We start from the raw sequence: 48,076 nt of genomic DNA, 5'->3' as shown, positions 1-48,076 counted from the left end.
GGGGGAGGGGGGGGGTGGGGGGGGGCGGGATCTCCCCCGGTGGGGGGGGGGGGGGGGGGCGGGGGGGGGGGGGGGCCGCCCCGGCCGGGACGCCCCCCGACCTACTCGAACCGCGAGGTGTCGCCCGCGCCGCGGCGCACGATCTCGGCGTCACCGCCGGAGAAGTCGATGACCGTCGTCGGTTCGGTACCGCAGTCGCCCGAGTCGACCACGATGTCCACCACGTGGTCGAGGCGTTCCTTGATCTCCCAGCCCTGCGTCATCGGTTCGTCCTCGCCGGGCAGCAGCAGGGTGCTGGACAGCAGCGGTTCGCCGAGCTCCGCCAGCAGGGCCTGGGTCACGGCGTGGTCCGGGATGCGGACCCCGACGGTCTTCTTCTTCGGGTGCAGCAGTTGGCGCGGCACTTCTTTCGTCGCACGCAGGATGAAGGTGTAACGACCGGGCGTCGCCGCCTTGACCGCCCGGAACACGTCGTTGTCGATGTGCACGAACTGACCCAGCTGCGCGAAGTTCTCGCACACCAGCGTGAAGTGGTGGCGGTCGTCGAGGTTCCGGATCGACCGGATCCGGGTGATTCCCTCGCGGCTGCCCAGCCGGCACCCCAACGCGTAGCAGGAGTCCGTCGGATACGCCACGAGCGCGTCGGACCGGATGCCGTCGGCCACCGTGCCGATGGTGCGGCGCTGGGGGTTCTCGGGATGCACGTCGAAGTACTTCGCCATCCGCCGAACCTACAGGACGGTCCGGCCGTGCCCGTCCGCGGCGCACCCCGTCGGGAGGGGCGCGGGGACGCTTCCGGTGGGGCCTGCGGTCAGCCCTGCTCGCAGCCGACGCCGTCGCGGTCGCGGTCGAGGTGGCGTCCGTGACCCGGGTCCCCGGCGTGGACGGGGCAGCGCCTGCGGCGCGTGCGGCGGCGGCGCAGTTCCGGTACAGGTGTTGCCCGAGCCGCCGTCCGCGTCCGCCTGCTCGGTGACCGTGGTGGTGACGGTCTCGGTCACGGTGACCTCGACCCTGACCCGTTCGGTGGCGGTCGGTGTGGGGGCGGCTTTCGCGGCTGCGGGGGTGACGGTCGCCGTCACGGTTGTGGGAGGTTCGGCGTCCGCTGCCGCGAGGGTGCTTCCGCCGGTCCGGTCGTCCGCGCCGTCCTGTCCGGACACGCCCATGCCCATTCCGCAGCTGCCGGCGAGGAACGCGGTGACGGCGATGGCGATCCAGCATCGGGGTCTGTTGACCATCCGTGGTCGCGACGGGGACGGCTGAGGTGGACGCGTCCAGCTGGGGCCGGGGTTGTGGTGGATCACGGCCCCCTCGCACGCAGTGATATGTGAGGTGAGTCACATGAGTGCGATGGAGTGTGTGGGGACAGGCGTTCGCCCGCATGCGTGCGAACGCCGGAAGAGCGGCTGGGTGTTGTTCCGGGTCAGCGGGTCGGCCCGGCGACCGGTCGGGGCACAGCCGTTGACCGGACGTCCCGGAGGGATCCGGACCCGGGTGGGTGTACGGTCGCGCCGGCTGCGGTCCCGCGCACTGACCAGGGCGATTTCCGGGCGTGCGTCCCGCCTGCAGGCCGTGCTGTCACCGGGCGCTCGTATGCTCGATCCATGACGGATCACCAGGCCGCGGCCCAGGCCGCACGCCCCACCGAGAACGCCATGCGCCGTGCGCTCAAGCGAGCCCGGGACGGCGTGGCGCTGGACGTCGCCGAGGCGGCCGTGTTGCTGCAGGCGCGGGGCGACGACCTCCGCGGGCTGTGCGCCTCCGCCTCGCGGGTGCGGGACGCGGGTCTGGAGGCGGCGGGCCGACCCGGCGTCATCACGTACTCGAAGAGCGTGTTCATCCCGCTCACCCGGCTGTGCCGCGACACGTGCCACTACTGCACGTTCGCCACCGTGCCCGGGAAGCTGCGGCGCGCCGGGCACCAAGCGTTCATGTCGCCGGACGAGGTGCTGGACATCGCGCGCCGCGGCGCCGCGCTCGGCTGTAAGGAAGCCCTGATCACGCTCGGGGACAAGCCCGAGGACCGCTGGCCCGAGGCGCGGGACTGGCTGGAGGCCGAGGGGTACGACGACACCATCGCGTACGTACGGGCCATGGCGATCCGCATCCTGGAGGAGACCGGGCTGCTGCCGCACCTCAACCCCGGCGTCCTGACCTGGACGGACTTCCAGCGGCTCAAGCCGGTCGCCCCCTCGATGGGCATGATGCTGGAGACCACGGCCACCCGCCTCTGGTCCGAGCCCGGCGGCCCGCACTACGGGTCGCCGGACAAGGAGCCCGCCGTACGGCTGCGGGTGTTGGAGGACGCGGGGCGCAGCTCGGTGCCGTTCACGAGCGGGCTCCTGATCGGCATCGGGGAGACGTACGAGGAGCGGGCGGAGTCGCTGTTCGCGCTGCGTCGGGTCGCGCGGGCGTACCACGGCATCCAGGAGCTGATCATCCAGAACTTCCGCGCCAAGCCGGACACGGCGATGCGCGGCATGCCGGACGCGGAGCTGGACGAGTTGGTCGCGACCGTCGCCGTCGCCCGGCACATCATGGGTCCCTCGGCCTGCCTCCAGGCCCCGCCCAACCTCGTGGACGAGGAGTACGGGCGGCTCATCGGCGCGGGAGTCGACGACTGGGGCGGTGTCTCGCCGCTCACCCCCGACCACGTGAACCCCGAGCGGCCGTGGCCGCAGATCGGGCTGCTCGCCGAGCGCTCCGCGGACGCCGGGTTCCGGCTGCGGGAACGGCTCGCGGTGTACCCGGAGTTCGTGCAGCGCGGCGAACCCTGGCTGGACCCGCGGCTGTTGCCGCACGTACGGGCCCTGGCCGACCCGGAGACCGGGCTGGCCCGTCCGGATGCCCTGCCCGAGGGGCTGCCGTGGCAGGAGCCGGAAGAGGCGTTCACGTCCACGGGGCGTACGGATCTGCACCGCACCATCGACACCGAGGGGCGCACCGGGGACCGCCGGGACGACTTCGACGACGTCTACGGCGACTGGGAAGCGCTGCGCGAAGCCGCGGCGCCCGGCATGGTGCCGCAGCGGATCGACACCGACGTGCGGCAGGCGCTGGCGACGGCCGCGGACGATCCGACACGGCTGACCGACGCCGAGGCCCTCGCCCTGCTGCACGCGGACGGTCCCGCGCTTGACGCACTGGCCCGTGTCGCGGACGACGTCCGTAGGTCGGCCGTCGGTGACGACGTGACCTACGTCGTCACCCGGAACATCAACTTCACCAACGTCTGCTACACCGGCTGCCGGTTCTGCGCCTTCGCCCAGCGCCGCACGGACGCGGACGCCTACACGCTGTCGCTGGAGCAGGTCGCCGACCGGGCGCAGCAGGCGTGGGACGTCGGCGCGGTCGAGGTGTGCATGCAGGGCGGTATCCACCCGGACCTGCCCGGCACCGCGTACTTCGACATCGCGCGGGCGGTGAAGGAGCGGGTCCCGGGCATGCACGTGCACGCCTTCTCGCCGATGGAGGTCGTCAACGGCGCGACCCGGACGGGGATGTCGATCCGCGAGTGGCTGACGGCCGCGAAGGAGGCCGGGCTCGATTCCGTTCCCGGGACGGCCGCGGAGATCCTCGACGACGAGGTGCGCTGGGTGCTGACCAAGGGGAAGCTGCCGACGGCCACCTGGATCGAGGTCATCACGACGGCCCACGAGCTGGGCATCCGCTCGTCGTCGACCATGATGTACGGACACGTGGACCAGCCCAGGCACTGGCTCGGGCACTTCAGGACGCTGTCCGCGATCCAGCAGCAGACCGGCGGGTTCACGGAGTTCGTGACCCTGCCCTTCATCCACACCAACGCGCCGGTGTACCTCGCGGGCATCGCCCGTCCCGGGCCGACGGTCCGCGACAACCGGGCGGTCACGGCGATGGCCCGGCTGCTGCTGCACCCGCACATCCCCAATATCCAGACGAGTTGGGTGAAACTGGGCGCGGAGGGCGCGGCGGAGATGCTGCGTTCGGGTGCGAACGACCTGGGCGGAACGTTGATGGAGGAGACGATCTCCCGGATGGCGGGGTCCGGCTACGGCTCGTACCGCTCCGTCGGGGACCTCGTCGCGATCGCGGAGGCGGCGGGGCGGCCGGCGAAGCCGCGCACGACGTTGTACGGCGAGGTCCCCGAGGAGCGGGTGGCGGCCGCCGCGGCGTCGGACGGGCATCTGCCGGAGCTGTTGCCGGTGCTCGACCAGGACTGAGGGAGCGCTGCCCGCTCGGGCCGGGAACCGGGGCGGAGGCTCGGCCCGGGGGTGCCGGATCCCGGCGCGGGGGGCTGCCCGGGGCGGTGCGTGCCCCGCGTGCTTCGCAGGCCGGAGGCGCCGTTCCGGACGGGGTGCGGCGCGGCCTTGCCGGAGCGAACGGCCCGCCCCGAGGTCGCCGCACACGAGGGTGCCAGGCGGAACCCATGCCCCTTGTCCGGAATATATGGATTGTTCGCCTTTGCGTACCCCATGTGATCCTCGTGCGTGCCCATGCGGTCACCGTTCGCTCCTCGTGCGCGCCCATGCGGTCCTCCTTCGGTCCGCCTGCGGCCGGGCGCGCGGGGCCCCACCCTCGTCCGGCGGGGGACGTGTGCCGTGTACCAGCCTTGTCCGTCCGCCCTGGGGCCCGCGCCCCGGTGCGTGCCCATGACGTCGTTGCCCGGTGAATGACCGGTTACAGATGGTTCCGGCTTGTTTCCGACCGTGAAGCGATCTTCCGCGGTCGATTACAGTGCGCCAGGCAGACGGTGAGTCGGTCAGCGCTGTCAACAGGCATTCAACGGGGACGAGTGGGGAGGTGGGCGCCGCGGTGAGCGCAGGAACCGCAGCCGTGTGGGGCCGGGTCGAGCAGCAGGACTTCCGTGCCCGGGTGCGCGGCTGCCTGCTGGGCGGGGCCGTCGGCGATGCGCTCGGCGCCGGTGTGGCGGGGCTGACCGTCGAGGAGATACGCGCCGCCCAGGGCGCCGACGGCGTCACCGACTTCCTGCCCGCGTACGGCAGGCGCGGGGCCGTCACCGCGGCCACACAGCTGACCCTGTTCACCGTCGACGGCCTGATACGTGCCCAGGTCCGCCGGGACACCGGCGCCTGGCACCCGCCCACCGACGTGCACCGGGCCTATCTGCGCTGGGCCGCGACCCAGCGCGACTGGGGCCCTGACGAACGCCGCAAGGACGACGGCTGGCTCGCCCGCGAGGAGTGGCTTTACACCCGCCGCAACCCCGACCGCGCCTCCCTGGACGGACTCGCCGACGATACGCTCGGCACACTGGACAGACCGAAGAACCCCACCGCGCGTGACGCGGGGGCGCTGGTCCGCTCCGCGCCCTTCGGTCTGCTCGTCGGCTGGGAGCCGCAGCTCGTTTGCCAGTTGGCCGTGGAATGCGCGGCGCAGACGCACGGTCATCCCACCGCGTACCTGTCCGCCGGAGCCCTCGCCGTGATCGTGCACGGGCTGGCCCGCGGCGAGAGCGTCGACGGTTCCGTGCAACGGGCGCTGTCCCTGCTCACCCCCCGCCCCGGCCACCAGCCCGTGAGCGACGCGCTGAAGCAGGCTCTCGGTGCCGTGCGCCAGGGCATCCCGAGTCCCGCCCGCGTCGCTTCCCTCGGCACCGCCGAGAACGCCGAGGACGCCCTCGCCATCGCCGTCTACTGCACCTTGGTCGGCGAGGACGTCCGGCACGGCCTGCGGCTGTCCGTCGACCACGACGGGCCGTCCCAGATCACCGGTTCCGTCTGCGGCTCGCTGCTGGGCGCCCTCCACGGCGAGACGGCCCTGCCGCCCGCCTGGCTCGCCGAACTGGAGGGCCGTCCCACCGTCCTTGAAATCGCCGACGACTTCGCCATGGAGATGACCCAGGGGCCCGCGCTGCACGGCCCGACGGTCTCCGCGCCCGGCTGGCTGCTGCGCTACCCGAGGGCCTGATCTCCCGGGTCCCCGTGCCGTACCGTCCGGCCGGGACCGCGGCCCGCCCCCGCCGAGCCGAGTAGAGGGCGGGAGCGGCCGATGCGCGGCCGCGGTGACGTCCGGGCGCAGACGGCCGTCGTGCCCTACGAGCGACAGCCGTGGAGTGCCGGGATCGGCTGGAGACGGCCACGGTTCCGGCTGCCGTGACCGCGCGTGCACGAGGAAGCGTGGCCGCCGACCGCTCGCAGGACGATGCACCCGCCGGACCCGGCCGGTGTCACCGCATCAGCTCTCCCGCATTGACCAGGAGTGATTGGCCGGTGATCGCTCGGGCCCGGTCGGAGGCCAGGAAGACGACCGCCTCCGCTACGTCCCCGTCCGTGGCCAGCTCGGGCAGGGCCATCCGTTCGGTCAGCCGGTCGAGCACCTCGGACTCGGCGAGTCCTTCGGTGTGCGCGGTGAACTGGACGTACCCCTGGACGGGCGGCCCCCACATCCAGCCGGGAAGGACCGTGTTGACCCTGATCCGGTGCGGGCCGAGTTCCTGCGCCAGCGAGTACATCGCCGAGGTGAGCGCCCCCTTCGACGCGGCGTAGGCGGCCTGGCGCACCTGGGACGGCGCGGCCACTGACGACTGCGTACCGATGATGACGACCGATCCGCCGCGTTCCTTGAGAGCCGGCAGGCAGGCCCGCGTCATCCGGAGCGTCCCCAGCAGGTTGACGTCGATCACCTGCTGCCAGGTGGTGAAGTCCGCGTCCTCCAGACCGCCGAAGTAGCCGTCCAAGGCAGCGACGTGGACGACCGCGTCGATCGCGCCGAAGCGTTCGACGGCGAGCCGTGCGAGCGCGGTGCACTGCGCCTCGTCGGTGATGTCGGTGGCCCGGTGGGCGGTGCGCGCTCCGGACGGGTCGACTTCGGCGGCGGTCTTGGCGAGGTTCGCCCCGGTGCGGGCGCCGAGGACGGCACGGCCTCCGTCCCGTACGACGGCCGCGGCGATCTGGTGCCCGAGCCCGGCGCCGACGCCGGACACGATGACGGTCTTCCCCTGCAGCAGCATCTCGGCGGCTCCCGGCTCTGGCGGTTTATCTGACGGAGCGTCAGAGTAGGGCGCCAGGGTAGGTCCGACCGATCGGCTTGGGAAGGGGAGGGCGTGGGCGACGAGACGCGCAGCGAGGTGTACGCGGAACTGGCGGCCGTGGGGCCCTACGGGGTGCGCCCCGGCCACGCCCTGATCACCATGGTCGAACCGCATCCGGGCCACGAGTACGCCTACAACCGCTGGTACGAGGACGACCACTACTACGCGGGCGCCATGGCGATGCCGTGGATCTACGCCGGCCGGCGCTGGGTTGCCACCCGCGATCTGCAACTGCTGCGGTACCCGCAGGGGTCGGCGGTCGCCCAGCCGGTGACCGCCGGCTGCTACGTCTCCACGTACTGGATCACCGAGGGGCGCTACGACGACCACATGAAGTGGACCGTCGGCATCAACAAGCGACTCAACCGCGACGGGCGCGTCCACCAGGCCCGGACGCACGTCTTCACGGCCTTCCACGACCATGCGGGCACCGTCTACCGGGACGGGGCGGCGGGGCCGCGCGACTACCACGCGCTGGACCACCCCTATGCGGGCCTGGTGCTGGAGGTGATCGATGCGGAGGGCCCGCGGCAGCGGGAGGAACTGCTCGAGCGCCTGCGGTCGAAGGACCTGCCGAGGCTGCTCGCCCCGAAGCGGGGTGTCGCCGCACCGGCGGCGATGGTGGCGATCTTCCGTCCGACCCCGCTGCCGCTGGAGCGGATGTCGTACGTGAAGCAGGTGGAGGGCGTCGACACCCGGCTGACACTGCTCTGGTTCCTGGAGCGGGACCCGCGCGAGTGCTGGGACGAGCACTTCGCGGACCTCGATGCGGGGGAGCTGGGACGGGTGGAACTCGTGGCGCCGTTCGTTCCCACGGTGCCCGGCACCGATCGCTACGTGGACGAGTTGCGCTGAGCGCCGCACACCCCGTCCCGCGACCGGCCGCTGGGAGGGCACCGGCGCGCGGGGAGGCAGGCGGAGGCGTGGTGGACGGGCTTCGCGAGCGGGGACGGATGGGGGTCGCGGGACCGGTCGTCGCGGCCGTACGCAGAGCCGAGCCCCCTCGGCCGGGACGGCGGACCAGTCGAGAGGGCTCCGTTCACGTGAGCTTGGCGGGAATCGGCCCTACGGGGCCGGTTCCGGTGCGGAACCTAGAGGGAGCCCTTGCTTACTCCGTGCACGAAGGCGTTCCACGACTCGGGGATGAAGGTGATGGAAGGCCCTTCGGGGGCTTTGGAGTCCCGTACGGCGATCGCCTGAACGACGGGGGACTTGACCTCGACACATGCGCCGTTTCCACCGGAGTACGAGGATTTGACCCAAGTGTCCGTGGTGCCCTGGTGAATAGCCATGTCTTTCTCCGGTTCCGTGTTTCGGTGAAGCCGCCGACGTTCTTGACGGCGTGATCACGACGCTACTTGGAGCCCTCGACGGATGAGTACGCCCGTTCACTCGACCGGATGGCATATTCTGCTGGGCCCTTCCAGGAGAAGCGCGCAAAGGTGTATCTTGCGCCCCCGCGGAGACCAGGATGAGGTTCGTGCGACGCCCGCACGGAGCGTGCTACTTCGCGTACGCCTTCGCCACGTCCTGGATGAACTCCCGCGTATGGTCGGCACTCAGCGCCTGGGCGCGCAGGTGCTCGTACATCACCGTGTACTTGTGCACGTCGTTCGCCTTCTCCAGGTACAGGTCGCTGGTGACGCCCTCGATGTAGACGACGCTGGAGTCGGCGGTGTCCGGGAATTCCAGGATCGCGTAGTGACCGGTGATCCCGGGGTGGGCGCCCATGCTGAACGGCAGCACCTGGACGGTGACGTGCGGCAGCTGCGACTGCTCGATCAGATACTCGAGCTGCTCGCGCATCAGCTCCCTGTTGCCCACCACCCGGCGGAGCGCGGCTTCGTCGACGACCGCCCACAGGCGCAGCGGGCTCTCCGGCGAGATGACGCGCTCCTGCCGGCGCAACCTGACCTGGACCCGCTTCTCCACGTCGCTCACCGGGGTTTCCGGCAGTGCACCGGCGATGAGCGCCTCCGCGTACTCGCGGGTCTGGAGCAGGCCGGGCACGATCTGGGGCTCGTAGACGCGCAGGCTCGCCGCGTCCGTCTCCAAGCCGATGTAGACGCTGTAGGGGATGTCGCCGAAGGCGTGCCACCACCCCTGCTGGCGGGAGTCCTTGGCCATCTGCATCAGCGATTCGACGACGCGGTGGTCCTCGACCTCGTAAACTCCACAGAGGTCGCGCACATCGCGCTGGCTGATGGACCGCCGTCCGTTCTCCAGCCGGCTGATCTTCGACTGGGACACGAGCAGACGCTCCGCCACTTCCTCCGCGGTCATGCCCTTGAGCTCGCGGAGTCGGCGCAACTCCTGGCCCAATCGGCGGCGCCTGACGGTGGGGTTGACGTTGGACGCCACGGAACTGCACCTCCGCTATGTTGCTGTGCGTATCTACGTCTCAGCAGACTGCCACCAATCGCGCGAGCTGCGCTGGGAAACGGCGACACACGAACACAAAGCGGCGAACAAAGTGAACGCGCGGGGCAGTCGAGACTGCCCCGCGCGTCCGTGCGGCTCCCGAACCGGGTCTGGGGACGACGGCGGTCCGGCGGTGCGGATGTTCCGTCGTGCGAGGGTGCGGTGTGCTGCTGTGGTGCCGTTCGTTCAATGCGCGGCGGCCCGTGCCATGCTGCCGCGGCGCGTGGGCACCGGCACGGCGGACTGGCGGCCCGGCGCTGCGGAGTTGCGGCGCGGCTGCGCGGCCGCACCGTTCTGGACGTCCATCACGGCGTGTGCCACGAGGCCGCCCATGGGGTCGTGCCTGATCAGGTCCCGGAGCCGGGAGCGGGAAGACCGCCCCTCGTTGCCGGGGTAGAGGTGCTTGCCGAGACCGACCGCGTGGGCCAGCGCGGCGAGCGCCGCGGTCCGCGGGTCCGGTGGTACTCCGGTGCGGATCGCACTGTCCAGCCGGGCCCTGATCTCCCGGCTGATCGCCGTGTCCGTCGCCTGGTAGCGAGTCGTCGGCAGCACCCCGCACATCTGGCCGGCCACGGCATGGACCATGCCGCACCTTTCCAGGTGTGAGAGGTAGGTCTGGCGCAGCCCCAGCCGGGGCCCGCCGATCCAGTGGACCGCCCGAACCGGGCTGCCGCGCCTGCGCAGCAGCTCCAGTGCGGAGTCCAGTGTCGGATCTCCGGTCGGCCGCGGCATCACCACGGCGATACGATCCCCGTCTGGGGCTATCCGTCCTGCCAGAGCCAGCTCCACTAGCTGCGCTCCGGCCAGGCCGAGGTCGAGCGACTGTGGCTGCGCTGTGGTACCCGTGGCCGGGTCCAGAGCGAGCAACAGAAGCTCTTCCGGAAGTGTTCTGCGGCTCCTGCCCATCCATGCCTCCCCGCGTGGATGAATGACAGGGTGACCCCTCTCACATTGGTCTGTCGAGAGTGCGTGGGTGCTTCGTACGGGAACCGGTAGGTATGTCGTTCTCGTCTAGCAGGTCGGCCACGTGGTCACACAGGACACTGGTAGATGGTTCGGACAGCGGCGCATGACGCAAGGAGGCACGGTGGCGGGCGAGTCCCCCGACAAGTCGGAGCAGCAGAAGTCGTCGGGGGCGACGACTCCCGGCGAACGTGATCCGCGGCTTGCCGTGGCCCGTTCGGAGGGGGCACCCGCCGAGGGCCGTGTCGATCAGGCCACGGCGGTGTTCAGGACGCAGAGTGCCCCCTCGGAGCCGTCGTCTTCGGACAACGGGCAGGACGCCGGGGAGACCGGGTCCGGTTCCGCGTCCGGTTCTGCTTCCGCTCCGGACTCCGGTTCTGGTTCCCGTCCCGCAGCCGGTGCCTCGGACTGCGGAGCCTCGGACCGCGGAGCCTCGGACCGCGGAGCCTCGGACGACGGCGCGGACCGGGACGCACGGCTCCGCGCGGCGGTCGCGGCGTGGGTCTCGACGGGAGGCAAGGGCGACGACGGCGCGACCGGGGGAGCCGTTACCGGGGCGTCCGGTGACGTGGAGCAGGAAGCTTCCTCCGGTGCCGCCCCGGAGGCCGGCGAAGGCGCTTCCGACGGTTCTGCCGAGGGGCCGGGGGGCACAGGGCCTGACGCCGGCGCGGACGTGTCCGGCGACGAGGCGGTGCCCGCAGAGTCCGCGGAGGACGTTCCCGCGGAGCCGGAAGGGCACCAGGATTCGACGCCGGGGCAGGAGTCGGCTGCGGCTCGGGGGTCTTCGTCCCCGTCCGCATCCGCGCCGCGGGAGTCGGAGGGCACGGGCTCGGACGGCCCGGACGGCGGACCTGTTTCCGACGAGGGCACACCCGAGCCCGAGTCGGGGGGCGGGCCCGAGCGGGGGACGGACGGGACGGTCGAGGAGACCGGCCGGGCCGGAGGGAAGGCAGCGGCGACCGCCGCCGGTCCGCGGGCCGAGGGGGCCGCGGACGGCGCCCCCGGCGACGAGCCCAAGGGCAAGGTGCCGAGCTGGGCCGCGTCCAGGCAGGACGCGACCGTGCCCACACAGGCCGGGCAGGACCAGGAGGCGGAGGACCAGGGGGCGGAGGAGGACGAGCCCGAGCCGGAGCGGTCCGCGCCGGGCGGGACCGGGCGGAAGGACGGCCCGTCGGGCCGGGCCGAGCCCGTCGACCAGTCGACCGCCGTCTTCACCAAGCTGCCGCGTCCCGCCGTGGACCAGCCCACCACCGCACTCAAGATCACCGCACCATCCCCGGCCGAACCGACGTCCGCGCCGGCCGGCAAGCCCGGCGCCGCACCCGAGTCGGACGCGGAACGGACCAGTACCTTCGTGCCGCTGCGGCGCGACGACGTGCGTCCGGCCAAGCCCGCGCCCCCGTCGCCCGCCGCGTCCGGGTCCGCCGCAGCCCGGCCCGCCGTGTCCGGGTCCGCCGCAGCCCGGCCCGCGGCCTCGGACGCGCCCGAGGCGCCCGCGTCGCTCGACGAGCCCGAGCGCACCAGGCAGCAGCCGCTGCCGCCCAAGCCGCCGCTCGATCTGCTCGCGGAGCTCACGAACACCCCGCCCCCGCCGCAGACCCCGGTTCGCACTGCGGTACGCCGTGTCAAGATCTGGACGCCGCTGGCCGTCCTCCTCTTGATCGTCTTTGCGGTCGTACAGGCCGTGCGTCCGCTTCCGGACCCGGTCCTGAACCTGACGGCCAAGCCGACGTACTCCTTCGAGGGCTCGGCCCCGCAGCTGCCCTGGCCCGCCAAGGGGCAGTCCTACATGGCTGCGTCGGGCCTCGGGACGTTGGGCTCCTCCGGCGAGCAGAAGCCGGTGCCCATCGCGAGCGTGACCAAGTCGATGACGGCGTACGTGATCCTCAAGGAGCACCCGCTCAAGCCGGGCGAGAACGGCCCGATGATCGAGATCGACGCCAAGGCCGAGGCCGAGGGGCAGCTCGACAAGACGGACAACGAGTCGACGCTCAACACCGTCAAGAAGGGCGACAAGATCAGCCTGAAGGACGCGCTCTCGGCCATCATGATCCCGTCCGCGAACAACATCGCGCGCCTGCTGGCCCGCTGGGACGCGGGCTCCGAGGAGGCGTTCGTCGAGAAGATGAACGCCACCGCCAAGGACCTCGGCATGAAGAACACGACGTACACCGACCCGTCGGGGCTGAACGCGACGACGGTGAGCACCGCCGAGGACCAAGTGAAGCTGGGTCTGGAGCTGGTGGAGATCAAGGCCCTGATGGACATCACCAGGCTGCCCCACTGGGTGGACCCGACCGGTACGAAGTGGCGGAACTGGAACGACCTGGTTCCGTTCAACGGATCGCTCGGCATCAAGACCGGCAGCACCACGAAGGCGGGCGGCAACCTGCTCTTCGCGGCTCACAAGATGGTCGGCGACACGGACCAGCTGATCGTCGGCGCCGTGCTGGCCCAGTACGACACCCCGATCCTCGGCACCGCGATCAATGCGAGCAAGGAACTGATGATCGCCACCCAGGACGCCCTGAAGTCGGCGACCGTCGTCAAGAAGGGACAAGTCGTCGGCACGGTCGACGACGGCCTCGGCGGTTCGGTCCCGGTCGTCGCCACCAAGGACGTGGCGGCGGTGGGATGGTCGGGCCTCACCGTAAAGCTGAAGCTGACGAACGGTGGCAAGGCGCTGCCGCACGGGGCGAAGGCGGGTGCGGTCGTCGGCTCGCTGACGGTCGGTGAGGGCGCCAGTCAGGTGACGGTTCCGGTGGCCCTGCAGGACGAGCTGGTGGAGCCCGGGTTCGGCGCGAAGCTGACCCGTCTGGGCTGAGACCGTGCGGCCGTGCGGGGGCATGATGATCGTGCCCCCGCCCGCCGCATCTGGTCCAGCTAGCGTCCCGGGAACCCGGGGCGAACCGGGAACGCCGGTCCGGCGTCCCCGATGGCGGGAAGGGAACACGGGAGCTGCAGTGACCACTGCCGAGCCGGCGCACGCGGACGGGACCGGTGCCGCGACGGGGCCGCGAATAGGGCTGCCTCCGTCCCGCCCGACATCCTCCGCGTGGCGCGCGGCCTCCTCCGTCAGGGCCCGGCTGGCGCCGCGACCCGTCCTGGTCGCCACCGGCCTCGCCGCGACCCTGCACGTCTTCTGGTTCTTCTTCTGCGCCAACAGCGGAGGGGACATCGCCGCGCAGGACGCGTGGGCGGAGTTCGTCGGCCGCCACCCCGACTCCGCGTACAACCTCGCCTGGTACGGCGGCATGCACCCCGTCTCGTACAGCGTGGTGTCCCCGTACCTGATGTCCCTGCTGGGCGTGCGGACGACGATGATGGTCGTCGGCACGATGTCCGCCGCGCTGACCGCGCTGATCCTCACCCGGGTCCGTGCCGTCCGCAATCCGCTGGCCTGCGCGCTCGCCGGTGTGTTCGCGTTCCTGTGCAACGCGCTGTCGGGACGGGTCACCTTCGGCCTGGGGATGATGTTCGCGCTGGGAGCCGTCGCGGCGGTGTTCTGCTGGCCCCACCGGTGGCGCTACAGGCGCTGGGCCAAGGCCGCCGCGGCCGCCCCGCTCGCCGCCCTCGCGACGGCCTCGAGCCCGGTGGCCGGGCTGTTCCTCGGCGTGGTCGCGGCGGCACTGTTCCTGAACGGACGCCGACCCGGTGCCTACGCCCTCGGCGTCGCCCCGGTGGTGGTCGTGGCCCTGTCGGCGTGGCTGTTCCCGTTCTCCGGTACGCAGCCGATGTCGCTCGGGTCGACCTCGTTGCCGTTCCTGTTCGGGGTACTCGTCTTCGTGCTGGTGCCGACCGGCTGGCGTACGATCCGCACGGCGGCCGCGGTCTACGCCTGCGGCACCCTGCTCACCTTCCTCGTGGACTCGCAGATCGGATCGAACGTCTCGCGGCTCGCGATGTTGTTCGCCGGAGTGGTGCTGCTGGCGGCGCTGCCGTACGCGGCACCGCGCACGCGCCGTTGGTACGCGCTCGTCCTCGCTTTCGGCGGGCTCAACGTCTGGATCGCCGTCAACAGCGTCAACGACATCCTCCGCACCGCTCCGGCCGCGTCCTGGACGCGTGAGCTGGCCCCTCTGGTGAACGAGTTGCAGGAGGTCGGCGCGGAGAAGGGCCGTGTGGAGGTCGTCCCGGCCAGCAGCCACCGGGAAGCCTCCGCGCTCGCGCCGTACGTCAACCTCGCCCGCGGCTGGAACCGCCAGGCGGACATGGAGCGCAACCCGCTCTTCTACGACGACACCCTCAACGCGACCAACTACCGCGAGTGGCTTGACCGCTGGGCGGTGCACTTCGTGGTGCTGCCGAAGGGCGTACCGGACACGGGCGGCGGGCAGGAGGCCAAGCTGGTGGAGCGCGGCCAGCCTTACCTGAAGCGGGTCTGGTCGGACGAGAACTGGCAGCTCTTCGCCGTCCGGGACCCGATGCCGCTGGCCGCTCCGCCCGCCACGGTGAACCGTGCTGGCGCGGGCGAGCTCACGATCCACGTGAAGCAGGCCGGACGGGTGCTCATCCGCATCCCGTACTCCCCGTGGCTCGGCCTCGTCGACGAGAACGGCCGCAGCGTGCAGCAGCCCGAGGAGACCGAGGCGTCGAAGCTGAGGGGCGAGGAGCCGAAGGCGTACCTGAACGTGTCCGGCTGTCTGCTCAAGGCGGAGCCGGACGCGGAGGGCGACGAGTGGACGGAACTGCTCGCCCCGCGCCCGGGGGTGTACCGGTTGGCCGCGCCCTACCAACTGCCGCGCGGGACGCCGTGCCCCGAGGAGCTCCGCTCGGCGCCGTAGGCCCGCGCGGGGTGCCGTGTGCCGTCGCACGGAAGGTCGCACCACCCCGCCCTCGGCGCGGTCGTCCGAGCACCGGCCCGGGGAACACACGGACGCCGCGCGGCGCAGGAGCCCCGGGCCCGCGGACACATGCCGGCCGCGGGGCGCGCCCGGGACGATGTTCGCTCCCGGGTTCGCTCCCTGCTCCGGCGAACACGGCACTCCCGCCCGGCCGGAGCACCGCCTCACCGCGTGGTACGAGCAGTGGCCGGTTCCTCGGCGACGCAAGCCGGGGGGCGACGGCCGATCCGGACGTGCGCACGCACGGCCGTGGGCGAGAGCCGCGCCCGTGCGGCGAAGGTGCCGATGACGAGCGGGGAGTCGACGCGCACGGGGCCGCCCTCCGTCGCCGGGCGGGGCGCCACCCGGCGCGACGCCGTGGGGACTTGCCCTGGGGCACGACCCAGCACGGGGTCGCGGATCGATACCGCGTTGAGACCGGCCGACGCCTACCGGCGGATACCGGGCCGACTGCATAGTGACCGCCATGACGTGCGAGAGATGCGGCGGAACGCACCGGGGTGCGCTGCCGGGCATGGTGGCGGACACCTGCACCGGGGACGCCGCAGCGTCGCGTGGAGCGGCGAGGGAGCCCTTCTTCGAGCGGGGCATGCTCGTGGGGGCGGGAGCCGTGCTCTCTCTGTGCGTCCTGATGCTGAGTGCCACGCTCCTCGCGAGCAGCGACCGCACCACCGCTCCCGGTGCCGACACGCGTTCCGTGTCGGACGACATCGGGCCCGGCGTGCCGGGGGGTATCGGTGGCATGCCGGACCGGGTCGGACCGACCTCCGTACAGCAGGAGCCGCCGTCGCCGAGCGCGCCCCCGGTCGCCGGTACGCCCGTGGCCGGACCGTCGCAGGAACCCGCCCGTACGCCGAGTCCCACGGCGAAGCCGTCCCGGGCGCGCGCGCCCGAGCCCCCGCCGCGCCTGCCCGCGTTCAGCCAGTGGGCGGGTCCGGGCTGCGCCAACGGGGTGCGCACGCACGGGCGTTTCGTGGACGGGCGGCGTGGATGGTACGAAGTCCGGTCGGGCGGCCACCGGGGGGACACGTGCGACGGGCGCTTCCTCGCGGTCCCGATGTCCGGTGCCGCCGACCGGGACCGCGGTGGTGCGGTCACCTGGACCTGGCACCCGGGCACCGGCTACCGGACGTGCTCCGTGGCTGTGAGCATCCCCCGGAGCTACCGGGAGGAGGACGTCGCGGGTCATCCGACGCGGTACCACGTCCTCGCGGCGCCCGACGACTCCACGAGCGTCGTGGCGGCCTTCGAGATCGACCAGCGCGCGATGCGCGGCGGCGTCGCGGTCGTGCGTCAACTTTCCGTCATGCGGGGATATCTGACGATCCGTCTGGTAGACCGTGGTCGGGGGTGGGGATACCGGGACCGCTACGCCGCGCACCATGCCGCGGCACAGATCCGGGCGGACTGCACGACATGACGCACCGTGTGTGCAGGAGCAATTGAGAGCGTTCTCACCCCGTGACGCACGAGGTTCCTGCATAGTGAGCTGCTATGGCGTGCGAAAGGTGCGGCAGTGCGGGGCACGACCCCCTGCCGGGCGTGAGGTGTCCCGACTGCGGATACGTGGTCGAGGGCGAGCGAAGTCCTGACACGCCCTGGGCCGCACGCCGAACGGCCACCGGCGCGGGCTCCTTGTTCGTCCGTCTGCGCACAGGGCTGATCGCGGCAGGGACCGTGGTCGTCCTGGGCTGCGTCGTCGCGGCGGCTGCACTGCTCGGCGGTCCGGACGACGAACGGGACCCCGCGGCGCAGGAGTCGAACGACATCGAGGGCCTGGGCGTACCGACCCGGCTGGGCCCGACGTCGTTGCCGGGCGGCGCTGAGGGCGAGGGTCGCGACGCACCGTCGGACGGCCCGTCGACGCCTTCGGGCACGGGCTTCGTACAGTGGGCGGGGCCGGGATGTCCAACAGGTCACTACCGCGAACGGGGACGGTTCGAGAACGGCACGGCGGCCTGGTACACGGTCCCCTCCGGAGGTAGCCGGGAGGGGGCGTGCGACGGGAGTTTCACCGCGGTTCCCATGTCGGGCAGTGCCACCAAGGACCGCGGCGGGACGGTGGTCTGGAGCTGGGACCTCGACCGGGACTACCGGAGGTGCTCCCTGGCGGTGTTCGTCCCCCGGACCAACCGGGCGGGCGACGCGGCGGGCGACCCGACGTTCTACCAGGTACTGGCCGACCCGACCGACCAGACCTCCGGCTACACGGGCTTCGGGGTCCGGCAGACCGCTCACCGCGGCGAACTGGTCCCCGTCAGCAGCTATCCGGTCAAGGGCGACCGGACCTTCGCCGTAGAACTCCTCAACCGTGGTCTCGACTGGGGGAACGCCGCTCGCCTGGGTGCCCACCACGCGGCGGCGCAGATGAAACTGACCTGCGGGAACTGACGAGCGGGGCCGGACCTCCGCGCCCTCGCCCCGCCTGCCCGCCCGACCGGGTACTCCGAACGGCTCCCGACGGTCCGCCCTGCGGGTTCATTCTCGTGCCCGGAGGCGCCGGGTGCCCGGTCCGTGCACCCTGGAGTACGACGGTTGCGGGGTCGGGAGAACGCCAGAGGAAAGGCCATGCCCATGCGCCCCGTATCCAGTCGCACGCGCCTGTGCAGGTTCGCAGCGGCAGCAGCCTGCGGGGTCACCGCACTGCTCGCCCCGTCCGTCGCGAACGGCGCCGCCGCGACACCGGGCGGGCCCGGGGGCGGCAGTTCCCGGGCGGGAGCCGTCATCACGGTGACGACCGCCACAGTCGGCGCACCGGGGAATCCGTCCGTGGCGGTCGTCCCCTTCGAGGACGCGGTCTACCCGTCGTGCACCGAGGCTCCGGTGAGCCCTCAGGGCTGCCTCGAGATCGGTGGGGTCGGCTACCCGTACGAGATCGGACAGCTCGAGATCACGGTGGCGCAGTGGGTGGCGTTCCTGAACACGGTCGATCCCGAGGGGCGGGACCGCTTCGGCCTCTACGACGACACGCAGGGCCCGACGGCCTGGCCGAAGTACGGGCCGGTCGACTTCTCCCGCCGCGCGCGGGACGGGCACCACTACGCGGTGGCGTATCCGCAGTGGGCGGACAAGCCCTACGGCTTCGCGGACTTCTTGGGCGCCGCGCGCTTCGCCAACTCCCTGTACAACGGCCGGCTTCTCGGCAAGTCGACCCGCACCGAGGGACGCTTCCGTTACGTCACGTACCGGGTCCGGCTGTCGGCGTGGACGGAGCGCGGGATGTACGACCTGGCCCGGCGGCGCGACGCCACCCGCAGCCGGACGTCCGGATTCGTGGTGCCGAGCCAGAACGAGTGGGTGAAGGCGGCCTACTACGACCCGAGCGGCGGCGGTACGTACTCGTACTGGAAGTACCCGACCAACGCCGGCGTGTTCGGCGACGGCGACGCGACCGCCCCTGCGCCCACCGTCCTCGACCCCGTCACCGGCGCGGTCACCAACGCGGCGACGCAGCCCCTCGCGTCGTTCCACGACTCCGGCCTACCGGCGCCGAGCTGGTGCCCGGGGCAGGTGCCGCCCACGACCTGCGCCACCGTCAACCCGATCGGTCTGGACCCCACCACGTACCAACGGGTGTACCAGGGCAGCCTCAGCGCGGTCGGCGGTGCGAGGACCCGCTCGCCGTGGGGCACCCTCGATCAGGGGGGCAACGCCGTCGAGTGGACGGACACCATCACCCCGCCACCGGCGGGCCAGGGCGAGGGACGGGTCTGGCGCAGGCTGCACGGCGGGGTGTCCAATGCGGAGGCCTTCCAGATGTGGCCCTCCGCGGTCGGACTGCAGCCCCAGGACAACGTGTTCTACAAGCACACCTACCCGTGGCTGGGCTTTCGCATCGGGGTGATCGGCGACCTGGAGCCGGGCAAGGCCACCGCAGGCTCCTGACGGCGCGGGGCCGGGTGGGACGGGCACGGCGCGGGACAAGTCCGTACCGTGCCGGTGGCCTTGGCGCGCGGCCCCCCCGGGGGGGTCGGCGAAGCGCCGGCGCCAGCGAAGGCGGCGCGGTGGGAGTTCGCGTGAACGAGGTCCGCCCGTAGCCCCATTGGTCCGTTCCCCGCGTCCCGACACGGGTGGTCGTAGGGCTCGCGACGACCTCGTGACGACAGGTGCGGTTCGCCTAACCGGCCTGGTCGGCGGGCGCCGCGAGCCAGTTCCTCACCGCCCCCGGCGGCCAGCAGGCGCAGCGCGAAGATCCCAGAATCGAGCACGGCGGGCAGCGTGCGCGACCGTTCGTCCACGGACACCGGCAGCAGGGGCGGATCGAGGGACACCGGGCACAAAGCGCCGCAGGTGAATCCGAGCGGATTGTCGTCATGATCCACCGTCGTCACCACCGCGACAGCCGTCGGTACGGCTCCGAAGAAGTCCCGGAATGCCTCGGGCCCCACGGCCACAGCCGTACCCCTCACCGCCGACACCCCGCACGTTCGCGCCACCGGGAGGACCCCGGTCACGCCGGCCGGCGTCGTTGCCCCGTCTGCAGGTCTCCTGGACTCCCGCTGGAGCCCGAGCGCTGACGTTCCACCGGGGCGGACGGACGCGGAGCCGTGCCGCAGGCAGCCCGGCGGGCCGACCTCCCGGTGGCGGTGGAGGACGCCGCGGCCCCCTCGGGCCGCTACTGCCGGGCAGCCCCCGAGCAGGGGCGACCGCGGGACTGCCCCGGTGTACGTCGGACGTGCCCACCGACCGTGCCGCGGGTCCGGTGAGCACGGAACGCGCACCCGGTTCCGGCAGGACCGTCGAACCAGGTTCGGATGCAAGAAGTGTTATGGCCGTCGTCCTGACGGGTCTCCCTGAGTGCCGGACCGACCGGCAGCCTGGACGACAGCGGAGCACCACATGTACGAGCAAGGCCATGAGCCGATCGGAGACCCTGCACAGAAGACGGAACGGGAAGCTTCCCGCATTGACCGTCGTCGGGCCGGGACACGTGCCACTGGCGGCCGGCGGGGCCGCAGGAGGAGCGGCGCGAAGCGCATGGGCGTGGTCGTGTCCGGTGCCGTGCTGGTCGCCGCCGCTGCCGTGGGGGCGTTCGCACTGAACGACTCGGGCGGCAAATCCGGCAGCACGGACGTTGCGGCCGCGCCGTCGACCGAGGCCCCGCTCGTCGAGAGCGCCACCACGCAACAGCCCGACGCCGTCCCGACCGGTGTGCCCAGCTCGGCTTCCCCGTCGGCCACACACTCCTCTGCGTCGCCGGTGCCCTCCAAGACCTCTCCTTCCGCCCGGGCGCACACGCCCGCGCCCAGCAGTACCAGGCCGTCGAAGGCGCCCCGCCCCTCCGCGTCCACCAAGGCGCCCGGGACCGGTCCGGTGGGCCCGGACCCGAAGGTGCCCGGTCCTCGGTCGTCCAGCCAGTCCGTCAGCGACGCCGAGGCCATGTCGCTCAAGCTGCTCAACGCCGAACGCGCCACCGTCGGTCTGCCTCCCCTGCAGCTCAAGGCCGATCTGAGCGACTTCGCGCGCGGGTGGGCCAAGCACATGCGTACCTCCGGCTTCGGTCACTCGAGCAGCGGGGACACGGGATACCTGGTGACCGGATCGCGCACCTGGATAGGCGAGAACATCGTGTGGTGGAGCGACGAGTCGATGACCGCACAGCAGGCTGCGGAGAAGTTCCAGTCCATGTGGCGCCACAGCCCTGGGCACTACAAGGCGCAGACCAGCCGGGAGTTCACCGAAGTGGGAGTCGGTCTCTACCACGACGACTCGGGCTGGTGGGGGGTGCACAACTTCTCGGACGGCCGCTAGGGCTGCCGCCCCGCGGCACCACGGCCGCGTCCTCCCACGAAGCCCGAAGGCACGGATGACGTCGGGCGCGCCGCGCGTGAACGACGTGGCGCCGGTCCTGATTGCCGGATCTGCCACATGGGCGCGCGTCGACCGATGAGTTCCTTCATGATCGACAGTCAGAGATCACGGTTGGTGCGCTGCAACCGCGCGTGCGGTGACACCTGCGCCGACGGAGACTGCTGGAACCTGACACGAGACACCGAGGAACCACGATGCGCACTCTGATCAGCACCGCCTTCATCTCGCTCGACGGAGTCGTGGAGGCCCCGGGCGGCGAGCCCGGTTACCGGAACGCCGGGTGGACCTTCAAGGACATCGAGTTCCTTCCCGAGGCGTTCGACATCAAGGGCCGTGAGCAGCAGGAAGCCACCGCGATGTTGATGGGCCGGACCAGCTACGAGGCGTTCAGCCCGGTGTGGCCTGACATGGCGGACTTCGCCGACTACAAGGAGATGCCGAAGTACGTCGTCTCGACCACCCTCGGTGAGGACGACCTGGTGGCGAACTGGGGTGAGACTACGATCCTGCGCTCGCTAGACGAGGTCGCCGCGCTGAAGGAAACCGAGGGCGGTCCGATCATCGTCCATGGCAGCGCCGCCCTGAACCAAGCGCTTTCGGACGCGGGCCACATCGACCGTTACCACCTGCTCGTCTTCCCGGTCCTGCTCGGTGCGGGAAAGCGACTGTTCAGCTCCACGGACAAGGACGCGCAGAAGCTGAAGCTGGTCGAGCACGACGTGTATGCGAACGGCCTGCAGAAGAACGTGTTCGACGTCGTCCGCTGACGGAGCTCCCGCGCTCGTGCTGCGCCCTCACCGTGGTCGAACGGGAGTCGGGGGAGACCGACCCCGAACCGCTGCGCACCCCCGCCGCCTACCGTCGGGCGGCTGGGGGCGGAGTCGCCTTCAGCACGAAGCTCTCCGTGCTCCGGCCCGGCAGAACACGCGTCGGTGACAACGTGACCGTCATCTCCTGGGGCGAGTCCGAACTGCGCCCCTCCAACCACGGGGTCGTCCGGCGCGCGGTCCTGGAGGTGCGGCCCGCGCCGTGACGCGGCGAAGCGCCGGACCTGCACCGGCGACGAGCGTACGGTCGCTTCCGACACCGGCCTTCCCTGAAGGGGCGTTGACAACCTCTGGTACCTGGCGGCGGGACGTCACGGGCTGTGGCGGGAGCGGTGTTCCCGTGGGATGCGCCGGGTGAGGTCCGCGCACTGCCTGGTGGGACAGCAGGGCCTCGACGGCGAACAGCAGGTGGGCCGCCCGTCCTGCCCTGAAGCGGGCCGCCATCCGAACCGCGGAGTTCAGCGTGGCGGTTCCTGCGCTGCGCCGGCGATGACCGCGCTCACGACCTTGTGGACCGTTTCTGACTCCGGTGGTGTTCCTTGGCGGTCGGCGAACAGCATGTGCACCGCTCCGATGAGCGTCGGCGCGAGGGTGTTGGTGTCGGCGTTCGCCGCGAGGCGGCCGAGATCACGCTCTGCATCGAGGTACGCGGTGAGAGCGGTCGCGGTTTCGGTCAGGACGGGGACTCCTGCGGGCATGGCCTGGCGCAGCCGGGAGCGCAGGGCATCCCGGGAGGTGACGAGGCTGACGATGGCCGTGGCCACGGTCTGGAAGAGGTCGGTCAGTGCCTGGGTGAGGTTGTCGGCGACGGTGCCGGTTCCGGCGGAGTCGCGAAGGGCGGCGGCCTGGGCGCTGATACGGGCGGTGCGGTCCAGGACGAGTTCGGCGAGGAAGGCGTCGAAGTCGGCGAAGTGGCGATGGAGGACGCCTTTGGCGACATCGGCCTCCGAGGTGACCGCACGGCTGGTCAAAGCGCTCGGTCCGTCCCGGAGAAGGACGCGCTCGGCCGCGTCGAAGAGTTGGTCACGCACGTCGCTGAGGGCTACTCCCGTGGGCACCGCGCATCTCCCCGTTCCGTTGGCGGACTCGTCGAACATTGACGAGTGGGCATGTGCCCACTTAGTGTGGGCACATGCCCACTTTACCGGTGAACCGATCGCCCCGCTCCGTACCCACGTCACATGACGACCGTCGGACGGCAGAGTCGTTCGGGTCGCGGGCCGAGCGCTACGACCGTGCCCGGCCCCACTACCCCCAAGCCCTGGTGGACCGGATCATCGCCGCCTGTCCCGGTCCCGACGTTCTCGACGTCGGCTGCGGTACCGGAATCGTGGCCCGGCAGTTCGAAGCCGCCGGCGCCCGGGTGTTGGGCGTCGACGCGGATGTTCGGATGGCGGGACTCGCGCGCCAACGCGGACTCGAAGTCGAGGTGGCCAGGTTCGAGGAATGGGAGACGGCCCGGCGCACGTTCGACGTCGTCGTCTCCGGGCAGGCCTGGCACTGGATCGACCCGGCGGCCGGGGCGGCCAAGGCGGCCCAGGCCCTGCGCCCCGACGGTCTGCTCGCCCTGTTCTGGAACGCCGGGCAGCCACAATCTGACATCGCCGAAGCCTTCGCCGAGATCTACCACCGCCTCCTGCCCGGCTCTCTCGCCGCCCGCCAGTGGGAGACGCCGGCTGTGGAGGGTTACGCAAGCCTGTGCGCCAAGGCTGCCCACGGCATTCAGGAGACGCGCGCCTTCGCCGACCCCGAGCGGTGGCGCCTCGACTGGAACCGGACCTATACACGGGACGAATGGTTGGACCAGCTTCCCACCCAGGGTGCCTTGACCCGCCTCCCGCGTGCCGAGCTGGAAGAGGTCTTGGGCGACGTCGGCACCGCCATCGACGCCGTGGGCGGCGCCTTCACGATGCACTACGCCACCCTGGCGACCACCGCCGCGCGAGCCGCTGCCGATTGATCCGCTCCAGGGGTCGGGAGCCCGCGGCTGTCAACCGGATGGGCAACCGGACCTGGCTCTGGCGACGCCGGTGCAAGCCCACGAGACCGTCATCGAGGCGATGGAGCACTACGGCTACGCCAAGAGGCTCGCGTGCCGTCCTGATGAGCCATCAGTAGATGAGGCCCTTCGAGGGAAGCGACACTCCCCTGCGTGGCGAATTGTCCGGTCTTAAGGATATTCATATGGTGTGCTTTGTTGGCTTCGGTCTCTCTGTCGTGGTGTGGCCTGGTGGTGCATCAGCAAGAAGGAGTGCGTGTCGATGTTCGGATCTCGGGGTGCGGGTGGATGTGATGACGCACGGTCGGCGACACTGAGCCGGCACGGGAGGGTGGCGGTGATCACGGCCGCTGGTTTCGCGACGATTGCCGGCACGGCAACCCTGGCCGCTGTCACGGATGTCGGGAAGGCGCAGGCGATGAACGCCTCCGCGGTCGCGGACGGCAAGGGCATCACCCCGTCCGTCCCGGACAGGGCGGCTGCCCCTCGTGGAGGGAGCGACGACGGCGACAGAGACGGGAACTCCTCGGCCGAGCAGGCCGGAGATCCCGGATGGGGCGGCAGCGGCGACGAACAGGGCGGCCACGAGGACGGGGCAAGCCGTCAGGGGCAGGACGAACACGGCGACTCCCGCGGGGCCGGAAGCAAGGCGACGTTCGTCGACTGCGACCCCAATGACCTGATCGGGGCGATCACCCGGGCGAACAGTGACGGCGGGGGGACGCTGACACTGGCGGAGAAATGCACCTACACCCTCACCGCCAACCAGGACGGCAACGGCCTCCCCGAGATCGTCCAGCCCATCACCATCCACGGCAACGGTTCCACCATCGCCCGCGCCGCCAACGCCGACATGTTCCGCATCTTCCGCGTCGCAGCCGGCGGCAACCTGAAACTGCGCCACCTCACCCTCACCCGCGCCAAGGCGAACGGAGTCGAAGACGGTGGTGCGATCTACGTCGAGGCGGCCGGTCGCCTCGACCTGGACCACACCACCCTCCACAACAACACGGTCGGGAACATCGCCTTCGGCGACGGCGGTGCCATCTACAGCGAAGGCATCGTCAAGATCAGCAACAGCACCATCAGCAAGAACTCCGGCTACGACGGCGGCGCCATCAATAACGAAGGCGGCAGACTGGAGGTCTCCACCACCAGGTTCACCGGCAATCTCTCCGACGGGTACGGCGGCACCATCTACAACGGCAGCGGCACCGCCACGGTCGGCAAGAGTCTGTTCAGCTACAACTCCGCATCCGACGAATACGCCGGTGCCATCTACGTGAACAGTGGCCACGTAGACGTCGAGAAGAGCGCCTTCAAGTACAACTACGCCTACTACGGCGGCGCCCTCTACCACTACAACGGCGGACTCGACATCCGTAAGAGCACCATCGCCTACAACACCGGCTCCCGCCAAGGCGGCGGTCTCGCTCTCTGGGGCTCCACGGTGGTCGAGGACAGCAAGATCTACGACAACACGATCACCGACGGCTATGGCGGCGGCATCTACACCAACCTCGACTTCGGCGAGGAGGTGGCCATCCGCCGCACGAAGATCAGCGGCAACCAGGCCCCCGGTGACGGCACATCCGGCGGCGGCATCTACATCGAGAACGACGACGAGGTCACTCTCACCGACGTGAAGGTCACCGACAACACCTCCGACGAGGAGGCAGGCGGTATCGACAACAACGGCACGGTGACCACCCACGGCAAGATCAAGATCGTCGACAACGTTCCCACCAACTGCGAGGGTAGCGCCAACGAGGTCCCGAACTGCTTCGGCTGACACCTCGACCCGGCACACCGAACGGGGCAGCGCCCCGACGGCGCGGGTGTCGTCGGCCTCATCCTCATCGCATCGGTCCCAGACGCCCCGGTGCGCCGGGGAATGCCGTCTGGCTGGCGTGGCGGCCGCCGGTGGACGGTCCGGATGCGCGGGTCCGCCGGAGGGAGGCACGTCGGCTCCGTCTCCGTCCCCGGAACGGCGTGGGCTGTTGTCGGCAGGGTTGGACCCGCAGTGACGTCAGTACGTGTGAGAGGGCCCCCTGTCTGGCCTTCGGGCCGGACAGGGGGCGCTTTCGTCGTTCCCGGGCTGCTCGCGCACTCAAACGACATTCCCTCGCTGGGGACTGCGCCCGTACCCTGACCGAAACGGAACAGAGAAGGGGCACCGACTGCGGACATCCCCGACGGGCCGACGACCGGCGAGCGGATCCGTCTCCTGCGCGAGCCCCGTGGAATGACGCGAGAGATCCTGCTGCCAGGGAGGGCGACGCGATGCCCGTCTGGCTGGACTGACGAACCATGACCGCGGAGACCTGAGCTTGGGAAGCTGGGCTTTCGCTGCGGCAGTTGGTGCACTTACCTGCAACGGAGCGCCGACGGAGCCTGTTTGGACGCCGGCCTGGTGCCCGTGATTCCTCGTGGTTCCCCGCACGATCTGGCACGCGTCTCGTCGGCATCGCGGTGTGCTCTGCTGTGACCGCTATGGTCAGCCGGGTTGAGAGGGAGGATCGGGGCATTCGTCGAGATCGTGTTCGTGGGGCTGCCGATCGACCGTGACGAGGTCGAGGAGGATCTGGAGACGACGTTCGCGTTCGACGGCGAGGTCACCGGCGCGGGCAGCGGAATGGGCCGCTGCCATCTCGATCTCGAAATCGCGGAGGACTCGGACCTTGCTGCGGCAATGCCGTCCTGCCCTTGCGTGCACCAGGGGCCGCGAACGTGGACCGTGGTGGGCTGCCCCTACAAGAGGGTCGAGCCGGTGGAGGCTCGGCCAACCGCCCCCACTGGGGTCCTACTCCTCCGGCTCCCAGGCGCGGAGCAGGTCGAGTAGCCCTGCGTCTCCGTCAACGTGCAAGGAGTCGGCAGGGATACGGTCGTACAAGTAGAGGACCAACTCACTGGCCGTGCCGTGGATGGAGACGCCGGCTGCGTCCGAGTCCTCGCCGGTCGCGGCAGTGGGCGCGGGGATGCGGGTGGAGCGTGCGCCGTCGCCGTCGACCGTGAGGCGCCAGGAGCGCCCCTCGGCGGTGTGGAAGTCGAAGGCTGTGGGCTTGTGCGGCCAGGCGCTGGGCGTCGCGACGCAGGTGAACAGGAACTCCTCGACACCGTCGAGGGCGACATCGGCCGGCAGCGGCTGCGGGGCGCCCGCGGCGAGCTGGGCGTCGTAGATGTGCACCGCGCTCTCCTGGACCCGGTGCCGGGCGACACCGCCGGAGGTCCGCGGCGTCTGCAGGGCACTCCACCACGCCCAGCAGCCGACGTCCGGTCCTGCCTCGCGCAGGGCGCTCAGCAGAAGCCGCGTCGAGGCGGCGAGCCAGGCCAGCAGGACCTCACGCTCCCGCGATACTTCCAGAGCGGCGCGCGCAGCGGTGGCCTCGGCCGGGGGAGCGTCGGCAGGCCCCGTGCCGACGATGGCGGCCCAGAAACGGTCTCCCCCACCCAGGTGCTTCACCAGATCGAACAGCGTCCAGCTGGGGCAGGTCGGGACCTGTGCGTCGAGACTGGGCGCGGCGGCGACCGCGGCGCGGAAGGCGGTCGACCGTTCATCGAGCAGTCGCAGCAGGTCAGGAAACTCGAGATTCTGTTCCACGCCGGATGTCTATCACCGCCTCCGGTGATCGGACAGCCGTTTTTTCACAGTCGTCGCCGGTTAGCCATTGCGGACGCTCTCGCCTCTCGCCTCCCGCCTGAAGCAACAGCGTTGCCCCGCTGCGGCCCTGGAACGGCTTTGGGCAATGCTGTCCGGGCTGGGGTTGCGGACTGTGCGACGTTGAACGTCAGTGAGTGATCAGGCCACGATGCGCGCTCGTCCGCCCCAGCGGATTCCCCTCTCGCCGCGGATCCGGGTGCGTTCACGCCGCTCGTCCGCCAGGACGTCGCGTTGGCGGGCGTTGGCGTTTGCATCGCACCGCTGCGCTGGCACCGCATGCGGCAGTCAGATGCCCGTGCCAAGGCGGGGGAGAGGCGGCAGGACTCGGACTACGTCGTCGCCACTCGCACTGGCCGTCCCGTCGAGCCGCGTAACCTCTACCGCTCCTTCACCCGCGTCGCCGAGTCCGCCGTGCCTCCGCGTCATCCGGCTGCACGACGCTCGGCACGGCACGGCCACCCTCCTCACGGCGGCCGGAATGGCGCCGCGCGTCGTGATGGAGATCCTCGGGCACTCCCAGATCAGCATCACCATGGACGTCTACACCCACGTCAAAAGCCCCGGACCATGATCGCTCCGGGGCCTTTCGGCTGGTGCCCCCGGCAGGATTCGAACCTGCGACACCCGCTTGAGGAGGGCAACAGAGCCTGTAGCCAGTGGCTCCTACCTGCATCTTTCGTCTCCATGACGACACCTGGAGTGTCTGTGAGTGCAGGTTTCACCTGTGGTGCACGGCTAGAAGCACGGCTACCTGAGTAGTCCGATCTCCTCCTGGGCCCGATTCACCCGTCGGTTCACAGCACCGTGAGAACGAAGGTCAGCAGTGCCAGGGACAGGGCGGCGCTGCCCGCGAAGGCCGCGGCACCGCGCACCAGGGCGGTGGCGTAGGTGGCTCCGTCGATGCGAGCAAGTAGACCGGCCGCGGCTCCTACGAGCGTGCAGAAGAGCGCGACAACTGCGATGAGCAGGGCCAAGAGCATCAGGTGGATGGATGAGTTGCTCATGCCTTCTTCCCGGGGTGATTGATGACGGCGGCTCCGGGAAATTTCGCTGTTTCGATGTTCACCGGGGTTCAGCCCGAACAAAGATGTACGAAGGCGGTCGTCCGAGAGGTGGAGGAGCAGAACATGGCGGAGGCGCACGAGGATCCGCTGGCGGAACTCGCGCTGCGGCTCCGTACCCTCAGGGCGCGGCGGGGCCTGCAGATGGGCGGGCTGCAGCAGCGGACGGGGCTGGGGCGGACAACGGTCAGCAAGGCGCTGAGCGGCCACAAGTTGCCTTCCGAGGCCACGGTGGTGGCCTTGGCGAAGGCGTTGGGTACGGATGCTGAGCCATTGCTGGCCCTACGCCACGCCGCCGCGCGCACGCCGCAGGCGCGTGAGGACTCTCTGACAAGGGTTGTTCGCATGCCACGGCGGCTGACGGCGCAGCCTACGTTCGAGGAGCGGTACCTCAGCTACATGGCAGAGCGGCATTCCCAACTGACCGTAGTAGGGCTGGACCTGAGTCGCCCGGAACGTGCGCATTGGCCGCTGGACGCGGCGTACTTGAGCTTGGAACTGGCGGAGCAGCCGACGGCCTGGCCTGCGGGCAGCGAGGAAGCGGACGATCGGCCCTCCGTCGTCGTGAAGCGTGCGGAGCACGCGTTGGCCGACTGCCGACGGGTACTTCTGCGAGGGCTCGCCGGCAGCGGAAAGACAACGCTGTTGCAATGGCTGGCTGTCGCCACGGCACGCGATGAACTGCCGGAGGAACTGGGCAACTGGCGGGGGCAGATTCCGTTCGTCCTGCCTCTGCGGACGTTGGTGCGGCGTGGGCCCCTCCCGGAGCCGCATGACTTCCTTTCCGCGGTCGGAGCCCCCCTGGCCGCCTCGCAGCCGGAGGGCTGGGCCGATGACGTACTCGCCAGAGGCAAGGCACTCGTCCTGGTCGACGGCATCGACGAGGTCCCCCAAGAGCAGCGGAGTGCTACGCGGGACTGGCTCGAGCGGCTCTTGGCGGCGTACACGGACGCACATTTCGTGGTCACCACGCGTCCGTCAGCCGTTCCCGAAGGCTGGCTGGCATCATCGCACTTCACCGAACTGTCGGTTCGGCCCATGAGTGCCGCCGACATCGGAGTTTTCGTTGACCGATGGCATACCGCCGCCAGGAAGAGCGCGACGACCGATGCCGAACGGTCGCAATTGCGTGATCTCGAAGCAGCACTCCGGATGACAGTTCGTGCTCAGCGTGACCTGGCGCAACTATCCAGTACGCCCCTTATGTGTGCACTCATTTGCGCGCTGCACCGGGATCGCCGCGGTCATTTGCCTCACAGCCGTATGGAGCTCTATGCGGCAGCGCTATCGATGCTGCTCGTACGCCGTGATCTTGAGCGCAACATCGACGTCCCTGAAGGCATTCAGCTCACCGAACACCAGAGCGTTCAGCTGTTGCAGCGTCTGGCTTACTGGCTCATCCGCAACCGCCAGACGGAGATGGACAGGGCCACCGCGCTGGCCCTGGTCAGTGACGCACTGCCGGCCATGCAGGCGGTGGCCGAGCAGGGCACCGCCGACCAGGTCCTGACACACCTGGTCGGCCGTAGCGGGCTCCTGCGTCAGCCCACCATGGACACCGTCGACTTCGTCCACCGCACCTTTCAGGACTACCTCGGGGCGAAAGCCGTGATCGAGGCCCACGACTTTCCGCTGCTGGTCAACAATGCTCACGACGACCAGTGGGAGGACGTCGTGCGCATGGCCGTCGCCCACGCCCGCCCAGTCGAGAGCGCGGATCTGCTCCGCCACCTCGTCGCGCGCGGTGACGCTGAGGCCAAGTGCAGGAGCAGACTGCACCTCCTGGCGGCCGCCAGCCTGCAGTACGCCACAGAAATCGAGCCCGACGCTCGAAGTTTGGTCGAACAGCGTGCACGCGTCCTGATGCCGCCCCGCTCCCAGGAGGAGGCGAAGGAGCTTGCCGCGCTTGGGCCGGGCATCCTGGATCTGCTGCCGGGACCCCAAGGTCTGGAAGGCGATGAGGTAGGCCCCGTCATCGAAACAGCCACTGCCATCGGCGGTGACCAGGCTTATGCCTTCCTCCGCCGCTTCGTGCAGTCGTTGCCTCCTGACTCAGCTCCTTTCGCGCTATCCCGGGGCTGGGAAAACTTCGAGGCTGCCCAATATGCCCAGGAAATCCTGCTCCCATGCCGAGACCGGAACCCCTTGTCCCTGGACGTCCACACCCGTGACCAGTGGAACGCGCTGCGCTTCTTGAAACCCATTACTGACATCGCATTTCGAGAAGCATTCACCGAAGGTGAGATTGTCGAGCACCTCTCACCCGAGCACACCCAGACACTGCGAATCTACTCCGGCCAACTACTCAAAAGCTTAAAATTTGTCCGCGAATTTCCCGCCTTGAAGGAACTCACTCTCTCCGACTGCACTCAACTCGCACAGCTTGAAGATCTTGCAGGGCTCTCGCTACCTCACTTAGGCCTCATTGACGTGCCGAGCGAATTCTCCTTCGATGCCCTAAATTCTCTGCCTGGACTCACCGAGCTTGCGCTCTATACACGCCTGCCCTGGGAGAGCCTGGCAGAGTTACCTGCACCGGAGGGCCTTACCTCACTGGCTCTAGGCGGCTGGATCGGCACACGCTTAGCCGGTGTCTCCAGGTGGCAGAAGCTGCAAGACCTGACGATCGGCAGCTCACCTGACCGGAAAGAATGGCAAGAAATTGCCACCCTCCCCCATTTGACGGAACTGTGCATTTCGGACTACGACCTCAATCGCGCCGGTCCCGTGCGCAGCGTCACCTACCTTCGGCTTCTGCCCGACTCGAACCCGCAACTGGACCTAGTCCCGGACGTCTTCCCTAACCTCGAACGCTTCTTCATCAACGGTCAGGGGGCGCAACCCGACACCATTGACATCACCCCCCTGAGTCGGATCGAGGGACTCCAAATATCCGTCAGCTATTCAAGCGAGGTCACCGGGCTCGAACGATTCACTGCGGACGCAGTCGATCTGTACCCACGACCACGGACAACAAGCACCTGAGCCACCGCCCCCCGGATCAGGTCCCGCACAGCCCGACCCGCCTCTCCTTATAGGCCGTTCATGGCGTCCAGAGTAAACGACGCTCATGCTCTCCCACCTCTAGATAATGAACATGAGGGCCGTCGATTGTCCTGGATTTACGGCAAAGGGAGGTCATGGAAATTGACCTGTCTGGTCGTGTCTAGATTCCGCGATTCCGTGGACAGTTCCGCATGATTACGGACAGCAGTGACGTACAGTAGTTGTCAGCTGTCGACTTTTAACGATCTTCTGGTTTAGGTGGTGCATTCCTTTCGCACCGTTTCACTATGGCTGCACCGCACCATAGAGAGAGCCGTCGCGACCGCAACACTCCTGCGGCGTCGATTCGGTACACCGACGGATCGACTCGCGAAGTTCCTTTCAACCGGATGCGCTTGAGGGGCTTCGACGAGTCGGACCCGTGGCGTCGGATCCGTTCGGTAACGGGATGGCGCACTACTCGGGTGACTACGCCTCGGCGACGACGGGCGGCCAGGTCGTCTACGAGAGCCGACTGGAGTTGGCCCGCCTGCTGCTTGCTGACTTCGATCCGTCGGTGTGCGGCATCTACGCCCAGCCCCTGCGCATGGTGGCGCGGATCAACGGCGAGGTCCGCAGCCACGTTCCGGACTTTCTTCTGGTGATGGGGGCCGGGACAGCGCTGTCGAGCCAGCGATTGAGCAGGAAGGCCAAGGTCACCTCGCGTTTGGGGTGGCTTGCTCGTCGACCTGGTGGAGAGCTTAGTGCGGACCTTCTCGGCTTCGACCTCCGTCTCGGCCTGCTCGTGGAGGTACAGATCCCTCTTCGTGAGAGGGTCACGTCCGGCGTAGACCCGGACCTGGAAGCCGGCGCCGTTGGGCCGGATGCTGCCACGCTGACGTCGCCTGGAAGTCTTGGTCGCCACGGTTCTGGAACCTATTCATGGTTAATTCCATGGCTACGACGAACAGCGCGCCTACCTCAGAGAGGTAAACGCGCTGGTCAAACACTGTGCCCCCGGCAGGATTCGAACCTGCGACACCCGCTTTAGGAGAGCGGTGCTCTATCCCCTGAGCTACGGAGGCCGGGATCTGTCGGAAACGTGCCTGGGCCCGTTGGTCGACAGCGAGGCACCCGACCCATGGGTCGGCCACCGCGGACAGTGTAGCGGGTGACACAGGACCGGCATCGGAGTATCGACGGTGGGCGAGGCCCCACGGCGAGGACCGCTGGCTCAGGCGGTCCCGCGACGGTTCAGGGCGTGGTGATCCGGTGAGAGCACCGAGTGGGTTCACCCGCCCGGGACTGGGTGTATCCAGCGCACTGGTGGGTCAGGCGTACCGGGCCGAGAGCTCGGCTCGCCCGCCGATCTTGGAGTGCAGACCTGACCGCGGTGATCGCATCGTTCCCGTTCCAGTGGCAGTCCGTCTCGAGTCGGATGCGCCGCCATGTCCCTCGACGCACCCACGAGCTCGCTGCACCTGCAGTGGAGCGGTCGCCGCTGATAAGCGGCCTTCAGCTGAAAGCGGGGTTCGGCTCCCTGCGTAGTCATCTGATCTGGGGTGCCGGCCGTTGGTGGGTTGGCGGCTGCTCAGCTCGAGGACTCGCCCGGCCCCGGCGTCCATCCTTGGTGGCGCAGGACGGCGGACACGTCCGGGGCGCGGTAGGAGGGGCCCTTGAGGACCTTGCCGTCGGCGCGGAGGGTCGGGCGGCCGTCCGGACCCAGCTTCGACATGTTCGCCCGGTGGACTTCGGCGATCACGGCGTCCAGGTCGATGCCGTGGACGAGGGCCGTCCCGTACGCGATGTAGACGACGTCGGCGAGCTCCTGGGCGATGTGGTCGAGGTCGCCTACCGCCGACGCCTCGGCGAGCTCGGCCACTTCCTCGGCCAGCAGGTCCTGGCGGTGGAGGGACAGTTGCAGTGCCGCGGTGGCGGGTCGTGGTGCGACGTCGAGGCCGAACGCCCGGTGGAAGTCGCGGACGAGGTCCTGGATGGAGGAGTGCACGCACCCGATGGTAACGCTGCCTGAATGTCGTCTGATCCAGAATTCCGGTCGTCTGCTGTTCTGTTGATGCCCCATGGGTCCGATCCATGAGTTGTCCGTTGTTCTCCGGGCGTTGCGCTGCGCTCCCGGTCGACCGAATGCGGTGCTGATTTCCGTCCGTTCACGTGAGCAGTCGGTTTGCGGGAGCGCAGCAGGAGAAGAGGAGGTCATGTCCGCGATTCCGCCTGGGGGATGAAGGTCTCGGGGGTGGCGAATGCGATTTCCGGTGGGGGAGGTCGGGCCGGCCGCGGCCATTCGGAGGAATCTGCGCACACGGCTCGCAGCCCGGAGTCAGGGACTGGAGCTTGCTGGCATCTTGAGGGGCCGGCGCAAGCTTCTGGAAGGCATGGTCATGCACGCACCACCCGGCACTGGCATCACTCTTCCACCGCAGCAGAGATTCTTTAAGAAGGGGGCGGTGACAGGGCCGCCCAGGGAAAGCCGTTTCGGCCCCGTGTGGATCTGGGCGATGGCGGGAGCTCTGTTCTTCGCGTACGCGGCGGTGTCCCTCCGCCTTCACGAGCGCATGCTGTCCAACAGTTACGACTTGGGCATCTTCGAACAGATCGTCCGGTCCTACGCGCACGGCCACCTGCCGACTTCCGAGCTGAAGGGGCCCGACTTCCCCGTCCTCGGGGACCATTTCTCCCCCGTGCTCGTCCTGGTGGCGCCGTTCTACCGTTTGTGGCCCGCGCCAGCAACACTGCTGGTGTTGCAGGCGGGGCTGATCGCCGCGAGCGTCGTCCCCTTGGCGCTCTGGGTGTACCGGAAACTCGGTACGCTCGCCGCGGCGGTCGTCGGGATCTGCTACGGCGTTTCCTGGGGCATCGCCAGTGCGGTCGGCTTCGACTTCCACGAAGTCGCCTTCGCCGTCCCGCTGCTCGTGTTCTCGCTGGTGGCCCTCGCCAGGGGCCGATTGAGCGCGGCGGCGTACTGGGCCCTGCCCCTGCTGCTCGTGAAGGAGGACCTGGGGCTCACCGTGGCCGCGATCGGTGTCCTGATCGCACTGCGCGGGAACCGCAGGCTCGGCATCATCACCGGCCTGTCCGGTCTGCTCGGGGCCCTGCTGGTGCTGTTCGTGATCCTTCCGGCCTTCAACCCGAACGGTTCCTTCGCCTACTGGTTCTGGCTGGACAGTCCCGGAGGCGGTCACGGCGGACCGCTCGACCAGCTGCACAGGATGACGGTCGGGCTGGTCACCCCGCAGGCCAAGGTCTCGACCTTGGTGCTGGTGCTGGCGCCGACCCTCTTCCTGGCCCTGCGTTCTCCGCTGGTGCTGATCGCCCTGCCGACGGTGCTGTGGCGCTTCGCGTCCGGCAATGCGTTCCACTGGGGTACCGGCTATCACTACTCGTTGGTGCTGATGCCGATCGTCTTCGTGGCCTTCGCCGACGCGCTCGTCGACCGCCGCGCGAACCCCGGCAGCGTCCGCCGGTACCTCGCGGGCTGCGCCGCAGTGAGCCTGTTGCTGTTGCCCTCTTTCCCGCTGTGGCAGTTGGTGCAGCCGGCAACGTGGCGTGCGGACTCCCGGGTGGCGCTCGCCCACCGACTGATGGGCCGCATCCCCGACGGCGCCACGGTCCAGGCCTCCAGCCAACTGGTGCCCCAGCTCACCAGCCGGACGAGCACCAGCCTCTACGGCTGGTGGCAGAGCCGGCCCAACCCACAGTGGATCATGGTGGACACAAGGGTGCCGCAGGACCGGCGGTGGCCGCTGGACTTCATGAAGGAGAAGATCATGCTGGACCAGGCCCGCACCCGGGGCGGGTACAGCACGGTCGCGGAGCAGGACGGCTTCGTCCTGCTCAAGCGGGGCTAGGGCGGGCGCGGTCGCCGGTACGGCGGGCTCGGTGCTGTCCCGCGCGCGGTGTCGGACAATGGTCCGGCCGGCAGGGTGCGCCGCATCCGCCACGACCGCGAAGGGCGCCTGTGCACCGCATCGTCGAGACCACCGAAGGGCCCGTCCGGGTTCCGTCCCCCGCGCACGCGTGGACGGTGTTGTTCTTCATCACCGAACCCGGCATCGGGGAGACGCTGCCGGAGCTCGCGGGCTGCACGGCGGGACTCTGTTCCGCTCGGGACGAAGCCGCCGCGTTCGCCCGCGCCGGCGCCTTCGTGCTCGGTGTCAGTGCCCATGCCCCCGGCTGCCTGGCGGAGTTCGCCGTGGTCCGCGGCCTCGGCTATCCGCTGGTGGGCGACGGGGAGTTGGCCCTCGGCAGGGCGCTGGGCGTACCGGAGGTGCGGGTGGGGGAGCGCGAGCTGTTCGCGCGGGCCGCCGTGGTGCTCGACCGGGGCGGACGGGTGCGGTCCCTGATCCACCCGGTGCGCGATCCGGAACGTCATGCTGCGCTCGTCCTCGCGGAGCTGGCCGGGCTGGCGGAGGGGGCGGATTCGGCTGGGCCGGCCGCGGGGGCGGCGTCGCCCGGCCGAAAGAGTAGTTGTGGACTGCACGGACCTTGACGGGTGGCCGTGTGCCGCATAGCGTCGGACGTCCGAGCTGAGCAAGCGCTTAGAGAATGCGACAAGGGGGGCGGTCGTGGTGCACGCCGAATCCGGTGTCCTCACCGCGCCCGGTGCGCCCTTCGCCGTCGTGGACGGCGTCTACGCATCGGGCCCGCGCACACTGCGCGAATTCGTCGAGACCACCTGGGCCCACGGCGAGCGGCCGTTCCTGGTCGCGGGGAGCGTGACGTACACGTACCGGGAGTTCTTCGCGGCCGCCTGCTCGTTGGCCCGGCGCTTCGTCGACGTCTACGGGCTGGCTCCGGGCGACCGGGCCGTGGTGGGGATGCGCAACCACCCCGAGTGGCAGATCGCCTTCTGGGCGGCGCAACTGGCCGGGCTGGTGGCCGTGCCCCTCAACGCCTGGTGGACCGAGGAGGAGTTCGCCTACGCCCTCGACGACTGCACCCCCGGGGTGCTGCTCGTCGACGGGGAGAGGCTCCCCCGGGTCGAGCGGTGGGCGCGGGGGCGGGCACCTGTGGTCGTCTTCCACCACGAGGGACCCCTCGGGGCGGGTGTCGTGCGCTACGAGGACCTGCCGGCGCCGGAACCCGCGGCCGCACCGCCGGTCGTGGACGTGCGCCCCGAGGACGACGCGACGATCATCTACACCTCCGGGACCACCGGACGGCCCAAGGGCGCGGTCGCCACCCACCTCGCGCAGGCCGGGGCGGCGATGAACCCCCGTTACACCGCCGCGGCTTCGGCGCTGGCGAAGGGGACGGTCCCCGGCCGGGGACCCGCGCCCGTGACCCTGATGACCTTCCCCTTCTTCCACGTGGCCGCCTTCACGACGTTGTGCTCGGTGATGGCCGCCGGCGGGTCGCTCGTCCTCATGCGCAAGTGGGACGCCGACGAGGCGCTCGCGCTGATCGTGGAGCACCGGGTGACGCACTACTCGGGCGTGCCCACCACGGCGCTACAGCTGCTGGAAGCGGCCGAGCGGCAGGACGCCGGGCTGGAGACCCTGACGCACCTCAACACGGGTGGTGCCGCCGCCCCGCCCGATCTGGTCGCACGGCTCACGGCACGCTTCGGCAGCCGGATCGAGCCGCGCAACGGCTACGGCCTGACCGAGACCGGCGGCGGGGTGACGGCGAACTTCGGGGCGGACTACCGGGAGTTCCCGCACAGCGTGGGCCGGCCCACCCCGACGACCGAAGCACGGGTCGTCGGCCAGGGCGGCGCGGTGCTCCCCGAGGGCGAGGTCGGCGAGCTGTGGCTGCGCGGACAGTCGCTGGTGCGCGGCTACTGGCGCGACGAGGAGGCCACCGCGGCCGCCTTCACGCCGGACGGCTGGTTCAGGACCGGCGACCTCGCGACGTCACGGGAGGGGCGGATCAGCATCGTCGACCGGATCAAGGACGTGGTGATCCGGGGAGGGGAGAACGTGTACTGCGTCGAGGTCGAGGCCGCGCTGCACGACCACCCGGACGTGGCCGACGCAGCCGTGCTCGGCGTACCGCACCCGCTGCTCGGGGAGGAGGTCGCCGCGGTGGTGCTCCTCAGGGCGGGGGCCGAAGCCGGTGTCGAACAGCTGCGGGCGCACGTGGGCAGGACGCTCGCCCCGTTCAAGGTGCCGGCGCACGTGGTCGTTCGGGACGAGCCGCTGCCCCGCAACGCCGCCGGCAAGATCCTCAAGCGGGAGCTGCGCGGACAGTTGGAGGAGCGGGTCAGAAACGGGTGACCCGTACCCGGTAGTTCCCGTTGGTCTTCTCCGCGAGCACCGTGATCCGGATCCGGTTCTGGTCGTCGACGAACGACTCGCCGGGCCGGAACGGAGCGTCCGAGAGCTCGGCCTGCACATTGGGGCGCCTGGTGCAGCCGCCGCTCTCCTCGTCGCTGTCGAAGACCGACACCGGACCCTGCCCGGTGTCGACGTCCGTCTCGACGCGGTAGACGAGGACGCCCGGTTCGCAGACGGCCTCGTCGTTGCCCGCCTGGGTGCGCACCTCGGCGGCGTAGCCGGCGTCGGTGCCGAGCGGGACGAAGACGAGCTTGCGGCCTCCTCTGGTGGCCAGCGGGCTCAGCTCGTACGTCGTGGTGCCGCGTGACGACGCGCAGCTGATCTGGGAGTTGTCGAGCCAGCCCAGCTTCCACTTGTGCCAGCCGAGCATGTCGTTGTTGGCGCCCCAGTCCTCGGACATGATGTCCCAGTGGCCGACCGCGCTGCCGCCCTCCGCGGTGTAGAGGTCGGGCAGGCCGAACACGTGGCCGTTCTCATGGGGGAGCACCCGGAAGCCGGTGTCGCCGTACGAGCCGGACCCGTCGTCCTGCCGGCTGTAGACGAACGAGGTGTTGGCGAGCGGTACCCCGTCCGCGTAGGGCGCGTCGTGGTTGCCGGAGAAGGTCACGGACAGGACGGTGTCCAGCGCCGAGGGGCCTGCATTCGGGGTGACGAGTATGTTCACCAGGTCGTAGGCGCTGAAGTCCACCCGGTGGTCCGTGGCGGCCACGATGTCCTGGACGAGCTGGCGGTAGCCCGGCTCGTACGCGGAGCCACGCTCTATCCCGTACGCCGTGAACGGCATCGGCATCCGCAGCCATTGGGGGATCGGCGCCTCGGGGTGGTACGTGAGCCGCCCGTACGAGCTGGTGGCGAACCACTTCTGGGTCTGCGGGAAGAACTCGCCGAACCGTTCCAGGGCGGAGCCCGCCCCTTCCGCGTCCGGGAAGTCGATCATCAGATTCAGGGCGCGTATGCGGCCGGTGGAGCGCGCGTACCCCGGCGGGGTCGGCATGCCCTCGGACATCTGGACGCCGGTCGTGGACGCGATCCGGCAGGGACCGAGCTTCGCCGCCTCCGATACCGCCACCGGGCCGGAGGACGCCCGCGTGGCGGCAGGGAGGATCGAGCTCGCGGAAGCCAGGGCACCGAGGGCAATGACCGCGAGCGTGCCGAGCGTGCCCCTGGTGGGTATTCGGCGGCGGGTCTGCTGCATGCGGGCGTCGCCTCCGGTCCGCGGCAGTCCGGCCGGACCCGGGCTGCGCTCCGTGGGATCAGCCTGGTTCGGGTGGGGGGAGGGCGCGCGCCAGGTGGGCCGATCGAGCGACCCCGCCGTTCCGGGTGCGTGATGCAGGTCACGGCGCGTTTCTCCTGCGGTGGAAATAACCGGGGACCGCTTCCCCGTTTGCACGGGTGTCCCGCAGAACCGGGGAAGCGGTCCCCGGTTGCGTGGACCGTCGCACCGGCGAACCGCCCGCACGGCCGAGCCGTGCAGTCGAAGCCAGAGAGGAAGTGGAGCCGTGAGCCCCGCCATCGACACCGCGGCACGCCGTGCCTCCAGGCCGCGGGCTGACGCGCTGCGCAACCGGGAGCGGATCGTGTCGGCGGCACGCGAGATGTTCGTCGAGTTCGGGCCCGATGTCCCGCTCGACGAGATCGCCCGCCGCGCCGGGGTCGGCAACGCGACCCTCTACCGGAACTTCGCGGACCGTGCCCAGCTCATCCACGAGGTCGTCCTCTCCGTCATGCGGCGCACCACGGCCCGGGCCGAGGAGGCGGCGGCCGAGGAGAGCGACACGTTCGTCGCGCTGAGCCGGTTCACCCACGGAGCCGCCGAGGAGCGGATCGGCGCCCTGTGTCCGATGCTCTCGGGGGGCTTCGACGAGGACCACCCCGAGCTGTTGGCCGAGAGCGGCCGCCTGGAAGAGGCGGTCCAGGGGCTCGTGGACCGCGCACACGCCGCGGGGCGGCTGCGTCCCGACGTCGCCGTCGGGGACCTGCTCGTCGCACTCTCCCAGCTGACCCGGCCGCTCCCGGGCACCGCCTGCCTGCACATCGACCGGTTCACCCACCGCCATCTTCAGCTGTTCCTCGACGGGCTCGAAGCTCCGGCACGCTCCGAGCTCCCGGGCGCGGCTGCGACCTTGGAGGACCTGCGACGAACGCCGTGACGCCCACCAGGCGGACGCCGTGACGCCCACCGCGGGCGGATCGGCGCCACGCCGCTAACCCCTCCGGCGGCCGGTCCACACGGTCGTCGCCCGCCGGTACGCGGCCCGCGCGGACCTCCGCACCCATCCGTACGAACGATCCCTTCTTCCCTGCTTTCACCACTCCGCACCCATAGGTGGCCTCCTCCATGTCGAAAACAGCAGAGACGGAACCCCAAGACGGCGCCCGTCCCGATCCGAGCCGCTGGAAAGCGCTCGTCTTCATAGCCCTCGCCCAGCTGATGGTGGTCCTCGACGCGACCATCGTGAACATCGCGCTGCCCTCCGCCCAGCAGGACCTGGGAATCTCGGACGGCAACCGCCAGTGGGTCATCACGGCCTACGCCCTCGCCTTCGGCGGCCTGCTGTTGTTCGGCGGACGCGTCGCCGACCTGTGGGGTCGCAAGCGCACCTTCGTGGTCGGCCTGCTCGGCTTCGCCGCCGCGTCCGCACTCGGCGGGGCAGCCACCGGCCAGGCCATGCTGCTGGGGTCCCGTGCGCTTCAGGGCGCCTTCGGCGCGCTGCTCGCCCCGGCCGCGCTCTCACTGCTCGCCGTGATGTTCAGCGACGCCAAGGAGCGGGCCAAGGCATTCGGGATCTACGGTGCGATCGCCGGCGGCGGTGGCGCGGTGGGCCTGATCCTGGGCGGCTTCCTCACCGAGTACCTGAACTGGCGCTGGACGTTCTTCGTCAACATCCCGTTCGCCGTCGTCGCCGCGGCGGGCGCGTACTTCGTCATCCGCGAGCCGGCCGGCGGCCGTAACCGCTCGCCGCTCGACATCCCCGGCGTGGTCCTGTCCACCCTCGGGCTGGTGTCGCTGGTGTACGGCTTCACCCGGGCCGAGTCCGACGGCTGGTCCGACGCCCTGACCGTCGGCCTCTTCATCGCCTCCGTCGTGCTGCTCGCCGCCTTCGTCGCCGTCGAGGCCCGGGTGAAGTCGCCGCTGCTGCCGCTGCGCGTCCTGATGGAGCGGAACCGCGGCGGTGTCTACCTCTCCCTGGGGCTCGCCGTCATCGCGATGTTCGGCCTGTTCCTGTTCCTGACGTACTACTTGCAGGTCGTCAAGGGGTACTCGCCGGTCAAGACGGGCTTCGCCTTCCTCCCCATGATCGCGGGCATGATCACGGGATCCACCCAGATCGGCGCCCGGTTGATGACCCGCGTCCCGCCCAGGCTGCTCATGGGGCCGGGCTTCCTGGTCGCGGCCGCGGGCATGCTGCTCCTCACCCAGCTGGAGATCGGCTCCTCGTACGCAGGGCTGATCCTGCCGGCACAGCTGCTGCTCGGCCTCGGTATGGGTACCGCCTTCATGCCCGCCATGTCCCTGGCCACGTATGGCGTCGAGGCGCGCGACGCAGGTGTCGCGTCCGCGATGGTGAACACCTCCCAGCAAGTCGGCGGTGCGATCGGCACGGCGCTGCTGAACACCATCGCCGCCTCCGCGACCACCTCGTACGTCGCCTCGCACGCGGCGGGCGCGACGACTCCGGGTGCCCAGCAGCTGCTCCAGCTGCAGGGCATGGTGCACGGCTACACGGGAGCCATCTGGTGGGCCGTCGGGATCCTGGTGCTCTCGTCCGTGATCGCTGCCGTCCTCATCGACTCCGGGCGCCCGGGCTCCACGCCCGCTGCGGTGTCCGACGGCTCGGCGGGTGTCGAGGACGAGGTGAAGGTCCCGGTCGTCGCGCACTGAGTCCCCCGCTCCCACCAGGGTTCTGGTGGGAGCCGCCGGGACGGCTAGCGGGTCCCTGCCGGAGGTCGGACGACCTCCGGCAGGGACCCGTGTGCGTGCCGTCTCGTCGGGAGCGGCGGACGTCGGGACCGCCGCACCCGCGGGACGTGCGGTTCCCCGGTGCCGGCCCGAATCCAGGGGCGTCGAGACCGCCGGGGCGGTGGCTTCGGCACGTTCGGTCGCACGACCTGCCGGCAGGGCCCGCGGCGGCGGCCCCGCCGGTGACGGGTCGGTGCGTCAGCGCAGCCAGGGCAGGTCGGCGCCGGTGCCGTCCGGTTGCAACCCCTCGGCCATGATGCGCGTGATCTCGCCCAATTGGCGCACCTGTTCCGGTGTGAGCCGGTCGAACAGGGCCTGCCGCACGGCCGTGACGTGCCCGGGCGCGGCCTTCTTCAGGACGTCGAACCCTTCTTCGGTCAGGCACGCGTTCTGGCCGCGCTTGTCGGAGGGGCAGTCCTCGCGGCGCACCCAGCCGTTCTTCTCCAGCCGGGCGATGGCGTGCGAGAGCCGGGACCGGGTGATCTTGGCGTCCTTGGCCAGCTCGGTCATCCGCATCCGGCGGCGTGGCGCCTCCGCGAGCTGGACCAGCAGGCCGTAGTAGACGTGAGGCATGCCCGCGTCCCGCTGGAGCTGGCGGTCGAGACTGTCCTCGAGGAGCGTGGTGGCGTGTAGGTACGAACGCCACACGCGCTGCTCCTCGGCGCTGAGCCAGGAGGGCTCCCCCTCGTTCGGTGCCGTGTTCATGTATCTACTGTACGGGTGGTTCTTGAAAGTTGAACTAGATCGGCCTAGTCTGGCGCCATAGGGAACTTGAAGTTTCAATCTTATGGCGGGAGGCTCCCGTGAACACCGCTGACGCCGTCGGAGCCGTGGGCCCCGGCGCCGACGTGCCCATCGCCGGGCGCATGCCCGTCCTCTACCTCTCGCACGGTGCGCCGCCGCTCCCGGACGACCCGGTGTGGCCGGGTCAGCTCGCCGCCTGGTCCGGCTCGCTGCCGCGGCCCACGGCCGTCCTGGTGGTCTCCGCCCACTGGGAGGAAGCCCCGCTCGCGCTCGGAGCCACCACGACCGTGCCGCTCGTGTACGACTTCTGGGGCTTCCCCGAGCGCTACTACGCAGTCCGGTACGAGGCTCCCGGCGCGCCCGGACTCGCCGAGGCCGTGCGGAAGCTGCTGCGGGGGCCGGGGGAGCCGGTCCACGACGCCCCGGACCGCGGGCTCGACCACGGCGCCTACGTCCCGCTCGTGGAGATGTTCCCCGAAGCCGACGTCCCCGTCCTGCAGCTCTCCATGCCGACGCTGGACCCGCAGCGGCTGATGGGGGTCGGGCGCAGGCTGGCGCCGTTGCGCGACGAGGGTGTCTTGATCGTCGGCAGCGGGTTCTTCACGCACAACCTGGCCGCGCTGCGGCACCCCGGGGGCGGGGTTCCGGGTTGGTCGGCGGAGTTCGACGACTGGGGGCGGCGGGCGCTGGCCGTCTCCGACGTGGACGCGTTGCTGGACTTCCCGCAGAAGGCACCGGCGGCCCGGCTCGCACACCCGCGCACCGAGCACTTCGCCCCGCTGTTCGTCGCCATGGGGGCGGCGGACGCGGCGGGCGAACTGGACCCGCCAAGGAGCGTCATCGACGGCTTCTGGATGGGGCTCGCGAAGCGATCGGTGCAGTTCGGGTGAGCGGTGGGGATGGTGGTCCTCGCGGGTGAGTCGGGTAGGCGCCGCCGCCGGAGCCGGGCCAGGGCCAGGGCCAGGGCCAGGGCCAGGGTCAGGGTGTCGGAGTCGGGCCGGGGGCCGGGGACGGGCGGCGGGCTCGCCGCTCCCGCCCACACGGGGATTCCCGGGAATCCTCGTGTGGGTTCGGGAGGAGGATGCCCGCGGTGGATCCGCGGAGCCGGAGGTCGCGCATGGAGGCCGACGGGGCCGGCGGTGCCTCTGGCGAAACGGCCATCGCGCGCAACCGGCGGGCGGCGCCGGGCGTCTTCAGGGGCGAGTGCGGCAAGGGGGGCGCAGCGCGGGCGGGAATACGGCGGTGACGGCGGAGTCCGCGGTGTCGGAGGGTGATCCGCCTCGCACGTGCAGGAGCGGTAGGGGGCGGGCGGTTTCCCCGCGAGGCGTTGACAGCGGCTCTGACCTGCACTTCCCGGAACCGTAGGCATATCTGACCGCCGCGATGGCCGGGCAGGGTACTGCAAGATCACAAAAAAGTGTGCAGCGTGTGGGAATTCTGTCCGGATTCCAGTCGTTGTTTCCGTCGGATGCAGGGCACCTGGAAGGGTGTCGCGACCTACTCAGTAAGGGAGCACGCATGGCAACCCGTGCCGTCGCCCGTCGTCAGTCCGCTGCCAGTGGGACCGGGGCCGATGGGGCAAGCAGCGTTCGCGTGGCGAGCGGGGAGATCGCCGACCGTGACCTGGTCGGCATGTACCTCGACGAGATCGCGCGTACGCCGCTGCTCGACGCCGCCAAGGAAGTCGAGCTCTCGCAGACCATCGAAGCCGGGGTGTACGCCAGGCAGATCCTCGATGGCGAAGCGGAGAGCGACGGGGCCGGTGCCACGCGCGAGGAGCTCCAGGCGCTGGTGGCGGAGGGAGAGCGCGCCAAGGACGTCTTCATCAAGTCGAACCTCCGCCTGGTGGTGGCCGTCGCGCGGCGCTATCCGCGCAGCGGACTGCCGCTGCTCGACCTGATCCAGGAGGGCAACGCGGGCCTGGTCCGCGCGGTGGAGAAGTTCGACTACACCAAGGGCTTCAAGTTCTCCACGTATGCCACGTGGTGGATCCGCCAGGCCATCACCCGCTCGATCGCCGACCAGTCGCGCACGATCCGGCTGCCCGTCCACCTCGTGGAGGAGTTGGGCCGCATCCGGCGCGTGCAGCGGGAGTTCAACCGCGAGCACGGTCGCGATCCCGAGCCCGGCGAGGTCGCCGAGGAGCTGGGTTCGACCCCGGAGCGCGTCACCGACGTGCTGGACTGGGCGCGCGATCCGGTCTCGCTGAACATGTCCGTGGACGACGACGGCGAGACGCAGTTCGGCGATCTGTTGGAGGACACCTCAGCCGTGTCGCCCGAGCAGTCCGTGCTGACGCTGCTGCGCAGCGAGGAACTCGACGACCTGATCGACCGGCTGGACCACAGGACCGCGTCGATCATCCGCATGCGGTACGGCATCGAGGACGGCCGTGAGCGCACGCTCACCGAGGTCGGCAAGGAGCACGGCCTGACGCGCGAGCGCATACGCCAGATCGAGAAGCACGCGCTGCTCGAACTGAAGCGGATGGCTCGGGACACCGGCTTCGACGCGGCGGCCTGACGCAGGACACCCACCCGCGCCCCAGAGCGGACCCCGGCACCCTCCCCCCCTGGTGTCGGGGTCCTTGCCGGTCAGCGCGGTCGGCCTTCGGGCCTGACGCGATGGGCAGGGCGGCCCGGGCCACCGGCGGCCCGGGACACCGAGTCGCCCCCGGTGCTGGTAGGGGGAGCAGGGGGCGGAGGTGGGGGTGCGCCTCAGCGTGCCGCGCGCGTGAGGCGGGCGCGAACGCCCGTCCGGCATTGATTCCGTGGGAGGTCAGCGTGCCGCGCGCGTGAGGCGGGCGCCGAGATCGGTCAGGTGCGCGACGAGCGCGGGCGGGGCGTGCACGGTGAACTCGCAGTCGACCAGGGCCAGTCGCAGTGCCAGCCACTCCAACGAGTCCTGCGCCCGGGTACGCAGCCGGCAGGTGTTCGGCCCCGTCGGCGCGGGAGTGCCGAGGTAGCCGGGGAGGCGGGCCGAGACGAACTCCGCAGGGGCCGCGAAGCTCACGTCCAGTGCGTGCTCCGGCTGGTTGCGGGACATGGAGCGGGCGAAGAACTCCGCCGCATCGCCTCCCGTGGGCAGCTCGCGCGGAGTGAACCGGGCTCCCGTCGCGAAGGGGTCGCTGACCCGGTCGACCCGGAACGTGCGCCAGTCGTCCCGCCCCATGTCGTAGGCCACGAGGTACCAACGGCGTCCCGTCGACACCAGACGGTACGGCTCCACCTGCCGCTTGGTCTCGGTGCCGTCGCCCGAGCGGTAACCGAAGCGCAGCCGCTCCCGGCCGGTCACCGCGGCTGCGATGGCGGTGAGCGTGTGCGGGTCGACCCTCGCGCCGTCGCCGCGGGTCAGCGGGATCGTCGCGTTCTGGAGCGCCGAGACGCGGTGCCGCAGTCGTGACGGAAGCACCTGCTCCAGCTTGGCCAGCGCCCGTACGGACGCCTCCTCGACGCCCTCGATCGCATGGCCGGCGCCCGCCCGCAGACCCACGGCGATCGCCACCGCCTCCTCGTCGTCGAGGAGGAGAGGGGGCATGGCCGCGCCCGCGACCAGCCGGTACCCGCCGACCGCCCCCTTGGTCGCCTCGACCGGGTAGCCGAGGTCACGCAGGCGGTCGATGTCGCGGCGGATCGTGCGGGGGCTGACGCCGAGACGCTCGGCGAGCTCACTGCCGGGCCACTCGCGCGGAGTCTGGAGCAGGGACAGCAGGTTCAGCAGTCGCGCTGGGGTGTCTGTCATGGGTTCCAGACTGCCTGCCTTCTAGGACATGGACTGACCTATATGATCCCTAGCTTCTTTCCCATGAGTTCCCACGCCGCCGTCACGGATACGGCACCCGACTTCGAGGCGCCCGCCGACCGGCGCCGCTGGATAGCACTGGCCGTCGTCATGACCGCGGCCTTCATGGACCTGGTCGACGTCACCATCGTCAACATCGCGATCCCCAGCATGGAGCGGGATCTCGGCGCCTCCTTCGGCGCCATCCAGTGGATCACGGCCGGTTACGCGTTGGCGTTCGCCGCCGGTCTCATCACCGGAGGCCGGCTCGGTGACATCTACGGCCGCAAGCGGCTGTTCCTGATCGGGATCAGCGGGTTCACGGTCGCCTCCGCCCTGTGCGGGTTCGCCGCCGGTCCTGAGATGCTGGTCGCCTCGCGGCTGCTGCAAGGGGCCATGGCCGCGCTGATGGTGCCGCAGGTGCTCGCGATCGTCCACGCGACCTTCCCGGCGCACGAACGGGGCAAGGTGTTCGGGATGTTCGGTGCGGTCGTCGGTCTCGGCGCCGTCTCCGGTCCGCTGCTCGGCGCCCTGCTCACCCAGTGGAACCTGGCCGGGCTGGAGTGGCGGCCCATCTTCCTGATCAACCTGCCGGTGGGAATCGCCGGCGTGCTGCTCGGCCGCACGTTCATCACCGAGTCGAAGGCACCGAAGGCGCTCCGCCTCGACATGGTCGGCGTCGCCCTGGTCACCACCGCGCTGCTGATGCTGATCTACCCGCTGACGCGCGGGCGGGAGTTGGGCTGGCCGCTGTGGGGCCACCTGTGCATGGCGGGCAGCCTCGTCGTGGGTGCGGTCTTCGTGGTGTACGAGAAGCGCAAGACGCGTCGCGACGGCTCGCCGCTGGTGGAGCTCTCGCTGTTCCGAGTGAAGAGCTTCGCCGCGGGTATCGCCGTGCAGCTGACGTTCGGTGTGGCGCTCGGCATCTTCTTCCTGGTCTGGACCCTGTACATGCAGATAGGCCTGGGCTGGTCGCCGTTGAAGGCCGGGCTGACGGGCGTTCCGTTCTCGATCGCGGTGTCCGCTGCGGCCGGGATGAGCGTGCAGTTGCTGGTGCCGCGTTTCGGGCGGAAGGTGCTGCAGGCAGGCGTGCTGACCATGGCCGCCGGCTTGCTGATCTACGTCTGGGAGGCGGGGCGCTACGGGGCCGGAATCGCACCCTGGCAGATGGCGCTGCCGCTGGTGACCATGGGCGCGGGGATGGGGCTCATCGTGGCGCCGCTGACGGACACGGTGCTGTCGGAGGTGCCGCGGGAGCACTCCGGATCGGCGTCCGGCCTGATCAACACGGTGCAGCAGATGGGTACCGCCCTGGGGCTCGGACTGGTGTCGGTGGTCTTCTTCGGCGTGATCGACGAGAGCGGACTGACGTCACCGGCCGCGGTCAGCGAGCAGTTCTCGGGTGCCTTCCAGCGGTCGCTGTGGTGGGTCGCGGGCGTCCTGACGGTGATCTTCGCGGTGATGTTCGCCCTGCCGGCCCGACCGAAACAGCACATGGAGGCGGCGGCCGTCGAGGCCGTCCCGACTGACCAGCAGGAGCCGGCGTTGGTGGTCTGATCGCAGGACGGTTCGCGCATGCGGGCCCGGGGGGGGGGGGGAGTGGGGGCGGGGGGTTTGTGCGGTAGGGTAGGGGAAAGAAGGGACCGGAGGAGGAGGGAGGGAGAAAAGGAGGAGCGCGCGGACGGGGGCGGAC

The 48,076-nt window shown here is 70.3% G+C and carries 38 protein-coding genes, 1 tRNA gene and 2 pseudogenes; 24 read left to right on the top strand and 17 right to left on the bottom strand.

All coding sequences use genetic code 11. The annotated features are described in order from the left end of the window. Window positions 1-101 precede the first annotated feature (101 nt). Both ACFXOM_RS27940 and ACFXOM_RS27935 read right to left on the bottom strand, forming a co-directional pair. Window positions 102-722, bottom strand: coding sequence for an L-threonylcarbamoyladenylate synthase (locus tag ACFXOM_RS27940; protein WP_384939409.1), 621 nt, complete (start codon window positions 720-722; stop codon window positions 102-104). Between the two features lie 89 nt (window positions 723-811). Further along, window positions 812-922: an excalibur calcium-binding domain-containing protein gene (locus ACFXOM_RS27935; protein ID WP_384948896.1), complete on the bottom strand. Its 111-nt coding sequence runs from the start codon at window positions 920-922 to the stop codon at window positions 812-814. A 679-nt stretch (window positions 923-1,601) separates the two neighbouring features. Between ACFXOM_RS27935 and ACFXOM_RS27930 the strand changes: the two genes are divergently transcribed. Continuing rightward, window positions 1,602-4,199 (top strand): bifunctional FO biosynthesis protein CofGH, encoded by a 2,598-nt coding sequence (locus ACFXOM_RS27930; protein ID WP_385039794.1) that lies wholly within the window; start codon window positions 1,602-1,604, stop codon window positions 4,197-4,199. Window positions 4,200-4,791: 592 nt separating this feature from the next. Continuing rightward, window positions 4,792-5,907, top strand: coding sequence for an ADP-ribosylglycohydrolase family protein (locus tag ACFXOM_RS27925; protein WP_384939415.1), 1,116 nt, complete (start codon window positions 4,792-4,794; stop codon window positions 5,905-5,907). 259 nt (window positions 5,908-6,166) lie between these two features. Here the strand turns inward: ACFXOM_RS27925 and ACFXOM_RS27920 are convergent, their stop codons facing one another. After that, on the bottom strand, window positions 6,167-6,949 hold the full coding sequence (locus tag ACFXOM_RS27920) for an SDR family oxidoreductase (protein WP_384939417.1): 783 nt from the start codon (window positions 6,947-6,949) through the stop codon (window positions 6,167-6,169). Window positions 6,950-7,042: 93 nt separating this feature from the next. Between ACFXOM_RS27920 and ACFXOM_RS27915 the strand changes: the two genes are divergently transcribed. Beyond that, complete coding sequence (locus tag ACFXOM_RS27915) at window positions 7,043-7,885, top strand: hypothetical protein (protein WP_384939419.1); 843 nt, start codon at window positions 7,043-7,045, stop codon at window positions 7,883-7,885. Between the two features lie 236 nt (window positions 7,886-8,121). On the opposite strand, the gene ACFXOM_RS27910 is transcribed toward ACFXOM_RS27915, so the two are convergent. From ACFXOM_RS27910 to ACFXOM_RS27900, 3 genes are all read right to left on the bottom strand, one after another. Continuing rightward, complete coding sequence (locus ACFXOM_RS27910; protein WP_384939421.1) at window positions 8,122-8,322, bottom strand: DUF397 domain-containing protein; 201 nt, start codon at window positions 8,320-8,322, stop codon at window positions 8,122-8,124. A 211-nt stretch (window positions 8,323-8,533) separates the two neighbouring features. Next, the gene (locus ACFXOM_RS27905) at window positions 8,534-9,391 is read right to left on the bottom strand and encodes a helix-turn-helix domain-containing protein (RefSeq protein ID WP_384939423.1); all 858 of its coding nucleotides are present in this window, start codon (window positions 9,389-9,391) and stop codon (window positions 8,534-8,536) included. A 246-nt stretch (window positions 9,392-9,637) separates the two neighbouring features. Then, complete coding sequence (locus tag ACFXOM_RS27900) at window positions 9,638-10,357, bottom strand: GPP34 family phosphoprotein (RefSeq protein WP_384939425.1); 720 nt, start codon at window positions 10,355-10,357, stop codon at window positions 9,638-9,640. A gap of 181 nt (window positions 10,358-10,538) precedes the next feature. Between ACFXOM_RS27900 and ACFXOM_RS27895 the strand changes: the two genes are divergently transcribed. After that, a complete protein-coding gene (locus ACFXOM_RS27895) occupies window positions 10,539-13,238 on the top strand; it encodes a hypothetical protein (RefSeq protein WP_385039791.1) in 2,700 nt (899 codons plus the stop codon). Window positions 13,239-13,377: 139 nt separating this feature from the next. Next, a complete protein-coding gene (locus ACFXOM_RS27890; protein WP_384948892.1) occupies window positions 13,378-15,198 on the top strand; it encodes an MFS transporter in 1,821 nt (606 codons plus the stop codon). Window positions 15,199-15,422: 224 nt separating this feature from the next. Here the strand turns inward: ACFXOM_RS27890 and ACFXOM_RS27885 are convergent, their stop codons facing one another. Next, a complete protein-coding gene (locus ACFXOM_RS27885) occupies window positions 15,423-15,569 on the bottom strand; it encodes a hypothetical protein (protein WP_385039789.1) in 147 nt (48 codons plus the stop codon). Window positions 15,570-15,724: 155 nt separating this feature from the next. Here ACFXOM_RS27885 and ACFXOM_RS27880 point away from each other — a divergent pair, with 155 nt between their 5' ends. The 3 genes from ACFXOM_RS27880 to ACFXOM_RS27870 all read left to right on the top strand — a co-directional run bounded on the left by ACFXOM_RS27880 (window position 15,725) and on the right by ACFXOM_RS27870 (window position 19,143). After that, window positions 15,725-16,678 carry an adhesin gene (locus ACFXOM_RS27880; protein ID WP_384939432.1) on the top strand — a complete coding sequence of 318 codons (954 nt, stop codon included), beginning with the start codon at window positions 15,725-15,727 and terminating at the stop codon, window positions 16,676-16,678. Between the two features lie 74 nt (window positions 16,679-16,752). Next, the gene (locus ACFXOM_RS27875) at window positions 16,753-17,649 is read left to right on the top strand and encodes an adhesin (RefSeq protein WP_384948888.1); all 897 of its coding nucleotides are present in this window, start codon (window positions 16,753-16,755) and stop codon (window positions 17,647-17,649) included. A gap of 183 nt (window positions 17,650-17,832) precedes the next feature. Then, window positions 17,833-19,143, top strand: a complete 1,311-nt coding sequence (locus ACFXOM_RS27870; RefSeq protein WP_384939436.1) for a hypothetical protein — start codon at window positions 17,833-17,835, stop codon at window positions 19,141-19,143. On the opposite strand, the gene ACFXOM_RS27865 is transcribed toward ACFXOM_RS27870, so the two are convergent. Further along, window positions 19,071-19,646 carry a flavin reductase family protein gene (locus tag ACFXOM_RS27865; RefSeq protein ID WP_385039861.1) on the bottom strand — a complete coding sequence of 192 codons (576 nt, stop codon included), beginning with the start codon at window positions 19,644-19,646 and terminating at the stop codon, window positions 19,071-19,073. The two genes, ACFXOM_RS27870 and ACFXOM_RS27865, sit on opposite strands and share 73 nt — an antisense overlap. A gap of 589 nt (window positions 19,647-20,235) precedes the next feature. Between ACFXOM_RS27865 and ACFXOM_RS27860 the strand changes: the two genes are divergently transcribed. From ACFXOM_RS27860 to ACFXOM_RS27850, 3 genes are all read left to right on the top strand, one after another. Continuing rightward, on the top strand, window positions 20,236-21,009 hold the full coding sequence (locus tag ACFXOM_RS27860; protein WP_384939438.1) for a CAP domain-containing protein: 774 nt from the start codon (window positions 20,236-20,238) through the stop codon (window positions 21,007-21,009). A gap of 254 nt (window positions 21,010-21,263) precedes the next feature. Beyond that, window positions 21,264-21,836: a dihydrofolate reductase family protein gene (locus ACFXOM_RS27855; protein ID WP_384939440.1), complete on the top strand. Its 573-nt coding sequence runs from the start codon at window positions 21,264-21,266 to the stop codon at window positions 21,834-21,836. Window positions 21,837-21,868: 32 nt separating this feature from the next. Further along, complete coding sequence (locus ACFXOM_RS27850; RefSeq protein ID WP_384939442.1) at window positions 21,869-22,102, top strand: hypothetical protein; 234 nt, start codon at window positions 21,869-21,871, stop codon at window positions 22,100-22,102. 252 nt (window positions 22,103-22,354) lie between these two features. Here the strand turns inward: ACFXOM_RS27850 and ACFXOM_RS27845 are convergent, their stop codons facing one another. Beyond that, window positions 22,355-22,954, bottom strand: coding sequence for a TetR/AcrR family transcriptional regulator (locus tag ACFXOM_RS27845; protein ID WP_384948882.1), 600 nt, complete (start codon window positions 22,952-22,954; stop codon window positions 22,355-22,357). Between the two features lie 74 nt (window positions 22,955-23,028). On the opposite strand from ACFXOM_RS27845, the gene ACFXOM_RS27840 reads away from it, so the two are divergent. The 3 genes from ACFXOM_RS27840 (at window position 23,029) to ACFXOM_RS27830 (ending at window position 26,737) form a co-directional block, all read left to right on the top strand. After that, window positions 23,029-23,856, top strand: coding sequence for a class I SAM-dependent methyltransferase (locus ACFXOM_RS27840; RefSeq protein WP_384948880.1), 828 nt, complete (start codon window positions 23,029-23,031; stop codon window positions 23,854-23,856). Window positions 23,857-24,232: 376 nt separating this feature from the next. Continuing rightward, entirely contained in the window at window positions 24,233-25,687 is a 1,455-nt protein-coding gene (locus tag ACFXOM_RS27835) for a hypothetical protein (protein ID WP_384948878.1), read from the top strand. A 714-nt stretch (window positions 25,688-26,401) separates the two neighbouring features. Beyond that, window positions 26,402-26,737 carry a hypothetical protein gene (locus ACFXOM_RS27830; protein ID WP_384939449.1) on the top strand — a complete coding sequence of 112 codons (336 nt, stop codon included), beginning with the start codon at window positions 26,402-26,404 and terminating at the stop codon, window positions 26,735-26,737. On the opposite strand, the gene ACFXOM_RS27825 is transcribed toward ACFXOM_RS27830, so the two are convergent. After that, on the bottom strand, window positions 26,699-27,496 hold the full coding sequence (locus ACFXOM_RS27825) for a maleylpyruvate isomerase family mycothiol-dependent enzyme (protein WP_384939451.1): 798 nt from the start codon (window positions 27,494-27,496) through the stop codon (window positions 26,699-26,701). The two genes, ACFXOM_RS27830 and ACFXOM_RS27825, sit on opposite strands and share 39 nt — an antisense overlap. A gap of 198 nt (window positions 27,497-27,694) precedes the next feature. After that, a pseudogene (locus tag ACFXOM_RS27820) lies at window positions 27,695-27,805 on the bottom strand (integrase); the annotation flags it as partial. On the opposite strand from ACFXOM_RS27820, the pseudogene ACFXOM_RS27815 reads away from it, so the two are divergent. Continuing rightward, window positions 27,803-28,127: pseudogene (locus ACFXOM_RS27815) on the top strand (tyrosine-type recombinase/integrase); the annotation flags it as partial. The pseudogenes ACFXOM_RS27820 and ACFXOM_RS27815 overlap by 3 nt on opposite strands. Window positions 28,128-28,350: 223 nt before the next feature. On the opposite strand, the gene ACFXOM_RS27810 reads toward ACFXOM_RS27815, so the two are convergent. Then, window positions 28,351-28,560, bottom strand: a complete 210-nt coding sequence (locus ACFXOM_RS27810) for a hypothetical protein (RefSeq protein WP_384948873.1) — start codon at window positions 28,558-28,560, stop codon at window positions 28,351-28,353. Window positions 28,561-28,683: 123 nt separating this feature from the next. On the opposite strand from ACFXOM_RS27810, the gene ACFXOM_RS27805 reads away from it, so the two are divergent. Beyond that, window positions 28,684-31,602, top strand: coding sequence for an NACHT domain-containing protein (locus tag ACFXOM_RS27805; RefSeq protein WP_385039786.1), 2,919 nt, complete (start codon window positions 28,684-28,686; stop codon window positions 31,600-31,602). A 1,012-nt stretch (window positions 31,603-32,614) separates the two neighbouring features. Here ACFXOM_RS27805 and ACFXOM_RS27800 read toward each other — a convergent pair. Both ACFXOM_RS27800 and ACFXOM_RS27795 read right to left on the bottom strand, forming a co-directional pair. Then, window positions 32,615-32,687 (bottom strand) — tRNA-Arg (locus ACFXOM_RS27800). 506 nt (window positions 32,688-33,193) lie between these two features. Then, window positions 33,194-33,610 carry a MazG nucleotide pyrophosphohydrolase domain-containing protein gene (locus tag ACFXOM_RS27795; protein WP_385039783.1) on the bottom strand — a complete coding sequence of 139 codons (417 nt, stop codon included), beginning with the start codon at window positions 33,608-33,610 and terminating at the stop codon, window positions 33,194-33,196. A gap of 508 nt (window positions 33,611-34,118) precedes the next feature. Here ACFXOM_RS27795 and ACFXOM_RS27790 point away from each other — a divergent pair. The 3 genes from ACFXOM_RS27790 (at window position 34,119) to ACFXOM_RS27780 (ending at window position 37,838) form a co-directional block, all read left to right on the top strand. After that, a complete protein-coding gene (locus tag ACFXOM_RS27790) occupies window positions 34,119-35,468 on the top strand; it encodes a DUF2079 domain-containing protein (protein WP_385039780.1) in 1,350 nt (449 codons plus the stop codon). Window positions 35,469-35,578: 110 nt separating this feature from the next. Beyond that, entirely contained in the window at window positions 35,579-36,109 is a 531-nt protein-coding gene (locus ACFXOM_RS27785) for a redoxin domain-containing protein (RefSeq protein WP_385039777.1), read from the top strand. Window positions 36,110-36,185: 76 nt separating this feature from the next. After that, window positions 36,186-37,838, top strand: coding sequence for a class I adenylate-forming enzyme family protein (locus ACFXOM_RS27780; RefSeq protein WP_385039774.1), 1,653 nt, complete (start codon window positions 36,186-36,188; stop codon window positions 37,836-37,838). Here the strand turns inward: ACFXOM_RS27780 and ACFXOM_RS27775 are convergent. Continuing rightward, window positions 37,825-39,093 carry a M6 family metalloprotease domain-containing protein gene (locus ACFXOM_RS27775; RefSeq protein ID WP_384938883.1) on the bottom strand — a complete coding sequence of 423 codons (1,269 nt, stop codon included), beginning with the start codon at window positions 39,091-39,093 and terminating at the stop codon, window positions 37,825-37,827. The genes ACFXOM_RS27780 and ACFXOM_RS27775 overlap by 14 nt on opposite strands. 304 nt (window positions 39,094-39,397) lie before the next feature. On the opposite strand from ACFXOM_RS27775, the gene ACFXOM_RS27770 reads away from it, so the two are divergent. After that, entirely contained in the window at window positions 39,398-40,048 is a 651-nt protein-coding gene (locus tag ACFXOM_RS27770; RefSeq protein ID WP_384938885.1) for a TetR/AcrR family transcriptional regulator, read from the top strand. A 188-nt stretch (window positions 40,049-40,236) separates the two neighbouring features. Continuing rightward, window positions 40,237-41,781, top strand: coding sequence for an MFS transporter (locus tag ACFXOM_RS27765; protein ID WP_384938886.1), 1,545 nt, complete (start codon window positions 40,237-40,239; stop codon window positions 41,779-41,781). 276 nt (window positions 41,782-42,057) lie between these two features. On the opposite strand, the gene ACFXOM_RS27760 is transcribed toward ACFXOM_RS27765, so the two are convergent. Further along, on the bottom strand, window positions 42,058-42,564 hold the full coding sequence (locus ACFXOM_RS27760) for a MarR family winged helix-turn-helix transcriptional regulator (protein WP_384949274.1): 507 nt from the start codon (window positions 42,562-42,564) through the stop codon (window positions 42,058-42,060). A gap of 161 nt (window positions 42,565-42,725) precedes the next feature. Between ACFXOM_RS27760 and ACFXOM_RS27755 the strand changes: the two genes are divergently transcribed. Together ACFXOM_RS27755 and ACFXOM_RS27750 are read left to right on the top strand one after the other, a co-directional pair. Next, window positions 42,726-43,493 (top strand): dioxygenase, encoded by a 768-nt coding sequence (locus ACFXOM_RS27755; RefSeq protein WP_385039858.1) that lies wholly within the window; start codon window positions 42,726-42,728, stop codon window positions 43,491-43,493. 628 nt (window positions 43,494-44,121) lie between these two features. Continuing rightward, window positions 44,122-45,126, top strand: coding sequence for an RNA polymerase sigma factor RpoD/SigA (locus ACFXOM_RS27750; RefSeq protein WP_384938890.1), 1,005 nt, complete (start codon window positions 44,122-44,124; stop codon window positions 45,124-45,126). Window positions 45,127-45,381: 255 nt separating this feature from the next. Here ACFXOM_RS27750 and ACFXOM_RS27745 read toward each other — a convergent pair whose 3' ends face one another. Further along, complete coding sequence (locus ACFXOM_RS27745) at window positions 45,382-46,344, bottom strand: helix-turn-helix transcriptional regulator (protein WP_385039771.1); 963 nt, start codon at window positions 46,342-46,344, stop codon at window positions 45,382-45,384. Between the two features lie 63 nt (window positions 46,345-46,407). Between ACFXOM_RS27745 and ACFXOM_RS27740 the strand changes: the two genes are divergently transcribed. Beyond that, a complete protein-coding gene (locus tag ACFXOM_RS27740; RefSeq protein WP_385039769.1) occupies window positions 46,408-47,940 on the top strand; it encodes an MFS transporter in 1,533 nt (510 codons plus the stop codon). Window positions 47,941-48,076 lie beyond the last annotated feature (136 nt).

This window comes from Streptomyces sp. NPDC059169 (assembly GCF_042755225.1).
Classification (GTDB): domain Bacteria; phylum Actinomycetota; class Actinomycetes; order Streptomycetales; family Streptomycetaceae; genus Streptomyces.
The sequence above is the reverse complement of the archived record's forward strand: the minus strand, read 5'-3'. Positions and strand labels throughout refer to the sequence as shown.

Excerpts from the sequence above, each read along its gene's own strand:
- ACFXOM_RS27930 (WP_385039794.1), top strand. The coding sequence starts at position 1,602 with ATGACGGATCACCAGGCCGCGGCCCAGGCCGCACGCCCCACCGAGAAC.
- ACFXOM_RS27760 (WP_384949274.1), bottom strand. The coding sequence starts at position 42,564 with ATGAACACGGCACCGAACGAGGGGGAGCCCTCCTGGCTCAGCGCCGAG.
- ACFXOM_RS27900 (WP_384939425.1), bottom strand. The coding sequence starts at position 10,357 with ATGGGCAGGAGCCGCAGAACACTTCCGGAAGAGCTTCTGTTGCTCGCT.
- ACFXOM_RS27910 (WP_384939421.1), bottom strand. The coding sequence starts at position 8,322 with ATGGCTATTCACCAGGGCACCACGGACACTTGGGTCAAATCCTCGTAC.
- ACFXOM_RS27775 (WP_384938883.1), bottom strand. The coding sequence starts at position 39,093 with ATGCAGCAGACCCGCCGCCGAATACCCACCAGGGGCACGCTCGGCACG.
- ACFXOM_RS27810 (WP_384948873.1), bottom strand. The coding sequence starts at position 28,560 with ATGAGCAACTCATCCATCCACCTGATGCTCTTGGCCCTGCTCATCGCA.
- ACFXOM_RS27855 (WP_384939440.1), top strand. The coding sequence starts at position 21,264 with ATGCGCACTCTGATCAGCACCGCCTTCATCTCGCTCGACGGAGTCGTG.
- ACFXOM_RS27920 (WP_384939417.1), bottom strand. The coding sequence starts at position 6,949 with ATGCTGCTGCAGGGGAAGACCGTCATCGTGTCCGGCGTCGGCGCCGGG.
- ACFXOM_RS27745 (WP_385039771.1), bottom strand. The coding sequence starts at position 46,344 with ATGACAGACACCCCAGCGCGACTGCTGAACCTGCTGTCCCTGCTCCAG.
- ACFXOM_RS27940 (WP_384939409.1), bottom strand. The coding sequence starts at position 722 with ATGGCGAAGTACTTCGACGTGCATCCCGAGAACCCCCAGCGCCGCACC.
- ACFXOM_RS27765 (WP_384938886.1), top strand. The coding sequence starts at position 40,237 with ATGTCGAAAACAGCAGAGACGGAACCCCAAGACGGCGCCCGTCCCGAT.
- ACFXOM_RS27805 (WP_385039786.1), top strand. The coding sequence starts at position 28,684 with ATGGCGGAGGCGCACGAGGATCCGCTGGCGGAACTCGCGCTGCGGCTC.
- ACFXOM_RS27740 (WP_385039769.1), top strand. The coding sequence starts at position 46,408 with ATGAGTTCCCACGCCGCCGTCACGGATACGGCACCCGACTTCGAGGCG.
- ACFXOM_RS27840 (WP_384948880.1), top strand. The coding sequence starts at position 23,029 with ATGCCCACTTTACCGGTGAACCGATCGCCCCGCTCCGTACCCACGTCA.
- ACFXOM_RS27755 (WP_385039858.1), top strand. The coding sequence starts at position 42,726 with ATGCCCGTCCTCTACCTCTCGCACGGTGCGCCGCCGCTCCCGGACGAC.
- ACFXOM_RS27875 (WP_384948888.1), top strand. The coding sequence starts at position 16,753 with ATGGCGTGCGAAAGGTGCGGCAGTGCGGGGCACGACCCCCTGCCGGGC.
- ACFXOM_RS27860 (WP_384939438.1), top strand. The coding sequence starts at position 20,236 with ATGGGCGTGGTCGTGTCCGGTGCCGTGCTGGTCGCCGCCGCTGCCGTG.
- ACFXOM_RS27870 (WP_384939436.1), top strand. The coding sequence starts at position 17,833 with ATGCGCCCCGTATCCAGTCGCACGCGCCTGTGCAGGTTCGCAGCGGCA.
- ACFXOM_RS27750 (WP_384938890.1), top strand. The coding sequence starts at position 44,122 with ATGGCAACCCGTGCCGTCGCCCGTCGTCAGTCCGCTGCCAGTGGGACC.
- ACFXOM_RS27880 (WP_384939432.1), top strand. The coding sequence starts at position 15,725 with ATGACGTGCGAGAGATGCGGCGGAACGCACCGGGGTGCGCTGCCGGGC.
- ACFXOM_RS27790 (WP_385039780.1), top strand. The coding sequence starts at position 34,119 with ATGGCGGGAGCTCTGTTCTTCGCGTACGCGGCGGTGTCCCTCCGCCTT.